Origin of the sequence: Mycobacterium sp. NPDC048908 (assembly GCF_043197955.1) — a bacterium.
GTDB lineage: Bacteria > Actinomycetota > Actinomycetes > Mycobacteriales > Mycobacteriaceae > Mycobacterium.
The window spans coordinates 113283-169054 of the sequence record NZ_JBICUE010000008.1; the positions used below are offsets into that span (position 1 = coordinate 113283).

Sequence of the window (55772 nt, forward strand, 5' to 3'; positions counted from 1 at the left end):
ACTCGATGAGCATCGGCGTCACCGACGCGACCGCAATCAAGATGAAAATCGGCTCCAACAGCTTCTGGATGACGTCGAACTGGCCCAGCCCGTACCCGAGCAGCGTCAGGCCGATGCCCCAGACGACGGCGCCGATGACGTTGAACAGCGTGAAGGTGGCGTAGCCCATCTTGGCGGCGCCCGCGGTGATGGGTGCCAGCGTCCGCACGATCGGCACGAACCGGGCGATCACGATCGCGAACGGGCCCCGCTGTTCGAAGAACGAATGCGCCTCGTCCAGATAACGCTGCTTGAGGATGCGCGCATTCGGCTTGAACATGTGGGTGCCCACATATCGGCCGATGAAGTAGCCGATCTGTCCACCGAGGATGGCGGCGATCGGGATGAAGACCAGTAGCTGCCACAGCTGGAAATCGGCTTGTCCCGCCGCGGCTGTACCGGCGGCGAGCATGCCCGCAACGAACAGCAGGGTGTCGCCTGGCAACACCGGGAACAGCACGCCGGACTCGATGAAGATGACGACCAGCAGGCCGATCAGCGCCCAGGTGCCGAAGTAGCCGATGAGCTTGATCGGATCGAGGAAGTCCGGCATCAACGCCAGCTGGTTTGCAGCCGCCGAGAAGGTGGCTGTGGTGTCCGGGTGAAGATTCATAGGCCCCCCAAGATACCGGCGACGTCCTGTCCGGACGCTGTGCCGGGGCTAGGGTCGGCTATGCCCACTCATAAAGCTGTTCATGTTGCGTCTGCTAACTCGCCGCTGACCATGGTCGACGTCGAAACCGCCGCGCCGGGTCCAGGGCGTGTCCGCATCACGGTCGCCGCCTGCGGAGTTTGCGGAACCGACCACGGTTTCGTCGCGGGCGGCTTTCCGAATATGACGTGGCCGCTGACCCTTGGCCACGAAATTGCGGGCACCATCGCGGAACTGGGCGAGGGTGTCGAGGGATTCGCCGTTGGCGACCGGGTGGCGGTGGGCTGGTTCGGCGGCAACTGCAACCGCTGCGTCCCCTGCCGGCAGGGCAAGTTCATGCAGTGCGTGAACGGGGAGGTGCCGAGTTGGCACTATCCGGGCGGCTACGCCGAGTCGGTGGTCGCGCCCGCCACGGCGCTCGCGCGCATCCCCGACGAATTGTCCTTCGTCGAGGCGGCGCCGATGGGCTGCGCCGGGGTGACCACCTACAACGCGCTGCGGCGGACCAAGGCGGTGGCCGGCGACCGGGTGGCGGTGTTGGGCGTCGGCGGGCTGGGCCACCTCGGTGTGCAGTGGGCCAACGCGATGGGGTTCGAGACGATCGCGATCGCCCGCGGCGCCGACAAGGAGGCCAACGCCCGCGAACTCGGCGCACACCACTACATCGACTCGCGCGCCGTCGATGTCGCGGAGGCGTTGCAGGCCCTCGGCGGCGCATCGGTGGTACTCGCGACGGCGGCCAACTCGCAAGCGATGGCCGACACGGTCGGTGGACTGGCGCCGGAGGGTGAACTCGTGATCGTCGGCGTCACCGCGGACCCGCTGCCGATTTCCCCGATGCAGCTGATCACCCCCGGCACCTCGGTGCAGGGCCATCCGTCGGGCACGTCGCGCGACGTCGAGGAGACCATGCACTTCGCGGTGTTGACCGGTGTTCGCGCGTGGATCGAGGAGCGCCCGCTCGCCGAGGCCGCCGACGCCTACGCGGCGATGGACGAGGGCCGCGCGCGCTACCGGATGGTGCTGACGATGTGAGCCGGTCACATCCTTGAGATACTTCAACTGACCTGTAGCAGCCGGGAGGAACTGACATGCCGATCGCAACGCCCGAGGTATATGCGGAGATGCTTGGTCGAGCCAAGGAGCATTCGTTTGCGTTCCCGGCCATCAACTGCACGTCTTCGGAGACCATCAACGCCGCGCTCAAGGGCTTCGCCGATGCCGGCAGCGACGGCATCATCCAATTCTCCACTGGCGGAGCCGAATTCGGCTCGGGATTGGGCGTGAAGGACATGGTGACCGGTGCGGTCGCGCTCGCCGAGTTCGCCCACATCGTCGCCGACAGGTACCCGATCACCGTCGCGCTGCACACCGACCACTGTCCGAAGGACAAGCTGGACAGCTACGTCAAGCCGCTGCTGGCCATCTCGCAGAAGCGCGTCTCCGAAGGCCGCAACCCGCTGTTCCAGTCGCACATGTGGGATGGGTCGGCCGTCCCGATCGACGAGAATCTGGACATCGCCGGCGAACTGCTCAAGGAGGCGGCCGCGGCCAGGATCATCCTCGAAATCGAAATCGGGGTGGTCGGCGGCGAGGAGGACGGCGTCGCCCACGAGATCAACGACAAGCTGTACACCTCGCCTGAGGACTTCGAGAAGACCATCGATGCGTTGGGCGTTGGGGAGCACGGCAGGTATCTGTTGGCCGCCACGTTCGGCAACGTGCACGGCGTCTACAAGCCGGGGAACGTCAAACTGCGTCCCGACATCCTCGAGCAGGGCCAGAAGGTGGCCGCGGCCAAGCTCGGATTGGCCGAAGACGCTAAGCCTTTCGACTTCGTATTCCACGGCGGATCGGGCTCGTTGAAGTCGGAGATCGAGGACTCGCTCAAATACGGCGTGGTGAAGATGAACGTCGACACCGACACCCAGTACGCGTTCACCCGCCCGCTCGCTGGCCACATGTTCAGCAACTACGACGGTGTGCTGAAAGTCGACGGCGAGGTCGGCAACAAGAAGGTCTACGACCCGCGCAGCTACCTGAAGAAGGCCGAGGCGTCGATGAGCGAGCGTGTGGTGGAGGCGTGCAAGGACCTGCACAGTGCCGGCCGATCGGTTTCGGCGGGTTAGGCTGTTGAGCGTGAAGCGTCGAATTCTGATCGCCTGCTGCACCGCTGCGACGGCCATGGGAACCATCGCGGTCGCGGCGCCCGCCTCGGCCAACACCTGCCCGTGGGGCACGGTGCCTCGATTCGACGGGGTATGCACGCAGGGACAGTCCGGCGGTGGTCCGCCGGTCGGCGTCACCGTTCCTCAGCAAGGCGCCGACATCGTCAGCCAGCCGGGTCAGTTCGCGCAGGTGAACGGGATCCCCTGCACGCAGGAGCACTTCGCCACCTGCTACGCGATGTCGCAGCAGCCCTAATTGGCAGCCTGGCAGATCTTCCACTGATCGTCGCGGAACTGTAGATCGAAGCTGCGCGTCGAGCGGGTCTGCGGCGCGTACGCCATGAACGTGGTGACGTTGGCCTCGGCGTGATCGTCGTTGACCACCACCTGATCGATGCTTGCGACCACTGGATACTGTTTGGCCGCGGCGACCCTGGAATGGGTTTCCTGCCACGCCTGGTCGTTGTAGTTGACGTAGCTGTCGCGGGTGCTGCCGCAGGTGATGCTGCGCAGGGTCGCGAGGTCACCGCTTTGCACCGCGGCATCGAAGTTCTGGATGGTCGTGCGGACCTTGTCCTCTTCGGAGGCCTTCGGTGTCTTGTTCCGGGTCAACAGCACCGTGCCGAGGATCGCGACGGCCACCAACGCCGCGATGACCAGCAGCAGCGCCACCACCCAGCCCCAACTCCGACGGGCTCGTGGCGGCTGAGGATTCTCGCCGCGCGGCGGAATATGTTGCGGCGCAACGGGCTTGGGCTGACCGACAGCGCCCGCGGGGACCGGCGGCATCACCTCGGTGGCGGGCTCGGCGGGCGTGTCGATCCGCTGTGTCGAGCCGTCGAAGCCGGACGGCGCGGTGTACCGTCGCTCGGCGGGCTTGTCCGTCTCGTCGGCGGGCAGTTGGGCTTGCGCCTCCGGCGACAACAAGATTTCAGTTGCGGGCTCATGCTGCGGATCGGTGACAGCTTCAGACGGCTGGGTTTCGGCCGGCTGAAAGGCGTCCGGTGCGGCGGCGTCATCCGGCTGTTGCGGCCCTGATGGGTTCGACATCCGTGCTGCGGTCCCTCCCTCTGCGAACTACCGGTGCAGCCTATCGGCACAATGAGGCCATGACGCGCATGGGAGATCTCCTTGGACCCGATCCGGTACTGCTACCTGGCGATCCCGCGGCGGAGGCCGAACTGGCCGCCGCCGAGAATCCGGCGATCGTGGCGGCCGCGCATCCGTCCGCGTCGGTGGCGTGGGCCGCGCTCGCTGAAGACGCGCTCGCCGACGACAAGGCCGTCACCGCCTACGCGTATGCCCGCACCGGGTATCACCGCGGCCTGGATCAGTTGCGCCGCAACGGATGGAAGGGTTTCGGCCCGGTGCCCTATCGCCACGAGCCCAACCGCGGGTTCCTGAGGTGTGTGGCCGCGCTGGCGCGGGCGGCCGAGTCGATCGGCGAGACCGACGAATATCAGCGCTGCCTCGATCTGCTCGACGACTGCGATCCCGAGGCGCGGACCGCACTCGGGCTGTGACTACCGCTCGGCTTCGCATTCGCAGTCGGCCGCCGATTCGGGCGGTTCGACCTGGACGGTCGCGTGGTCCAGCCCGCGCGCGCTGAGCACCGCGCGGGCCGCGTCGAGCACCAGCGCCGAATCCCGGCTGCTGGTCAGGTGGGCGGTGACCATGTCCTTGCCCGGCACCAACGTCCACACGTGCAGGTCGTGCACCTCGGTCACGCCCTCGACCGCGCACAGCGCGCTACGCAGTTCGTCGACGTCGATGTGGACAGGCGATGACTCGGACAGGATCCGCAGCGCGGCCCGCGCCAGTGAGATCGCGCGGGGCAGCACCCACAACGCGACGAGCACGGCCACGACCACGTCGGCGTACGGCCAGCCTGTCGTGACCGTGACGATGCCCGCGATCAGCACGCCGACGCTGCCGACGGTGTCGGCCACCACCTCCATGTAGGCGCCCTTGACGGCGAGGCTGTCCCTGGAGTGCGACCGCAGCAGCAGCACGACGGCCCCGTTGGCCACCAGCCCGGCCAGCGCGACGACGATCATCGGCACGCCGGGGATGTCGGGCGCGTCGCCAAGCCGGTCGACAGCCTCGAACAGGATGAATCCGGCAACGCCGAGCAACAGCACCGCGTTGGCGACGGCGGTGAACACCTCGGCGCGGTGCCAGCCGTACGTGCGGGCAGGCGACGCGCTGCCGTGGCGGGCCAGAAGCACCGCGGTCAGCCCCATGAACATCGCGACAAGGTCGGTCAGCATGTGGCCGGCGTCGGAGAGCAGGGCCAGTGAATTGATCACCAGCGCGGTCGTCAGTTCGAGGGCGAAAAAGGCGGTCAGAATCCCGGCGGCGATGACCATCCTGCTGACACGGGCATCCGTGTGGCTGTGGTCATGTCCGGCGCCCATGCCAGCAATCTATGCGCAAACACGCATATGTCGCAAGAAGTGTCTCCGCGAGCAGACGTAAAACTGCCCTAAAACGCCCAAAAATGGGCCCGCGAGAAGAGGTGCCGTCAGAACCAGGCCGACCAGAACCGGGTCAGGTCCATGCCCCAGCCGATCAGCCCCTGCGGCACCCCGGAGGCGTCGAAGAACCACAGCACGATCCCGAAGAACCAACGGTTGACCTGAGGGGTGAACAGCAACAGCAGCAGCACGAAGAACGCCCAGCCCTTCGCCGGTTCCAGCATGCGCTGGGTCTGCGGGCTCAGATGCGGCTCCAACGCGCTGTAGCCGTCAAGCCCGGGGACCGGAAGGATGTTCAACACGAACGCGGTCACCTGCAGGAAACCCTGGAAGGCCATGCCCGCCCAGAACACCAGATGGTCGGGATCCCACATCAACCGCGTCACCACGAGGACCACGATCGCGAACACCAGGTTGGTCGCCGGACCGGCCAGGCTGACCAGGGTCTTCTGCCGCGTGGTCATCCATGACGTGCGCACGTACACCGCGCCGCCGGGCAGGCCGATGCCGCCGAGCGCGATGAACACCGCGGGCAGTCCGAGCGACAACAGCGGATGCGAGTACTTCAGCGGGTTCAGCGTCAGGTAGCCGCGCGCCTCGACATCGCGATCGCCGAAGCGCCACGCGGTGTAGGCATGGGCGAACTCGTGCACGCACAGCGTCACCAAAAAGCCCGCGATCACGAAGATGAACACGCCGACGTACGCCAGCGGACGCCGGACGTCGGCGGCCAGCCAGGCCAGCACCGCGCCCCCGATCGCGAGCGCCACGATGGCCAGGAAGATCGGGCTTGGCCGCACCGATTGGTGCAGCGGGCGAATGGTCACGTCACGAAGCTACCGTCGAAATTTGCGCTGAGGGTCGTGGAAAGGCGGGAATCACAGCCGTAGGCGCAATAACGCGAGCGCGCTAGACGGACTTGAGCAGTCGTCGCACCTCCGCAACTCCTGACACCGCGGTTTCATGATCGTCGGCGCACGCGATCACGTTGAACACCGAGCAACCTGCCTCGACGTACGCGGCAAGGAATTCGGCGACGTCCGCCGGGGTGCCGTACGGCGAATAGCGTTCGAATGGCTCGAACGGCATCTGATAGAAGGTCTGCATTCCGATCGCGAGTGGGTCTCGCGCGTCCCGCTTGTTCGCGCCGAAACCGCACCACACGTTGAGCGCGTGCTCGAAGCCGTTCGGATCCCTGCCCGCGTGCACCGCATGCGCGGCGACCTGGTCGACCACCGAGCGGTACCGCTGCGGGGAGACCCAGATCCCCAGCCAGCCGTCGCCGTACCGCCCCGCGCGGCGCACCGCGGCCTCCGACCGGCCCCCGATCGTGATCGGGATCTGCGATGGGGGCGCGGGGGCGATCTGCGCGTCGCGCACACGAAAGAACTCACCGTCGAAGCTGACCGGCTTGCCGTCGGACAGCGCGCGCAACAATTCCAGCGACTCGTCCATCCTGCGACCGCGAGCGCTCGGGTCGACCCCGCAGACCTCGTACTCGTGCGGGTCCTCGCCGCCGATCCCGACGCCGAATGTCAGCCTGCCGGGCGCGTGCTCGGCCAGGCTGGCCAGTTGGCGTGCGACCAGCACCGGATGGCGCAGCGGGAGCAGATACAGCGCGATGTAGCAGGGCAGGCCGGGGTAGCGGGTCAGCACCGCGGCGGCGTCGATCAGTGCGTCCGCGCCCGCGCCGACGAGGAAGCTGACGTGGTCGTTGACGCACACGTGGTCGACGCCGGCCGAGGCGATCCTGGCCAGCATGAACTCGCGCTGCTCGGCAGGCGCCGCGAACTGCCCGACCGGGGCGAAAACGCCGACTCGAAGATCTGTCATGCGCCAACACTGCTGCCGCGGCCTTCGGCAGGTGTTGGAAGGATGTGAAATGCCCAGGTCAACAGACCCGCAGCCAGCTCTGGGTGTGCCGGTAGAACGTCGACCGCCGGACGGGCCGCGGGGCGGGCACGCCGTCGCGCACCACCAGCGCACCTTCGGTGCCGAGTTGGGCGGCGCGACCGCTGACCCATCGACGCCTGCCCGTGCCGATGACGGCCGCCCGCAGGCCGGGCTGCGCCCGCGTCGGCTCGATCCGCACACCGATGACGTCGCCGTCGAACAGCACGGTGTCGTCGACGACGGCTTCTCCGTGTAGGGGTTTCCCGGCTGGATCACCGCGCCACTCGGCGGCGCCGACGATCACAGTGCCGGACTCGTCGCGGATCAGCGGAAACCGGTGCACAGGGCCGGTTCGCGCTCGGCGGGCATGCCACCGCCGGCGGGCCTGTCCCACCTCGACGTCGAGCCGGTCGGCCTTCAGTAGCCGGGTCAGCACCGCCGCGACGTCGGCGTCCGATCCCACGACGATCACCCTGCGGCAGTCGGCAACGTCGTCGATGCCGACCACGGGAAGATCGCGTAGCCCGCGGGGCACGCGCGCCCCCTCGGACATCAGCAGCACGACATCGCGGGTGGTCAACGCCGCTCCTTGCCTTCCGCTGGGATAAGGTGTGTCACCGGCTGCCACAGTTTTGAGGCAGATAGAGCGGGAGACTATGCCATGCCGGCAATCGTGCTCATCGGCGCCCAGTGGGGGGACGAGGGCAAAGGAAAGGCGACCGATCTGCTCGGTGGCCGCGTTCAATGGGTGGTTCGTTACCAGGGTGGCAACAACGCGGGCCACACCGTGGTGCTGCCGACGGGCGAGAACTTCGCCCTTCATCTGATTCCGTCGGGGATCCTCACGCCGGGCGTCACGAACGTCATCGGCAACGGGGTGGTCGTCGATCCGGGTGTGCTGCTCAACGAATTGAAGGGCCTCGAGGACCGCGGCGTCGACACCGAGCGGTTGTTGATCTCGGCCGACGCGCACCTTCTGATGCCGTACCACGTGGCGATCGACAAGGTCGTCGAGCGGTACGCGGGCAGCAAGAAGATCGGCACCACCGGTCGCGGCATCGGCCCGTGCTACCAAGACAAGATCGCGCGCATCGGCATTCGCGTCGCCGACGTGCTCGACGAGGCGCAGCTTGCCGAAAAGATCGAAGCCGCACTGGAATTCAAGAATCAAGTGCTGGTCAAGATCTACAACCGCAAGGCGCTCGAGGCCACCGAGGTGGTCGACAACCTGCTGGCGCAGGCCGAGGGGTTCAAGCACCGCATCGCCGACGCCCGCTACCTGCTCAACACCGCGCTCGAAAGGGACGAGACGGTGCTGCTGGAAGGATCGCAGGGCACGCTGCTCGACGTCGACCACGGCACGTATCCCTTTGTCACATCGTCGAATCCGACGGCGGGCGGGGCCGCGGTGGGTTCGGGCATCGGTCCGACGCGCATCACGACGGTGCTGGGCATCCTGAAGGCGTACACCACCCGGGTGGGTTCCGGTCCGTTCCCGACGGAGTTGTTCGACGAAAAGGGCGAGTACCTGTCGAAGACAGGCGGCGAGTTCGGCGTCACGACGGGGCGCCGTCGCCGCTGCGGATGGTTCGACGCCGTGATCGCGCGCTACGCCACCCGGGTCAACGGCATCACCGACTACTTCCTCACCAAGCTTGACGTGCTGTCCAGCCTGGAGAAGGTGCCGATCTGCGTCGGCTACACCGTGGACGGCAAGCGCACCGACGAGATGCCGATGACACAGAGCGACATCGGCCGCGCCGAGCCGGTATACGAAGAACTGCCGGGCTGGTGGGAAGACATCTCCACCGCCCGGGAATTCGACGACCTGCCCGCCAAGGCCCGCGACTACGTGTTGCGGCTGGAAGAGCTTGCCGGGGCGCATGTTTCGTGCATTGGTGTCGGGCCGGGACGCGATCAGACCATCGTGCGGCGTGACATCCTGGCGGCGCGGTGATGAGCGCTTGCGCGAAGAGCAGACAACTGTGAGCGACGATCCGCATCTCGTCGATCCCGATTACGACAAGCATGGCGGGTTCCCGAATTTCGAGGCGGCCGACCCCGGTCCTGGTTTCGGGCGGTTTCTCGCCGCGATGCGCAGGACGCAGGACTTGGCGGTGTCGGCGGACCCCGACAGCGACACGTGGGAGTTGGCCGCCGACCGCGCCGAGGAACTCGTGAAGCTGCTCGGTCCGTTCGAGGCGCCCGAGGGTGTCGGGCCGGCCAACCGGGTGCCGTCGCTGCCCGGCGCGGGCAGCCTGCTGATGCCTCCGTACCGGGTGACGAAGTTCGAACCCGACGGCGTCGAGTTGAGCGTGCAGTTCAGCAGGTTCTCGGTCGGCGGTAACTACGCTGTGCACGGCGGTGTGCTGCCGCTGCTGTTCGATTCGGTGTTCGGCATGGTGATCCACGCGGCGGGGCGGCCGATCAGCCGCACCGCCTTCCTGCACGTCGACTACCGCAAGGTGACACCGATCGACATACCGCTGACTGCACGCGGGTGGGTGCGCGAAACCGAGGGCCGCAAGGCGTTCGTCAACGCGGCGCTGTACGACCCCAGCGACCCTGAAGAAAATCTGCTCGCCGAGGCGAACGGGCTGATGATCCGACTGCTCCCGGGCCAGCCATGACTTCGCCCGGCGTGCGCAGGCTTTCCACTCCGCGGGCGGCGGCAGTCGCCGGTGTGTTGTTCGCGGTGCTGTTCGGCACCTCGCTGGTGCTCATCCGGTTGGCGCTGCCCGAGGGCGAACAGCCTGGCGCACAGTGGCTGCACACAGGCAGCACGAAGCTCGAGATCGCCGCGACAATCATGCCGTTCGCGGCCATCGCGTTCTTGTGGTTCATGGGTGTGGTGCGCGATGGGCTTGGCCGGTACGAGGACAAGTTCTTCTCGACGGTACTCATCGGCAGTGGGTTGTTGTTCATTGCGATGATGTTCGTCGCGGCAGGAGTGGGCGCGGGCCTGGAGCGCAGCCACGCGGCGCAGCACCCGGATGTCGCGACCTTCGGGCAGATGATGTTGTTGACGGTGACGAAGACCTACGCGCTGCGGATGGCGGCGGTGTTCATGATCTCGCTGGCCACCATCTGGCTCAAGACCGGGCTGATGCCGCGCTGGCTGGTTGTCGTGAGTTACCTTGCCGCCGTTGGGCTTTTGGTCGCCAGCGACGTCACCATGTGGCTGGTGCTGGCGTTCCCGGTGTGGGTGCTGGTGGTCAGCCTGCTGCTCTTGGTGCGCGCCGGCGTCATCGGCCTGGACGGCGACAACTAGTCGGCCACGCCTTGAGGGCCGGCACTTCTTGACGACCGGCCGCGAAATGCACGTTTTGTACGTCCGCACTCGCACTTTGGGTACAAAACGTGCATTTCGCGAATACGGCCGCGTGGCGGTTACTCGGCGATGCGTAAAGCCTGTGAGGGGCAAAGCCTTACCGCCTCGCGCACGTGGCCGTCTTCAGCGTCGGGCACCTCGTCGACCATGACCATCACGATGCCGTCGTCGTCCTGATCGAACACGGCGCTCGCGGCCATCACACAGTTTCCGGCGCTGATGCACACTGCCCTGTCCGCGAGCACCCTCACCACTGCACCTCCAAAGACTTCAGACCGTAGATGAAGTGAAACGAGCGGAACGGCACGTCGGAGAAGTCCTCGGCCAGGGTCAGTGTCGGGAAGCGCCTGAGCAACGCGGGAAATGCGATCCGCATCTCCATGCGCGCCAGCGGTGCCCCCAGGCAGTGGTGCACGCCGTGGCCGAACGCCAGATGCCCTGGCGCGCCGCGGGCGATGTCGAGCACCTCCGGTGCATCGATGAAGTCCGGATCGCGGTTGCCCGACGGCAGCGACACGAACACCAACTCCCCCTCGGGGATGGGCACACCCGCTATCTCGACGTCGGTGGTGGTGATCCTCGGGATCGCGCTGTGCAGGATCGACAACCAGCGCAGCAGTTCCTCGACCGCGGGTCCAACGGCATCGGGGTCGTCGCGGACGGCGGCCAATTGCTTGGGGTGCCGCAGCAGCGCCAGCGTGCCGAGGCCCAGCATGTTCGAGGTGGTCTCGTGCCCGGCGATCAGCAACAGGCTTGCGATGCCGGTCAGTTCGGCATCGGTCAACGCGTCGCCGTGTTCACGCACCAGCATGCCGAGGATGTCGTCACCGGGCGCGCGTCGCGCCCTTGCGACCAACGACCCCATGTACTCGCGACCCCGTCGCACCAGATCGAGGCGCTCGGCGACGGGAATCGAGAGATCCAACTGGCGCGCGGTGCGGTGCTGGAAGTCCTCGCGGTCTTCGTAGGGCACGCCGAGCAGCTCACAGATCACCAGAGAGGGGATGGGCAACGCGAAGTTGGCCACCAAATCCGTTGGGGGTCCGGCTTTCTCCATCGAGTCGAGCTGCGCTTCGACGATCTCGATGATGCGCGGTTCCAGCCGCTTCATTCGCCGGATGGTGAACTCGGAGGTGAGCATGCGTCGCAGCCGCTGATGTTCGGGCGGGTCGAGGCCTAGCAGGTTGCCCGCCCGTGAGGTGGCCTGCTCCTCGTCCGAGACCGGTGGCGCGCTGGGGATCACGAAACCCGGCGGTCGACCGTTGGAGAATCGCTCGTGATCCGACAGCACCGCCTTGATGTCCTCGTGTCGGGTGACGAGATAGACCGTCATGCCGAACGAGTTGGTGGCCGCGCGAACGCCGGTGCTCTCGCGGATCTCCCGCAGTGCGGGTGTCGGATCGAAGCCGATCCGCCGCATGTGCAGGGGCGGCAGTTCGGGAGCCTCGCCGTCGCGGAGCGCGGAATCGGAGGAAGCCATGTAACGACGCTACCCGCCGGCGACAAACTCCTCGATCAGCTTGTTGACGGCGGCCGGGTCCTCCATCGCGGCCAGGTGTGCCACCCCGTCCAGCACCTCGGCCGTCGCGCCTGGGATCGCCTCGGCCATCGCCGTTGTCTCGTGCACGGGAAACGTCGCATCCTCGGCGCCCGCGACCACGAGCACGGGCGTCTTCACCTTTCCCAGCAGTGCGCGCTGATCCGGTCGCAACGGCACCACGCTGCGAACCGCCCAGCTACCCGACCGGAGGTCGACTCGCTGCACCGTTTCGCGCACGGACGCCACGACATCGGGACGGGTGCGAAACGTCGTCGGGCCGAGGAATGCCTTGAGTACCGAACCGGTCAGAGGCGGGCGGATGCCGCCGAGCAGGCCCCCCATCCCGAGCAGGAAGTTGTATTCGATCTTCTGCATGATGCCCGCGGGTGATGCCGTGCAATTCATCAGCACCGCGGTGCCGATGCGATCGGGATAGTTGGCTGCGAACGTGCCCCCGATCATGCCGCCCCAGGAATTTCCGACGAAATGTGTGCGCTTGATTCCCAGGTCGTCGAGGATGTCGGCGATACAGCGCGCACATTCATCGAAAGTGAATGTCGCCGTGAGCTTCTCGCTCTCGCCGAAGCCCGGCGGGTCGACGAGGATCACCTGATGGTCGGCTTCGAAGTGCTCGGCTTGGGCCACCCACATGCCGCCCGTCATCAGCAGACTGGGCCAGAACATCATCGGCTCACCGCTGCCGCTAGTGCGGACGTGCACCTTCCCCAGCACGGTGTCGACCTCGAGTGTCTCCATTCGTCGCACCGTAGTCCCTGCGCAGCGCAGGCCACCAGATGCGGGGCCCGATCAAAGTGAACAGCGCGGGAATGATCACCGTGCGAACGACGAACGTGTCCAGCAGGATGCCCAGTCCCACAATGATGCCGATCTGTGTCAGCACGATCAGCGGTAGCACACCGAGCACGCAGAACACCGCGGCGAGCACGATGCCTGCGCTGGTGATGACGGCGCCGGTCGCCGACACCGCGCGCACGATGCCACCGCGCGTGCCGTGTTCAGGCGTCTCCTCGCGCGCCCTGGTGATCAAGAAGATCGTGTAGTCCACGCCGAGCGCCACCAGGAACAGGAACGCGAACAGCGGCGCGGCGTTTGTCCAACGCCGGGAAGCCGAACACGTGCACGCTGGCCCAGCCGCCGAGACCCAGTGCCGCCAGCGCGCTCAACACGGTCACCGCGACCAGAACCAAGGGTGCCAACGCTGAGCGCAGCAGCACGTAGAGCACGATCAGGACCACCGCCAGGATCAGCGGGATGATCACCATCCTGTCCCGCGCCGCTGCGGCGCCGGCATCTCTGGCCTGGGCGTCGGACCCGCCGACCAGCACACCTGCGTCCACCGCGTGCGTCGACTCACGCAACGCGTCAATGGTTTTGAACGCCTCAGCGGATGCGGGCTCGGCGTCGACGACCGCCGACCACTGAGTCAGCCCGCCGGGCGCCTCGCCGGTCGACGTCGCGGACACGACTCCCGGTGTGTCGGTGATCGCTCGTTGGATGTCGGCCGCGCGCGCGGTCGGCCCGATGACACGGGTGGGGTCGGTCAGCCCGCTCGGGAAGTGCGCCGCCAGGGTCTGGTAGCCGCTGACCGATTCGGCCTTCACCCGGAACTGTTCGGTCTGCGACAGGCCCGTCGGCGTGGAAAGCAGACCGGTACACAACAGGGCGAGCGCCGCGATCGCCACCGTCGCGACGATGGCCGGTCTGCGGGCCACCCCATCGGCGATCCGGTGCCAGATGCCGTTTTCGGTAAGGGGATTGGCGCCGACATGCGGGACGAACGGCCAGAACAACCGCTTGCCGAACAACCCGAGCAGCGGGGGAAGCACCACCAATACGTAGACGGCTGCGACCACCAATCCTGCCGCCGCCTGCACACCCAGGCTGCGGGTGCTCGGCGATTCGGCGAACACCAAGGTGAGAAGGGCGAGTACCACGGTCGCATTGCTCGCGATGATCGCGGGGCCGGCCCGCCGTACCGCCACGGCAAGCGCCGCTCGGTGATCCCCGTTGCGCCCCAACTCTTCTCGATACCGTGAAATGAGCAGCAGCGCGTAGTTCGTTCCCGCTCCGAACACCAGCACGCTGGTGATGCCCGACGTCGAACCGTCTGGTTCCATGCCCACCGCGTCGGCGATCCCGCTGCCCACCACCGCCGCGACGCGGTCGGCGAAGCCGATCACCGCAAGCGGCACCAGCCACAGCACCGGTGAGCGGTAGGTGACGATCAGCAGCAGTGCCACCACGGCCCCCGTCACCGCCAGCAGCGTGACGTTGGCGCCGGAGAACGAATTCGCGATGTCGGCGCCGAACGCGGGACCACCGGTGACCTCGACCCGCAGATCGGCGGGCAGATCGCGAGACACATTGGCGCGCAACGACTCCACCGCGTCGTTGAGTGCGAACCCGGACAGCGCGGCGTCCATCGGAATGGCGGTCAGCGCCGCGCGGCCGTCCTGGGACACCTGCAGCGGACCTTGCCGCACCGCTGCCAGGTCGGCCTCGCGCAGCGGTTCACCGTCGCGACGGGTGACGACGACGATCGCAGGCGCCTTGTCACCGCCGGGGAACTGAGCGCGCAACGCGTCGGCACGTGTCGATTCAGCGTTGGCGGGTACCGGGACCGGTGATTGTTGATTCGAATCGCCCCCGCCGAACAGGCCTATCAAGATCCCGGACGCCAGCACGACGAGAACCGCCCATATCCAGGACGAGCGGTTCGACACGGACATGAGCCCAATATTTCAGGAACTTAATAATTAAGCAAATTAAATGCATCGGGCTATGCTGGGGCAATGTCGAAGGCCGCGCGCAGTGCCATGGAACTGGTGATCGCCGCCGACGTGCGGGCGATGACAGCCGAGTCGGATCAGATCGGCAGGCACTTCGCGGGTCGACATCAGGTGGCCGCCAACGACTTCCGGGCGCTGCTGCACATCATGGTGGCCGAAAACTCCGGTATGCCGTTGACCGCGGGCGAGCTTCGGCAGCAGATGGGGGTCTCGGGTGCGGCTATCACGTACCTGGTGGAGCGGATGATCGCGTCAGGTCATGTCCGCCGCGAGTCCGATCCGAATGACAGGCGCAAGGTGATCCTGCGGGTGGCCGACCACGGCACGGAGGTCGCCCTCGGCTTCTTCACGCCGCTCGCCGAGCACACCCGGCGAGCACTGGCCGACATCCCCGACGCTGATCTCGAGGCGGCGCATCGCACGTTCACCGCGGTGATCACCGCGATGCGGGCGTTCCGCGGCGAACTCGACGCTAGCCCCGGTTGAGCGTTGCCTCCTCGAGGTCCAGTCCGCGCAGCGCTTCACGCAGCACTTCGTCGTCGATGTGCCCGCTGTCGCGTTCGGCGATGAACGTCGCGCGTTCGGCCGCCAGCATCTCCAACCGCAGTCGCCGGAACGCCGCCGCCGGGCTCTCCCCGATCTGACCGGCGTCGCGGCCCAGCCGCTCCCATGCCGAGTTGCGTCTGCGAGTGTTCCAGCTGCGCAACACTTCTGCGGCCCGCTGGTGGACATCGCCGACCTGCTCCTCGGCCAACAACTGGTCGAGCCGCTCCTCGGCCGCGCGTGCCGCCTTGTCCTGCGCCCCCGCGGTGGCGATCGCGTCGGCGCGGGCGTCGTCACCCTGTACGCCGAGACGGCGGATCAGCCACGGCAGCGTGAGGCCGTGCAACAGCAGGGTGCCGATCACGACGACGAACGTCAGGAACACCAGTTGCGGCCTGCCGGGGAACGGCGCACCCGACAGCGTCGTCAGCGGTACACCGAACGCGGCGGCCAGCGACACCACCCCGCGCATGCCCGCCCACGCGACAATGAACACCTCCGCGGGCGTCGGCGCTGCCTCGTGCGCGCGCATGCGGGGCGACAACGCACGAGGCAGATACGCGAAGACGAACACCCACACGATCCTGACCACGATCACCGTCGCCAGCACCGCGGCCGACGAGATCGCGATGACCGACGCCCTGGTGCCTTCGAGTTCGCCGACCACGGTGGGCAACTGCAGGCCGATCAACAGGAACGCGAACGATTCGAGGATCAGCGTCAGCGCCTTCCATACCGCATTGTCCTGAAGCCGGGTGGCATAGCCGGCCAGTGTGGACTTCTGGCCCAGCATCAATGCTGCGACCACGACCGCGAGCACACCCGAACCGTGAATCTCCTCGGCGGTCAAATAGATGACGAACGGCGCCACCAGCCCGATGGCGCTTTCCACCAAGGGGTCGTCGAGCCGCCACCGCACGAACGAGGTGATCGCCCCCAACGCCAGCCCGACCACGACGCCGCCCGCTGCCGCCACCGCGAACGTCGTGAGTCCGCCGGTCCACGTCGCCGCCGTGCCGATTGCCGCCGCCAACGACACCCTGTACGCGGTCAGCGCGGTCGCGTCGTTGAGCAGGCTCTCGCCGCCGAGCAGCGTCATCACCCGGCGCGGCAGACCGAGTCTGCGGCCGACCGCGGTGGCAGACACCGCGTCGGGCGGAGCCACGATGGCGCCAAGGGTCAACGCGGCAGCCACCGTCAACTCGGGCACGACGTGGTAGGCCACGAAGCCCACCGCGATGGTCGTCGCGAGCGGCAACCCGACGGCGAGTAGCCCGATCGACCGGATGTTGCGGCGCAGCGCGACGTAGCTGCTCTCCAGCCCGGCCGACCACAGTAGCGGCGGCAGCAGCACGTAGAGCACCAGTTCGGGATCCAGCTCGATCTGCTTGAACCCGGGAATCAGGCCGGCCAGCAGACCGGCCATGACCAGCGCCAGCGGCGCGGACAGGTCGTAACGCCTGGCCACCGCCGCCAGCAGGACCGATACCACGAGGACCGCCAGCAGTGAGGCACCCATTGCGAGGAACCTCCCCTTCCGCTCGATGTTGCCGCCGGTGCGGCTTTGTACTCTTGGTCAGCATGCTGAGGAGATCACGCCGGAGCGACGTCGGCTCGACGACGGTCCCCGATACATGCGAGCACCTCGCCCAGACCGGGCAATCACCCATCGAACCGCTCAGTCCCGGCAAATGCCAGGACTGCGAACAGCTCGGTGAGAGTACGTGGGCGCACCTGCGCATGTGCCTGACATGCGGCCACGTCGGCTGCTGTGACTCGAGCCCACACCAGCATGCGAGCGAACATTTTCGCACCACCAGCCATCCGGTGATGCGCTCGGCCGAGCCGGGCGAGGACTGGCGGTGGTGCTACATCGACGTCCGACTCGGCTGAGCATCTGGCAGGCTGGACGCGCGATGAGTGAAACCACGGAAGAGTCGACCGCCCGCACAGGGTCCACCGTGATGCTGCTGGGCTCCGGCGAGTTGAGCCGCGAGTTGGCGCTGGCCTTCCAGCGGCTGGGCGCCGACGTCATCGCCGTCGACCGGTACGCCGATGCCCCCGCGCACGGCGTCGCCGACCGTTCCGCGGTGGTCAAGATGACCGACGCCGAGGAGCTGACCGCTCTGATCGGCAAGGAAAAGCCGCGCTATATCGTCGCGGAGTCGGGTCTGATCGCCGCCGACGCGCTGATCGCCGTCGCCGAGGGGGACGGCATCGAGGTTTTCCCCACTCCGCGCAGCACGCGGCTGTCGATGGACCGCGAGGGTCTGCGCAGGCTGGCCGCCGACGAGCTGGGGCTGCCCACCGCGCCGTTCTGGTTCGCCGGTTCGGTGGAGGAGCTGACCGCGGTGGCCGAGCACGCTGGTTTTCCGCTGGTCGTCAAGCCGATCGCGGCGCCGCCCGGCGAGGGCCAGTCGGTGCTGGTGCGTAGCGAAGACGTCGCGGCCGCATGGCACCGGGCGATTGCCGCAGGACACATTCCGCACAATCGCGTGCTGGCCGAGACGGTGGTCGAGGTCGATTTCGAGATCACGCTGTTGACCGTCCGCACCTATGGGCCCGCGGGTCCAGCGGTGCACTTCTGTGAGCCCATCGGCCACCATCAGGCCGAGGGCGACGTGCTGGAGTCCTGGCAGCCGCAGAGGATGTCGCCGGCCGCACTCGACGCGGCGAAGTCGGTCGCGGCCCGCATCGTCAACTCGCTGGGCGGCCGTGGCGTATTCGGGGTGGAACTACTCGTCCGCGGCGACGAGGTGTATTTCGCCGACGTCCGGCCGCGGCCCTACGACAGCGGGCTGGTAACGCTTCGCTCCCAACGCCTTTCGCAGTTCGAGCTGCACGCCCGCGCGATCCTCGGGCTCGCGGTGGACACGATCATGATTTCGCCCGCCGCGGCAGAGGTCAGCTACGCGGGAGCAGAGTCCACGGTCCCCGCCGACGTGGACATGCAGGTGGTCGCCGAGGCGCTGGCCGTCGCGGAAAGCGATGTGCGGCTGTTCGACCGGCCCGACGAGACCGACGGACGGCGGCGGCTTGGGGTGGCGCTGGCCACCGCGCCCGATCCGATCGTCGCGCGTGACCGGGCCCGCCGGGTGTCGGCGGCCCTACGCAAACTGTGGTGACCGAGCCCGCCGACCGCCCGACATTGGCGCCGTTCCTTGGTGCGCTGGCCGTCATAATGCTCGTGGTGAGCGCAATCTGGCTGTTCAACCTCTTCGGCTCCGACGATCCGCCCGCCGAACAGCAGGTCGGCCGCGCCGCAGTCGGCCAGAACGATGCGCTTCAGCGACAGAGCTACGCCGACTTCCGCACCTACACTTGCCGTGAACACCAGGGCGCCGACGCGGATATCCTTGCCCAGCAACGCGATTCGGTGTCCAAGCGGGGGGAACGGTTCGTCGACGACGTCACCGAGATCAAGGTCGACGGTGATCGCGCCACCGCCACGGTGACCTATCATTTCGACAAGGCGCCGGATGCCAAAACCGGTGTCGAGATGACTTTTGTGCGCGAGGACGGAGCATGGAAGGTCTGTTCAACCGGTCCCAGCTAGCTGTGGAAGACTTCGGCTTGTGACCTACGCAGGAGACATCACACCTGAGGAGGCTTGGAAGCTGCTGGCCGACAACTCCGAGGCCGTGCTGGTCGATTGCCGCACGGACGCCGAATGGCGCTTTGTCGGGGTGGCAGACCTGTCCTCACTGGAACGCGACGTCGTGTACGTGGAGTGGAACCACACCGACGGCAAGCACAACGACAACTTCGTCGAGGATCTCAAGGCGGCGGGGGTGACCCCGGGTGACCGGCCGGTGGTGTTCCTGTGCCGCTCGGGCAATCGGTCGATCGGCGCCGCCGAGGCGGCGACGGAGGCAGGCATCGCGCCGTCCTACAACGTGCTCGACGGGTTCGAGGGCAACCTTGACGAGAACAGACACCGCGGCCACACCGGGTGGAAAGCCGTCGGACTGCCATGGAGACAGTCGTGAGCAGCCACGATCCGTCAGTGCCTTCCGTGCGTACGCCTGCTGAATTGCCCGACGGCGTCAGCCAGGCCACCATAGGCGTGCGCGGTGGGCTGCTCAGGTCCGGCTTCGAGGAGACCGCAGAGGGCCTGTTTCTGACGTCCGGGTATGTCTACGCCTCGGCTGCCGAGGCCGAGAAGGCGTTCACCGGCGACATCGACCGCTATGTGTACTCCCGCTACGGCAACCCGACGATCTCGATGTTCGAGGAGCGGTTGCGGCTGATCGAAGGCGCGCCTGCGTGTTTCGCGACGGCGACGGGCATGGCGGCGGTGTTCACGTCGCTGGGCGCGCTGGTGGGCGCAGGTGACCGGCTGGTCGCGGCCCGGTCGTTGTTCGGCTCCTGCTTCGTGGTGTGCAGCGAGATCCTTCCGCGCTGGGGGGTCGAGACGGTCTTCGTCGACGGTGACGACCTCTCGCAGTGGGAAGACGCATTATCGGTGCCGACACAGGCGGTGTTCTTCGAGACGCCGTCTAACCCGATGCAGTCGTTGGTGGACATCGCCGCGGTCAGTCAGATGGCACATGCGGCAGGGGCAAAAGTGGTGCTGGACAATGTTTTCGCCACGCCCATCCTGCAGCAGGGCTTCCCGCTGGGGGTCGACGTCGTGGTGTACTCGGGCACCAAGCACATCGACGGCCAGGGCCGCGTGCTTGGCGGTGCGATCCTCGGGTCGAAGGAGTACATCGACGAACCGGTGCAGAAGTTGATGAGGCACACCGGCCCTGCGCTGAGTCCGTTCAACGCGTGGACACTGTTGAAGGGGCTGGAGACCCTGGCGGTTCGCGTCGAGCACCAGAACGCCTCGGCGCAGCGCATCGCGGAGTTTCTTCAGAACCATCCGTCGGTGAGTTGGGTGAAGTATCCGTTCCTGGAGTCGCATCCGCAATACGATCTTGCCAAGCGCCAAATGACCGGCGGCGGAACGGTTGTCACGTTCGAACTCGCGGGTGGCAGCAAAGAGCGCGCATTCGAGGTGCTCGACAAGCTGCGGATCGTCGACATCTCGAACAACCTCGGCGATTCCAAATCGCTGATCACTCACCCCGCCACCACCACGCACCGGGCGATGGGCCCGGAGGGCCGCGCCGCGATCGGACTCGGCGACGGCGTGGTGCGGATCTCGGTGGGGCTGGAGGGAACCGAGGATCTGATCGCCGACCTCGACCAGGCGCTGGACTAGGTGTCGCGGAAATCCGAGGCGAAAAAGGCTCGCCGCAACAAGCGGCGGGCGGCCAAGGACGCGACCTGGGTTCCTGACACCGTGATGGAAGATCTGGTGGCCACCCAGGCCGCGATCGCCACCGACCTGGAAGCGTTCGACGCGCGAATCGCCCAGCGCGGCTGGGAATTCGACGAGGACGAGTCCGACGAGGACTTCGTGTTCTGGAGCTACCCGCCGTCGGCCACCGACGTCGACGGCGACGAACTCGCGCCGGTGACGACGGTCTGGATGACGGCCGCCGAGGACGCCCAGATCGTGCACCTGATGTTGGCAGGCAACTCGGAATCACCGGAGTTCGCCCCGGACCTGTTCTTCGAACATCTCGAAGCCATCGAGGCGTATCGCGCCGGGGATCCACCGCCGGCCTTCGACTGATTCTCGGGCCCCAACGCTCTCTGAACGCAATGCGCAGAACCCTGTAAATCGCGTGTTGTGCGGTTTGTGCGCACAAGCGAGCCAGCGCGGCTTCGCGACGCATAGCTTGTGTTCGCCCCAGATGGCTACGCGAACAGGAGAATTCAGATGACCGACAACACCACTCCGACGACTCACGACTGCGCGGATCACGGCTGTCTGGCCGCCATGCTCGGACTTGAGATAGATGACACGTCGGCCGGAAGGCCCGATATTCCGTAGTGCCCGGCTCCGGCACACTTCGCCGGAATGCACGTTTTGTAGAGGAATTGCGGGAAGGTTTCTACAAAACGTGCATTTCGCGGACGGAGGCGACGCCGCTAACCCTTTTCGGACCCCTCGATGACGCCCTGTGCGGCCCGCGCGCGCTGCTCGTAGCTCTGCCGCGCCGCACGATCGAATTCGAGAAAGACCGAGTCCAGCCCCAATTGCTTGTTCATCCAACGGCGCCCACGTGGCCCCAGCATTTGCGCGGCCTGCGCGGTGAACCGCAGCACGGCAGGCACCGAAACGTGGGTCTTGGGCTTCTGGAGCGTCTTGATCACCGCCGCCGCGATCTCCGACGGCTCCACCGGCTTGATCGCCCCACCGCTCTTGGTGCCGGAGATCAGTTCGGTGTTGGTGAACGGCGGCATCACCACCGACACGTTGACGCCGTGCGGCGCCATCTCGTCGGCCAGTGCGGCGGACAGGCCGACCACACCGAACTTTGCGCCGACGTAGACCACCTGCCCGGGAACAGGGATCAGCCCCGACAGCGAGGCGATGTTGACGATGTGGCCGCGTCGACGCGCCACCATGTCCGGCAGCGCCAGCTGGCAGCCGGTCAGCACGCCGTACAGGTTCACCTCGATGGACGACCGAATGGCCTGCTCGGACTCCTCGAGGAACGGACCGATCGGCATCACGCCCGCGTTGTTGATCAGCACATCGATGTGGCCGCCCCCGTCGGTGCGGGCCTTGTCGAGGAACGTGGCGAACGAATCGCGATCGGTGACGTCGAGCGGATACCCCGATACCGACCCCAGCTTGGTGAGATCTGCGACGGCCGACTCCTGCAGCGCGACGTCGCGGTCACCGATCACGACGCGGGCGCCATGGGCGAGCAGCGCCTTGGCGGTGGCGTAGCCGATGCCGCGGGCGGCCCCAGTGATCGCGATGGTTCTGCCTGCGATGTTGTCCATGCGGCCAAACTTTACACGTGTCAAGTTTGACTGGGAAGTGGGGTTATTTGCGATCAGGCTGAGCGAATCCGCGACTCTGGAATGCACCCGAGGTGTTCGCGTTAGACATTTAAGTGATGCACGTGCCCGCAATCGACAGACTCCGCTTTGTGGCGGTCAGCCAAGACGACCCGCTGGCCGAGCCGCTGTTGGCCGAGCTCACCGTCGAATACTCGACCCGGTACGGCGCCACCGAGGACGCCGTCGCGACATGGCTGCGCGGCTACCCCGCCCACGAGTTCGCCCAGCCGCACGGCGGGCTGCTCATCGGGCTTCTCGACGGCCAACCCGTGACCGGCGGCGCGTTCTGTCGCTTCGACGAGTCCACCGCCGAGCTGAAGCGCATCTGGACCGATAGCCGCCACCGTCGGCACGGCCATGCCAAGGCGCTGCTGGCAGCGCTCGAGAGCGAGATCGTGGGCCGCGGCTATCGCACCGCCTACCTGACGACGGGCGACCGCCAGCCCGAGGCGGAGGCGCTCTACCTCTCGACCGGCTACGTCCGGCTGGCCGAGCCGTTGCCCGCCGAGGGGGACGTCTTCCCTGTCGCATTCCGGAAGACGCTGTCATGACCGAGCACCTGCACCTCGCGGTCGGCCTCGACGGCTACGGCTGGCATCCCGAAGCCTGGCGGCACACGCCCGATCTGCAGCCCGTCACCAGCGGACGGTATTGGGCGGGGCTGGCCGCGACCGCGGAACGCGGCCTGCTCGACTTCGTCACCTTCGACGACGCGCTCACCCCGCAGCGACGACGCCGACCCGACATCGAACCGAGGTGGCTCGCGGGCAGGCCCGACGCCGTGCTGGTCGCATCGAGGGTGGCGCCGGCCACCAAGCACATCGGCTTGATCCCCGTCGCGACCGTGACTCACACCGAACCGTTTCACGTGTCGAAAGCCATTGCCACGCTTGACTTCGTCTCACACGGCCGGGCCGGATGGCAGGTCCGTGTCAGCAGTTCAGCGCACGAGGCCGACTTGTTCGGCCGACGCGACCTCAGCAACGTCGACCTGTTCGACGAAGCCTCCGACGCCGTGGAGGTCGCGCGCAGGCTATGGGACAGCTGGGAAGACGACGCAATCATCCGCGACGTCGCCACCGGCCGCTTCGTCGACCGCGACAAACTGCACTACATCGACTTCGTAGGCAAATACTTTTCGGTCAAGGGTCCTTCGATCACACCGCGCCCGCCGCAGGGTCAGCCCGTCGTCGCTGCCCTCGCGCATGCCACACCGATCTACGAATTTGCCAGGCGCAGCGCCGATCTGGTGTTCATCACGCCCAACGACGACGAGGCTCTGCACGCCATCCGGGCCGAGGTTGCAGGCGTCGAGGTGTACGCCGACGTCTACGTGACCTTCGACGGGACCACCGATCCGCGCTCCGACGCGTTGGTGTTCGACGGCAGCCCAACCGAACTCGTCGATCTCCTGCTGCACTGGCACTACAGCGGCGTCGCCGGCGTCCGGCTGCGGCCCGCCGTCAACGCCACCGATCTGCCGGTGATCGTCGACGAAGTGGTGCCGCTGCTGCAGCGGGCGAACCGCTTCCGCACCTCCTACACCGACGGTGAGACACTGCGTCAGCGACTCGGGTTACCGATCGCCGAAAACCGCTATTCACAGGCGAACTCATGACTGTTCCGCTGTCCATCCTCGATCTCGCCCCGATAAGTCAAGGCAGCGACACGGCCACCGCGCTGCGTAACACCATCGACCTCGCCCGCCATGCCGAGCAGTGGGGGTTCAAGCGTTACTGGGTCGCCGAGCACCACTTCGTCGCGGTGGCCAGTTCATCACCCGCGGTGCTGATCGGCCAGATCGCTGCTGCGACTGACACAATCCGCGTCGGCGCGGCCGCCGTGCAACTCGGGCAGACGACGGCCATCGCGGTCGTTGAGAGTTTCGGCATGCTCGACGCCTTCTACCCGGGCCGCATCGACCTCGGCGTCGGCCGGTCCGGGCAGCGCGGCCGCGAGGCGGTCAAAGCGGGCGGGCGGAAACCTAAGAAGTCGCCGCGCACCGAATGGCTCGACGTCGGCGGTGTGGTCGTGCCGCCGCCGTTCGACATGAGCGTGCTGATGCGCAATCCGCGTGTGCGGGCGACGATGTCGGTGCTGCAACAACCCGGCGCTGTCGCGCCCGATTTCGACGAGCAGGTGGCAGACATCCTCGCCATGCTCGGCGGTCGCTATGTGATCGACGGCATCGACGCACATGCCGTTCCCGGCGAGGGCAGCGGGATGGTTCCTTGGGTGTTCGGCAGCAGCAAGGGCCAAAGCGCGCGGGTGGCCGGTGCCCGCGGACTGCCGTTCGTCGCCAGCTATCACATCACTCCTGCGACCGCGCTCGACGCGATCGACGTCTACCGCGACGTGTTCCGGCCGTCGGCGGCGCTGACCGAACCGTACGTGGTGGTGTCGGCCGACGTGGTGGTCGCCGACGACTCCGCGACCGCCCGCCATCTCGCGTCGAGTTACGGGCACTGGGTGTACTCCGTGCGCGCGGGTGGTGGCGCCGCCCCGTACCCGGATCCCGACACCGTCGAACCACTGACCGCCGAGCAAGCCGAGCTGGTGAAGGACCGCACCGCAACCCAATTCGTTGGTGATCCCGACGAGGTCGCGGACAAGCTACAAACCCTGCAGCGGGTGACCGCGGCCGACGAGTTGGTCATCACCTCCGTCACCCACTGCCACGCCGACCGGCTGCGCTCACACGAACTGATTGCGAAGAGGTGGGGCCTGTGACAGTGCGAGAAGGCAAAGACCGCAAGCCGATTCACCTCGCGGCTCACTTTCCCGGCGTCAACAACACCACGGTGTGGTCGGATCCGGAGTCGGGCAGCCAGATCGAGTTCGAGTCGTTCGTCCACCTCGCGCAGACCGCCGAACGAGGTCTGTTCGACTTCTTCTTTCTCGCCGAGGGCCTGCGGTTGCGTGAGCACCGCGGCCGCATCCACGACCTCGACGTCGTCGGACGGCCCGACACATTCACTGTGCTGGCGGCTTTGGCCGCCGTCACCGAGCGGCTCGGCCTGACCGGCACCATCAACACCACGTTCAACGAACCTTTCGAAGTGGCTCGGCAATTCGCCACGCTCGATCATCTCTCCGACGGGCGGGCCGGCTGGAACATGGTCACCTCGTCAGATGCGTTCACCGGCGAGAACTTCCGTCGCGGCGGGTTCCTGGACCACTCCGACCGCTACAAGCGGGCCGAGGAGTTCGTCACCGTGGCACGCGAGTTCTGGGACAGCTGGGCGGCCGACGCAGTGCTCGCCGATCGGGACAACGGCGTCTACGTCGACCCGTCCCGCATCCGCATCGTCGAACACCGCGGTCCGCAGTTCGACGTTCGCGGAATCAGTACGCTGCCGCGCCCGCCGCACGGCCATCCGGTTCTGCTGCAGGCAGGCGATTCCGCCGATGGTCGGGCATTCCTTGCCAAGTATGCCGACGCGGCCTTCACCATGCATTCGACTCTGGAAGCCGGCCAGGCCTACTACGCGGACGTCAAAGGCAGGGCCGCGTCGTATGGCCGGGACCCGAACCGGCTCAAGGTTTTTCCCGCAGCGACGTTCGTGCTCGGCGACACCGAGCAGGAGGCCGTCGACAAGGCCCACCACATCCGCCGCCAGCAGGTGGGCCCCCAGACCGCGATCGCGATGCTCGAGCAGGTCTGGCAGCGCGACCTGTCGGGCTACGACCCCGACGGTCCGCTGCCCGACATCGAACCAGCCGACGATCCCACCATCACCCAGGGTCGGGTGCGCCATGGCGACCCGAAGGCGCTAGCCGCGGCTTGGCGGGAGCGCGCGCAGGCCGAGAAGCTCAGCATCCGCGAACTGATCATCGCCGTCACCAGCCGTCAGCAGTTCGTCGGCACACCCGCACAGGTGGCCGACGAGATCGATCTGCACGTACAGGCCGACGCCTGCGACGGGTTCATCCTCGTCCCGCACCTGACCCCGGGCGGACTCGACGACTTTGTCGACCGCGTGGTGCCGCTGCTGCAGGAGCGCGGCAGCTTCCGCACCGAATACGCCGGGCACACGCTGCGCGATCACCTCGAACTATAGGCTGGCCACTGGTGTCCCCCTGATGTCGTGGACACCGGGGTGGGGTGTGTCGATGTCGCAGACGGCAGTGGGCTGGCTGATACTCGGAGCGGCTGTGCTGACGTTCGTAGCGGGCTTTGCGTCGCGCGCCTTCATCGGCCGCAGGCGCGATACCAAGGGGGTGCGACGGCTTGTGCACGCCTTCCGCCGAACCGGTGTGGCGCGTGTGCTGTTCGGGCGGTTCGAGGAGGACGTGCTCGACGACGAGGAACTCGACAGCATGATCCTGATGCCCACCGTCGTCGTCGGTTGCGGTCTGTGCCTGACCGCAATTTTCCTGCTCGGCTACGAAGCGCTGAACTAGCGGGCGGCCGCCGCGGCCGCGTCACGGATGGCGCCCCGCCACACCGGGCCATGACCGGGCAGCAGCACGTCGGTGTCGAGCAGTCCGAGCGCGCCGAGACTGCGCACACAGCCGTCCTGGTCGTGGTTGAACAGGCGGGGCAGAAGCTGCGGCCCGGTCTTCGTCACCAGCGGATGCCCGGTGACCAGTGCGTCGCCCGCGACCAGCACACCGTCGACCACGTACGAGCAATGCCCACCGGTGTGGCCGGGAGTGGGAATCGCCATGGGCGCACCGGGCAGTCCCGCGGCGATGTCCTCGGTGAGCGCCTGCGTGGTGGGAATCGCGTCGCGCACCATGCCGCCCTTTCGGGAGATCGCCAGCGTCCACTTCAAGAATCGCGGTTGCCACAGGTGCGGGATGATGTCGGCGGGCCCAGCCTGCTCGAGATACTCCCGCTTGGCGTGCCCGACCTCGGCGGCGTGCGAATAAACCGGTGTGCCATGGGTTTTCGCGAACCAAATGGCCGTGCCGAAGTGGTCGATGTGGGCGTGCGTCAACAGGATCGCCGTCAGGTCGTCCACGCCGAACCCGAGCTGCCGCAGCGAGTTGAGTACGTCGTCGCGGTGGCCGGGGAAACCGGCGTCGATCAGCATCACGCCGTTGTCGTCGATGACCAGCGTCCAGTTGACCAGGTCGGTCTCGGCGAAATGCACGCGATCGGTGACGGCTGTCAGGGCTGCTGCCATGCCGCGAGTCTAGGCTTGGCTGCGTGGCTGAACTCAAACTCGGATACAAGGCGTCGGCGGAGCAGTTCGCGCCGCGGGAACTCGTCGAGCTGGCCGTCGCCGCCGAAGAACACGGCATGGACAGCGCGACGGTCAGCGACCACTTCCAGCCGTGGCGCCACGAAGGCGGTCACGCGCCGTGGTCGCTGGCCTGGATCGCCGCTGTCGGCGAACGCACCGAGCGGCTGATCCTCGGCACCTCGGTGCTGACCCCGACCTTCCGCTACAACCCCGCCGTGATCGCTCAGGCGTTCGCCACCATGGGCTGCCTGTACCCCGACCGGATCTTCCTCGGGGTCGGCACCGGCGAGGCGCTCAACGAGATCGCCACCGGCTACGAGGGCGAGTGGCCCGAGTTCAAGGAGCGCTACGCCCGGCTGCGCGAGTCGGTGCGACTGATGCGGGAGCTGTGGCTCGGCGACCGGGTCGATTTCGACGGCGAGTACTACCGGACCAAGGGCGCCTCCATCTACGACGTCCCCGACGGCGGCATCCCGATCTACGTCGCCGCGGGCGGACCGCAGGTGGCCAAGTACGCGGGCCGCGCCGGTGACGGCTTCATCTGCACCAGCGGCAAAGGTGAAGAGCTGTACAAGGACAAGCTCATCCCCGCGATGCGCGAGGGCGCCGAGGCCGCTGGTAAGAACCCCGACGACGTCGATGCGATGATCGAGATCAAGATCTCCTACGACACCGATCCCGAACTGGCGTTGGAGAACACCCGGTTCTGGGCGCCGCTTTCGCTGACCGCTGAGCAGAAGCACTCCATCGACGATCCGATCGAGATGGAGAAGGCCGCCGACGCGCTGCCCATCGAGCAGGTGGCCAAGCGCTGGATCGTCGCGTCGGATCCCGACGAGGCCGTTGCCAAGGTCAAGGACTACGTCGACTGGGGCCTCAACCATCTGGTGTTCCACGCGCCAGGCCACGATCAGCGGCGCTTCCTCGAGCTGTTCCAGAGGGACCTCGAGCCTCGTCTTCGCCGCCTCGGTTGATCGAACTTCGCAAACTGCACCAGCACAAGAGGATTCGGGTGCTGGCCACGGTGGTCGGTGCGCTCGCGCTGGTACTGGCCGCGGCGGGGTTGGTGGCGCGGTACCTGCCGATCACCAACGAGGTCGTGCTCTTGCTCGCCGCCGTCTCGCCGTACCTGACCGTCGCGGGTCTGGTCGCGATGATCTCGTTCGCGGTCGTCAGACGGTGGGTGCCGACGATCGTGTCCGCGCTGCTCTGCGCGGTGATGCTGCTTGTGCTGCTGCCGCGCTACCTGGGCCCCGAGAAACCTCCGGTGCCCTCGGTCCCCGTTCGGGTGCTCACCGCGAATCTCGGTCTGGGCGCTGCTGATCCGAAGGGCGTCGTCGCGTTGGCGCGCGACTCGGCCGACGTGTTGGTCGTGCAGGAGTTGACACCTGGGCTCGCTGTGGCGCTGTCGACGGCGGGACTGGATGCCGTCATGGCGTACCGGTCCATCGATCCTCGCAAGAACGCGGAAGGAATCGGAATCTGGAGCCGCTACCCGATCATCGACGCCCAAGCGGTCAGCGGTTATGAGCTTGCGATGCGGATCGCCAGGATCCAACTACCTTCGGTGAGGTTGGCACCCGCGGTGCTGGCCGTGCACTTGGCCGCGCCGTGGGTGCAGCCACTGCAATACTTCCGCGACGACATCGCGCGGTTCCCGACCACGCTGCAGGCGGCGGCGCGCGAGGCGGGGCCCGGCGCGGTGATCGTGGCGGGCGACCTCAACTCGACCTACGACATGCGGCCGTTCCGCCAGCTGCTTGACGAGGGTTACCGCGACGCCGCCGAACAGGCGGGCGCGGGCCTCACCCGCAGCTTCCCGGCCAGGCCCGTGTTCGGCATCGACCATGTGCTGGTGCGCAACGCCACGGCGACATCCGCGCGCACGGTGCCGGTGCCCGGCTCCGACCACCGCGGCCTGTCCACCGTCATCGAGATTCCGGTGGACCCGAACGCCGGCTGATGTTGCCCTAGGCTGGCACGCGTGCCGACCAGAGCGATCTACATCGCCTCACCCGAAGGCGACACGGGCAAGTCGACAATCGCGCTGGGCATCCTGCACCGCCTTGCGGCCACGGTCGCGAAGGTCGGCGTCTTCCGCCCGATCACCCGGCTCGGTGAGGATTGCGACTACATCCTGGAACTGCTGCTCGCGGGCAGCACCGCCGGCCTGACCTACGACGAGTGCATCGGCGTCGGTTATCAACAATTGCACGAGGACCCTGACACCGCGATAGCCGAGATCGTCGACCGATATCACCATGTGGCCGACCAGTGCGATGCGGTGCTGATCGTCGGCAGCGACTACACCGACGTCGCCACCCCGAGCGAGTTGTCGACGAACGCGCGCATCGCGGTGAATCTCGGAGCGCCGATCGTGCTCGCAGTCAAGGCCAAAGGCCGGACGCCCGAGCAGGTCGCGCAGGTCGTCGATCTTTGCCTGGTCGAGATCGACGCCCAGCACGCACACACGGCCGCGGTGGTCGCAAACCGATGTGAGCCGGCGCAGATGACGGCGGTCGCCGAGGCGCTGAAGCCGTTCGGCCCCAAAGCCTATGTCCTGCCCGAGGAGCCGCTGCTGGTCGCGCCGTCCGTTGCCGAACTCGGCGAAGCGGTGCAGGGCAGCCTGCTCCGCGGCGACCCCGCGCTGTTCAACCGCGAGGTGATGGACGTACTGGTAGCCGGCATGACGGCCGAGCATGTGGTGGAGCGGCTGACGGAGGCGGTCGCGGTCATCACCCCTGGCGACCGCTCGGACGTCGTGCTGGCCGTGGTGGCCGCCCATGAGGCCGAAGGGTTTCCATCGCTGTCGTGTGTCATTCTCAACGGCGGCCTCGAGCTTCATCCGTCGATCGCGTCGCTGGTGTCGGGCCTCGGGCTGCGGCTGCCGATCATCACCACCAGGTTCGGCACATTCGAAACCGCAAGCCGGGTGGCCGCTGTGCGCGGCCGCGTCACTGTGAAGTCGCAACGCAAGATCGACACCGCGATCGCATTGATGGACGCCTACGTCGACACGGCGGATCTGCTGGCGCAGTTGGCCATTCCGATCCCCTCGGTCGTCACGCCGCAGATGTTCACCTATCAGCTACTGGACCAGGCCCGATCGGACCGCAAACACATCGTGCTGCCAGAAGGTGAGGACGACCGCATCCTCACCGCGGCGGGCAGGCTGCTGTCACGCGGCGTCGCGGACTTGACCCTCCTTGGCGATGAGCCGCAGATCCGCGCCCGCGCAGCCGAACTCGGCGTCGACCTGTCGGACGCGGCGGTGCTCAACCCGCGCACCAGCGAGCTGTGCGACAAGTTCGCCGAGCAATACGCCGAACTGCGCAAGCACAAGGGCATCACCGTCGAGCAGGCTCGCGAGATCATCCACGACGTCTCGTATTTCGGCACCATGCTGGTGCACAACGACATGGTCGACGGCATGGTGTCGGGTGCCGCGCACACCACCGCGCACACGGTTCGGCCCGCGTTCGAGATCATCAAGACACGGCCCGACGTTTCGACGGTGTCGAGCATCTTCCTGATGTGCCTTGCCGACCGGGTGCTCGCCTACGGCGACTGCGCGATCGTGCCGGACCCGACGTCGGAGCAACTCGCGGACATCGCTATCTCGTCTGCGCGCACCGCCTCGCAGTTCGGCATCGACCCCCGGGTCGCCATGCTCTCCTACTCGACCGGCACAAGCGGCACCGGCGCCGACGTCGACAAGGTCAGGGCCGCAACCGAATTGGTTCGCACCCGAGCGCCCGATCTGCTCGTCGAGGGCCCCATTCAGTACGACGCCGCCGTCGACGAGACAGTCGCGAAGGCGAAGATGCCCGACTCCGAGGTGGCCGGGCGCGCGACGGTGCTGATCTTCCCCGACCTGAACACCGGCAACAACACCTACAAGGCGGTGCAGCGCAGTGCGGGCGCGATAGCGATCGGGCCTGTGTTGCAGGGGCTGAACAAGCCGGTCAACGACCTGTCCCGGGGCGCGCTCGTCGAGGACATCGTCAATACCGTGGCCATCACCGCAATCCAGGCGCAGGGCACCTGATGTCACAAAGTGTCCTGGTGTTGAACTCCGGGTCGTCATCGCTGAAATATGCGGTGCTCGACCCGGATTCGGGTGGCCAGTCGGTGGAGGGGATCGTCGAACGCATCGGTGACGGTGACGTTCCGGACCACTCGGCGGCCATGCGGGTGGTATTCGGTGAGTTGGCCGACCATCTCGACGGCCTGGTGGCCGTCGGGCATCGCGTTGTGCACGGCGGCCCCGACCTGTACCGGCCGACGGTCATCGATGATGCGTTGGTGGCCAAGCTCGAGGACCTGGCCGCCCTTGCGCCACTTCACAACCCGCCCGCGGTGTTGGGCATCCAGGTAGCGCGTAAGGCGATACCGGATCTGCCCCACGTGGCGGTGTTCGACACCGCGTTCTTTCACGACCTGCCGCCCGCGGCCGCGACCTACGCCATCGATCGCGACGTCGCCGAACGATGGCACATCCGCCGCTACGGATTTCACGGCACCTCGCATCAGTACGTCAGCGAGCAGGTGGCGGCGCTTCTTGACGTGCCGCTGGCCGACCTGAGCCAGATCGTGCTGCACCTCGGCAACGGCGCCTCCGCGTCGGCGATCCTGGGTGGCAGGCCGGTGGACACCTCGATGGGGTTGACGCCGATGGAAGGCTTGGTGATGGGTACCCGTTCGGGTGACATCGATCCGGGCGTGCTGATGTATCTGTGGCGCACCGCGAAGATGAGCGTCGAGGACATCGAGTCGATGTTGAACCGAAGTTCGGGTGTCCGCGGCCTCGGTGGCGAGATCGACTTCCGGCTATTACACCAGCGCATCGAATCCGGCGACGCCACAGCACAATTGGCCTATGACGTCTACGTGCACCGGCTACGCAAGTACATCGGCGCATATCTGGCGCTGCTCGGCACGGTGGACGTCATCACGTTCACTGCTGGAGTCGGGGAGAACGACGCTGCGGTGCGCCGCGACGCGTTGTCCGGCATGGCGGCGCTTGGCATCGAGGTCGACGAGCATCTCAACGCAAGCCCCGCCAGGGGTGCGCGCCGGATTTCGGCGGACAACTCACCGACGACCGTGCTCGTGGTTCCGACGAACGAGGAGCTTGCGATCGCGCGCGCCTGCGTGCGCGTGATCTGAGTAGCGGCGCTAGACGCCGACTCCGTTGTCTCCCCGTGTGCCTGGTGCGCCAGGGGCGCCTGCGCCACCGGTGCTTCCCGGGTTGCCGTCATTGCCAGCGTTGCCGGGTTGGATGCCGCCGCCTGCGCCGCCGGATCCGCCCGCGCCACCGTTTCCGCCGTTGCCGCTGCGCGCGTCGTTGCCGCCATCGCCGCCGTCGCCGCCCGCGCCGCCCTTGTGGCTGCCGGTGTCGCTGGTGTTGGTGCCGTTGCCACCCTTGCCACCGTTGCCACCGGGCGCACCCTCCCCGCCTTTTCCTCCGTTGCCGCCGTCACCGCCTACCAGCGCTGCCCGCGCAAAGGTATTCGGACTGAACAGGTTTGGGCCGACCCTCAACAGCGAGCCCGCGTCGCCAACGACGCAACCTTGATCGGCTGGGCACCGCGAACCGGGCCCCCGGCGTCGCCATCGGGGTGACTGTCGGCGCCGACGACGCTCGCGAGTGATCCACCGAGCACGATGCGCTGCCCGCCGCTGCGGCCTCTACTGCGGTTCTTCTGGCGGCCTTCGCCGAACAGAACTAATAGCCCGGGACGCTATGTCGGTTCCGACGGCAAGGAAATCAGATATTCACCTGACAGATCCGGCTAACTGTAATCCGCTCGGAGGGCTGGGCGTCGGCTCAATGCGCCGCGTCGGAAGCCTCGACCGGTAGGAGATGGTCGGGGTCGCAGATCTGCAGGAACCGGGTCAACTGCGGTCCGACGACGAGCACCCACTGGATGCCGTATCTGGCACAGGTCACGTTCACGTTGTGCAGGGCAGCAAACCCTGAGGTGCCGAAGAACCCGATTGTCGACAGATCAAGGACAAGCCGTCCCGACCCGACGACCTGGCGCTCGGCATAGTCGGCGAGGGCGCGACTGTTGGTCGCGTCGACCTCGCCCCTGACCGTGACGAGTACCGTCGTGTCCGAAAGGTGGCACGCAGAAAAGATCGCCCGATGGTGCTGTTCACGTCTGTCGAGTGACGTCGGATCCGGACGAAGCACGCGACAGGTTCCCATTGCAGACATGGTGGCCTCCCTCAGTCGAAAAGCGATATTCGTACTGGGGTGCCGTCAGGGATGGGGCCCTACGTCTCAAAGCCTCGCACTCGGGAGTCAACCGTATGCGTCGATGACGTCACCAGTCGGCTGTTAACTCAACCTGAGCGCAGAGTACTACGGAATTCGCAAGTTGACCATGGGCTTTCCCCGGCGAGAGGCGGGCAGCCAGCGAAAACGACGCGCGAGATCCGTTGCGGTTCAAGATCAAAACGTGCTCATCGGCCGAACGCTGTTGGCCAGGTCTACCAGGGCATAGCGGTGCGCCTGCGTGGGCGCCACCCTGGCCAGGCTGCGTAGCGACGCCTCGACACCGAGCTGCAGCCCGTGCTCGGTGAACGGGAAGCCGAGGATGTGGTTGGTGCTCGCGGTGTTGTCGGCGAGCCAGTCCATTGCAGTGCCGAGCACCAGCGCGCGGATCTGCAGCACCCGCGGCTCGGTGTCAGGCAGCGCCTCGACCCTGCGGGCCGCGTCGCGGATGTGCTGCTCGGTCACCTCGCTCATCGACCTGCCCGACAGCAGCGTCACGGCACTGGTCAACCGTGCGGTCGTGAAATGCCTTGAGGTTGGCGGCACTTCGTCAAGGGTGCGCACCGCGGCGTCCCTGTCTCCTTCCGCGGACTGCGCGCGAGCAAGACCGAAGCCGGCCGAGATCACACCGTTGTCGGTGCTCCAGACCGTGTTGTAGAACTTGCGCTCGTCGGCGTTTCCCGCGAGCTCGGCCGTCGCGGCCAGCGCGAGCTTCGGCGCCAGCTCGCCGGGCAGCGTGTCCAGCACCTCGTTGAAATGCTTTGTGGCCGAGTCGTAATCGGCCGACAGCAGTTCGGCGACCGCGCGGAACCAAACCAGCCGCCACCGCCACCCGACCCGGCCTGCGAGATCGTCGAGTTTGCGGGTGGCTTTGGCCACGTCGCCCAGATCCAGCAGCGCACGCACCTCCATCAACGGCAGCTCGACAGACTCCGACAGGTCGATGCCTTCGGAGTCCAGCGCGCCGTGCCGCGCCGCCCGCAGTTGGTCCAGCGTCTGCACCGGCTGGCTCAGCACGCTGGCCGACAATACCGGCGCGCCGACGTCCGCCGGGTCCATCAACGGCACCGGGAGCGCCTTGATGATCTCTTGTGCTGTGAGCTTTTCCGAGTGCACCTGCCCGTCGAGGTACACGTCGGTGTGCGCAACCAGCAGATCGATCCCGAATGTCGACCGCGTCGGGGAGAACACCGTCGACAGGCCAGGCCGCGGCACCCCGGTGTCCTGCGCCACCACCTCGCGCAGCACACCGAGCAACTGGCCCGACATCTCCTCCGCACTGCCGAACCGGCGCCGCGGGTCCGGGTCGATGGCGCGACGCAGCAGCCTCCCGAACGAGTCGTACTCGCGCAGCACCGGATCGTCCTCGGGCAGGCCTTCGACGTAGCGGCCTTTGCGCGTACGCAGATTCAGCGTCAGCGCCGCGAGCGTGCGGCCCACGGTGTAGATATCGGTCTGCACGGTCGGGCCGGTGCGGACGATCTCAGGCGCCTGGTAACCCGGTGTGCCGTACAGGTATCCGAACGAGTTGATCGTGGAGACCGCACCGAGGTCGATCAGCTTGAGCTGGTCCTCGGTGACCATGATGTTTTCCGGCTTGAGGTCGTTGTACACCAAGCCGATCGAGTGCAGATACCCAAGCGCGGGAAGGATTTCCAGCATGAAGCCGATGGCCTCCGCCACCGGTAGCCGGTCGCCCTTCGCCTGTTTGAGCGACGTCCCGCCGACGTACTCCATCACGATGTAGCCGACCGGGTTGCCGTGCTTGTCTTCGTGCTCGACGAAGTTGTAGATCTTCACGATCCCGGGATGCGTCACCTCGGCCAGGAATTGGCGTTCGGCCATCGCGATGCTCTGCGCCTCGGCGTCGCCGGAATGCACCAGTCCTTTCAGCACCACGGGTCGGTCGTTGACGTTCTTGTCGTAGGCCAGGTAGACCCAGCCGAGCCCGCCGTGCGCGATGCAACCCTTGATCTCGTACTGGTCGGCCACCTCGTCGCCGGGCGACAGTTGCGGCAGGAACGAATACGAACTGCCGCAGTGCGGGCACCAACCCTCCGACAGTGCCGTACCGTCGGGCGTCGACCGACCGACCGGACGGCCGCAGTTCCAGCAGAACCGCTTCGATTCGGCGACAACGGGATTGGTCATCAGCGCTTCGAGCGGGTCCTTGGCCCGCACCCGCGGTATCTCCACCAAGCCGCCGCCCAACCGCCGGGTCGGGGACAGCGCCCTTGTCACCGTGGTCAGGTGCTCGTACGGGTCGGTGTCTTCGGTGCCGACCGACGCGCTGTCCACGTCGTCGTCGAGGTGTGGACGGAAAATCGCCTGAGTCGCCATCGGGCGAATCGTCGACATCGAGTCCATGCCGAGGTCGTCGAAGGTGGCGGGTTGGGTGCCCGGGCCTTCCTCGAAATCCTCGGACATCAGTCGGTGTACCTCGCGACCGGAGGTGCCGGCGCGGGGCCGAGCACCGTCAACCATTTGCGATACAGCGTGTACCAGGTGCCGTCGCGGCGGATTCGTTCCAGGGTGCCGTTGACGAATCGCACCAGGCCGGTGTTCTGCAGGTTCACGCCGATGCCGTAGGGCTCTTCGTTCAGGCTCGGACCGACGATGTGCAGATAGGGGTCCTGGCTGACCAAACCGGCAAGTATCGAGTCGTCGGTGCTGACCGCGTCAACCTGGCGCTGCTGCAACGCCACCAGACAGTCGGCCCACGTCACCACGCCGACGATGATGGGCGGCGGAGTGATCTGCTGGATCCGGTCCAGCGAGGTCGTGCCCTTCGCCACGCACACCCGCTTGCCAGAAAGGTCGGACGGTCGCGAGATGGACGAGTCCCGCGCGGCGAGAATCCGTTGGTTGGCGTTCAAGTACACCGTCGAGAAGCCCACCCGCTTCTTGCGTTCACACGTGATGGTCATGGTTTTGACCACGACATCGACCTGATTGTTCTGCAGCGCGGTGATGCGGTCGGCCGATGAGAGGATGCGGTACTCGACCTGAGACGGGCTGCCGAAGATGTCACGCGCGATCTCTCCCGCGATGTCGACGTCGAATCCGGTGATCTCGCCGGTGATCGGATCGCGGAAGGAGAACAGGTTGCTGCCGATGTCCAACCCGACGATCAGCCTGCCGCGGTTGCGGATGGTCGAAACGGCGGCGTCGGCTTCGGCCTTGGTGTTGAACGGACGAAGGCTCGCGGTGCGGTTGCAGTCCGCCTCATCGGCAGGCGCCCGGGCCGGTACCGGTGGCAACTCCTGCATTCCGGCCGGTGTCGGCGGCGCCAGCGTGACCCCAGGCATCGGTATCACCGCGCCGCCTTGCGCGCAACCCGTCAACGCCACCGCGGTGATCAGTAAAGCCAGCACCCGTCGAGCGCTCATCACCGGTACTCACTCAGCCTCGGCCACAGCCCCAGCGCCACCGCCAGCGCGGCGACGACCGACAGCACCGCCGCACCAACGGTCGCACCAGAGAGCACCCTGCGGGCGTTGAGAATGTCGTTGCGCAACTGGCTGCGGCTTTCCTCGATGCCTTTGGTCAGCGCGGAGTCGAGCTTGTTGAACGCGGGCGTCGAGTCGTCCTCGCCGGTGCCCAACGCCACCTGGGTCGCGGCCTGATAGTTACCGACGGCGATGTATGCATTGATCCGATCGTCGGCGGCCCGCCACCGCTTCAGCAGCGCTTCGGCGTCGGCCAGGTCGGTCTTGTCGAGCGCGTCGTCACGCGACAGGTAGTCGTTCAATTGCTGCTGCATGGCGTCGATGCGCTGATAGTAGGACTGCTTGCGAACATCCTCGTCGCCGCGGCGGATCAACGACAACGTCTCGTCGGCACGCGCCTGTTGCGCAGTGATGGCGAGGTTGGTGACCGTCTTGAGCGACTCTGCCGCAGTGTCTTTCGCGCTGCGGCTGTCCGACGTCGAGATGACGAGGGCGGTACCCACCCATATCAACATAATCAGCACGGCAAGACCGCCCGCGACGAAGCCGATGTTCACTCTGCGCCTGGTCCTGCGGGCAAGCCAGCGGTTGGAGAACGCGCCGAACAACAAGGTGGCGAGCACGACGAGGATCACCGGCCCGGGAATCCGTGTCGACGCCGTCGTCTCCGCGTCCACCCGCGCCGAGGTCTGTTCATAGAGCCGCTGCGCATCGGGCAGCATCTGCGTCTGCATCAGTGACGACGCCTCGGACAGATAGGACGAACCGACCGGATTGCCCGCGCGGTTGTTGGTGCGGGCGGTTTCGACCAGCCCGGTGTATACCGACAGCTGGGCATTGACCCGGCCGAGCAGTTGCACCATCGGCTCGTCGGTCAGCCCGCTCGACGCGCGCGTCACCGCCACCGACGCGTCGGTGATGGCCTGCTCGTAACGCTGCCGAACGTCGCGCGGTTCGGAGCCGGCGATGAATGCGGTCGCCGCTGCGGCGTCGGCCACCGACAACGTGGTGTAGAGCTGGCCCGCCGCGAACGACAGCGGCTCGGTGTGGTTGAGCACCGTCGTGAGCGCCTGTTGCCTGTCATTGATCGTGGTCGAGGTGGCAAACGCGCTGCCGATCACGAGCGCCGAAAGGACCACGCCGATCGTCAGGATCCGACCAGGGGTGGTCCAGAGGAACCACCAGCGCGGGTGCGCGGGAGTTGTCGGCGACCGCGACGCCAGGGGCTCGGTCGAAGGGTGCGCCAACTCCACAGTCACGTGCGCGCGGACCTCATCTTTTTCGCTGCTCTCCGGCTATCGTCCCCACCGACTCACCACACTATAAAAGAATTCTAAGAGTTGATGCGGGCGGCGTGCGGGCATTTGCGGGGCACGTCTTTGCGCTGTGTTCCCTAAGCTGAAACGGTGCGTGGCGACGGAGACGGCTGGGTGTTGTCGGACAGCGGCGCCGCCTATTGGGGCAAGCACGGCGCGGCCGGTCTGCTGCTGCGGGCCCCGGGTCCGGACGGCGCCCCCGCGGTGCTTTTGCAACACCGGGCGCCGTGGAGCCATCAGGGCGGCACCTGGGGTCTGCCGGGCGGTGCGCGCGACAGCCACGAGACGCCCGAGCAGGCCGCGTTCCGCGAAGCTCACGAGGAAGCAGGCCTGCCCGCCGATCTGCTGACGGTGCGCACCACCGTGGTGACAGCCGCCGCGACCGGAAGCCATTGGACCTACACGACCGTGATCGCCGACGCCGCCGAACAGCTGGACACGGTGCCCAACCGCGAGAGCGCCGAGTTGCGGTGGGTCGCCGTTGACGAGGTGGCCGAGCTGCCGCTGCATCCGGGGTTCGCCGCGAGTTGGGATCGGCTCCGCGAAGTGGCCGCGACTATCCCGCTTCTGCAAGCCGAGCTTTGAGACGTTGCGCCGCGGCCGTCGGGTCGTCGGCGTCGGTGATCGCGCGCACCACGACGATTCGCCGCGCACCGGCCGCGAGCACCTCGGGCAGCCGCTGCTCGTCGATGCCGCCGATCGCGAACCACGGTTTGTCCCAACCGGGTGTCCCCGACTCCGCGGCTCCGGACGCCAATTCGGCCGTCGCGCGGACCAGGTCCAGGCCTGGCGACGGGCGGCCCGGTTTGGTCGGGGTCGGCCAGCAGGGACCGACGCAGAAGTAGCCGACTTCCTCTTTGGCCGCCGCGGTGGCCTGCGCGATGTCGTGCGTGGACCGCCCGATCACCGGACGGGGGCCGATGATGCCGCGCGCGACCGGCAACGGCAGGTCGTCCTGGCCGAGGTGCAGCACGTCGGCGCCCGATGCGAACGCGATGTCGGCGCGGTCGTTGACCGCCAGCAGCGCGCCGTGGCGCCGTGCCGCGTCGGCGAGCACCTCCAGAGCCGCCAACTCCTGCAGCGCCTCGAGCGGACCGAACTGCTGCTCGCCTGCCGAGCCCTTGTCCCGCAACTGAATGATGTCGACCCCGCCGGCCAGCGCGGCGTCGGCGAATTCGGCGAGGTCACCGCGTTCCCGCCGAGCGTCGGTGCAGAGGTACAGCTGCGCTGCAGTAAGTCGCTGGCCGGGGTTGTGCACACCGCGACCCTAGTCGGCTCGGCTGCCACCTGACGTCGGGCGGGTTCGAGTACGCTGACACCGACACGGGAGTCCCTGGACCGAGGACTGAGAGTGGGCACGCCGCCCTTACCGTCACACCTGATCCGGGTCATGCCGGCGAAGGGAGGAGGAAACTGTGCGATCACTTGCGGTTGTCGGTGGCGGCGTCATCGGGCTGTCCGTCGCGCGACGTGCTGCTCTGGACGGCTGGGCAGTGCATGTCCACCGCACCGGCGAACCCGGTGCTTCGTGGGTGGCGGGCGGCATGCTGGCTCCCCACAGCGAGGGTTGGCCCGGCGAGGATCGCCTGCTGCACGTGGGCCTGGCGTCGCTGGCGCTGTGGAACCAAGAAGGGCATGGCTCGTTCCTCGACGGGCTGCCCGCCGGCGTCGTCACCGCGCGCGAATCCCTGGTGGTCGCCGTCGACCGCGCCGACGCTGCCGACCTGAAGACGGTCGGCGAGTGGCTGGCCGCTCAAGGCCACCCGGTCACCCCTACTTCGTCGGCGCGCGATATCGAACCGCTTCTGGCACAAGGTATCCGGCATGGCTTCGTCGCCGAAACAGAGCTTGCCGTCGACAACAGGGCGGTCGTGCAGGCGCTGGCCGCACATTGCGAACGGCTCGACGTGCGATGGGCGCCACCCGTGACTGCACTGTCCGACGTGCAAGCCGACGCAGTCGTCATCGCCAACGGCATCGATGCGCCTACGCTCTGGCCGGGGCTGCCGATCCGGCCGGTGAAAGGGGAGGTGCTGCGGTTGCGCTGGCGGCGCGGCTGTATGCCGGTGCCGCAGCGGGTCGTTCGTGCCCGTGTGCACGGTCGCCAGGTGTACCTCGTCCCGCGCGCCGACGGTGTGGTGGTCGGCGCGACCCAGTACGAGCACGGCAGGGACACCGCGCCGGCCGTGACCGGGGTGCGCGAGCTTCTGGACGACGCCTGCGCGGTGATGCCTGCGCTCGGCGAGTATGAACTCGCGGAATGTGCCGCAGGACTTCGGCCGATGACACCCGACGGGCTGCCCATCGTCGAGCGACTCGACAACCGCACACTCGTGGCGGCCGGCCACGGCCGCAACGGTTTCCTGCTCGCGCCGTGGACCGCCGAGCGGATCGCGGCCGAACTGAACGCGACTGTAGGAGCAAGCCGATGAAAGTGACCGTCAATGACGAGGCCGTCGAGGTCGACGACCAGACGACCGTCGCGGTACTTCTGGAGAGCCTCGGCTTTCCTGAGAAGGGCATCGCGGTGGCGGTGGACTGGTCGGTGCTGCCGCGTTCGGAATGGGAGACCGCGCTGACCGACGGCGCGCGGGTGGAAGTGGTTACGGCGGTGCAAGGTGGCTGATTCAATCTCGGCGGGCAGCGTAGCGACCGGGGATTCTAAGCTGACGATCGCCGGGCGCGAGTTCGGCTCGCGGCTGATCATGGGCACCGGCGGTGCTTCGAACCTTGCGGTGCTCGAAGAGGCGCTGATCGCGTCGGGCACGGAACTGACCACCGTGGCGATGCGTCGCGTCGACGCCGAGAGCGGCACCGGCGTACTCGACCTGCTGACCCGCCTCGGCATCACCCCGTTGCCCAACACTGCGGGTTGCCGCGGCGCCGCCGAGGCGGTGCTGACCGCGCAATTGGCACGTGAGGCGCTTGGCACCCAATGGGTGAAGCTGGAGGTCATCGCCGACGAACGGACCCTGCTGCCCGATGCTGTCGAATTAGTAAGGGCAGCAGAGCAATTGGTCGATGACGGCTTCACCGTGCTGCCCTACACCAACGACGACCCGGTGCTTGCCCGCAGGCTGGAGGACACCGGTTGTGCGGCGGTGATGCCGCTTGGCTCGCCGATCGGCACCGGACTGGGCATCGCGAACCCGCACAACATCGAGATGATCGTCGAGCGCGCCAGTGTGCCGGTGATTCTCGACGCGGGCATCGGCACCGCAAGCGATGCCGCCCTGGCGATGGAATTGGGTTGTGATGCAGTGCTGTTGGCCACCGCCGTGACGCGCGCCGCAGACCCCCCGACGATGGCCGCTGCGATGGCGGCCGCCGTCACCGCCGGTCACCTGGCGCGCCAGGCAGGCCGCATCCCGAAGCGATTCTGGGCGCAGGCCTCAAGCCCCTCGTTATGAATCGCTACGTCGCGCTCGGCAGTTCGATGGCCGCCGGCCCCGGCATCAGGCCGTCAGCACGAGGTGCGCCGTTTCGGGCGGGTCGCTCGGCACGCAACTACCCGCATCTGGTGGCGGCGCGGTTGGGCCTCGACCTCGTCGACGTGACCTACTCCGGGGCCACCACCGCGAACGTGCTGACCGAACCGCAGCACGGCACGCCGCCGCAGGTCGACGCGCTGGACGGCTCCGAGGATCTGGTGACGGTGACGATCGGCGGCAACGACGTCGGCTATGTGCCGCTGCTGGTGGCGGCGGGACTGCCACGGGTGCTGCGCGGGTTGCCCGTGCTCGGCGGCGCCGTCCGCGACATGCTCGACCCGACCGCACGAGATCGGGCCCTCGTCGAGGTGGCCGAATCGCTGAAGGAGGTCGGCCGGACACTGCGGCAGCGGTCACCGCGGGCGACGGTGTTGTTCGTCGACTACCTGACGCTGTTGCCGCCGAAGGGCGCGGCGCCGCCGCTGTCGGGCCTCGACGTGGCCCTCGGCCGCCGGGTGGCCGACACGCTGGAGCGGCTCACCGGTGAGGCGGCCGCCGACACCGGCTGCGAATGGGTCCGTGTCGCGGAAGCCAGCCGAGAGCACCACGCCTGGTCAGCCGAGCCGTGGACCACCAAACCTGGTTTGCCGCTGCCGATCAGGCCCGCGCCGCTGCACCCCAACGCGGCGGGCATGCGCGCCGTCGCCGACCTCGTCGTCGGGATGGTGGGCCGCGCAGGCGATCCGTAGTCTCGGACTAGATGATCGAGTTGACGGGCCTCACCAAAGTATTCGGCACGACTCGGGCCGTCGACGACCTCACTTGCCGCGTCGAGCCGGGCGTCGTGACGGGCTTCCTCGGGCCCAACGGCGCCGGCAAGACGACGACGATGCGGCTGATCCTCGGGCTGGACCACCCGACCGCGGGCACCGCGACGATCGACGGGAAGCGCTACCGCGATCTCAGCGACCCGTTGCGCACGGTCGGTGCACTGCTGGACGCGCGGCAGGCACACCCGAACCGCTCCGCGCGCAACCATCTGCGTTGGATCGCCGCCACCAACCGGATTTCGTTCACCCGGGTGGACGAGGTCCTCGACATGGTCGGGCTGACGTCGGTGGCCGGTCGAAACGCAGGCACGCTGTCGCTGGGCATGAGCCAACGGCTTGGCATCGCGGGCGCGCTGCTCGGCGATCCGCCGGTGCTGCTGTTCGACGAGCCGGTCAACGGCCTCGACCCCGAGGGCATCCGGTGGGTGCGCACGCTGATGCGGACGCTGGCGAGTCAGGGCCGCACCGTGTTCGTATCCAGCCACCTGCTGGCCGAGATGGCCAACACCGCAGACCGACTCGTCGTGATCGGCAAGGGCAAGCTGATCGCGTCAACCACGGTCGCGGAGTTCGTCGGCCATTCCGGCGCAGACACCGTGCGGGTGCGCAGCCCGCAACTGGAAACCCTGCGCAGGGTGCTCACCGACGCCGGGCTCACCGCGGAAGCCGATCACGGTGCCGCGCTGCTGGTGCGCGGCGCGGCCATCGAGGTGATCGGCGATCTGGCCGCTCGCAACGCGATCACGCTGCACGAGCTCAGCACGAAGCGGGCCTCGCTGGAGGAGGCATACATGGAACTCACCGGCGACGTCACCGAGTACCGGACGGCCGGCCGGTGACCGCGGTACTCGACGCCGAGCGGATCAAGCTCTCGACCACCAGATCGCTGCTGTGGACAGCGGCGGTGGTGGCGGTGCTGTCCATCGGTCTGGCCGCGTTACAGGGCGTGACCGCGTACGGTGCGGCGGCGTTGCCGCCCGAGAGGGCCGTCACTGGCGTTGCCGTGTTCGGCGTTCCGGTGCTCATGGTCCTCGCCGCGATGACGGTGACCGCGGAATATCGCAGCGGCATGATCCGCACGACGTTCATGGCCACGCCCGACCGCACATTGATTCTGGTGGCGAAAGCGATTGTCGCACTCACCTTTTCCGCGGTGTACGCCGCGCTGATGACGATCGTCGCGGTGGTGGTGGCCCATCTGATGGCCCCGCCGCTGGTCGGTTCACAGCTGTCGTTCATCGACCCTGCGACGTGGCGGTTGATCGGCGCGATCAGTCTGTACGCCGCGTTGACCGCGGTGCTCGGCGTTGGAGTCGGCGCACTGCTGCGGCATTCGGCGGGCGCGGTCGCGGTGCTGCTGCTCTGGCCGCTGCTGATCGAGCCGGTGTTGGGCAACCTGCCGAACCTCGGTTCCGAAGTCGGGCCGTACCTGCCGTTTGCCAACATCTTCCTGTTCGTCAGGGTGCAATGGCTCTACCCGGCCTACTCGGAGCCGTGGGGAGAAGTCGGTTCCCTGGTGTACTTCGTCGCGGTCGTAACGGCGGTCTACCTCGCCGCGATCGCCGTGGTGAATCGCCGTGATGCCTGAGGGCGCTAACGTGGTGGCGATGGTGCGTAGATCCCTTGCGGTGTTGGCGGTGGTTCTCGTCGTCGTCACCGTGGGCGGCTGCAGCCGTTCGATGCGAACACAGCAGGCGCAGCCGAGCACCACGGCGAGCACGCCGGCGACACCGGCCACGGACTTCGCCGACGCGCTGCGAAAACGAGTGACCGTCGACGCCATGATGGGGCACCTGAACAAATTGCAGGAAATCGCCGACGCCAACAAGGGCAATCGCGCGCTCGGCACACCCGGCTACGACGCCAGCGTCGATTATGTGGCCAAGACTCTGCGCGACAAGGGTTTCGACGTGCAGACCCCGGAGTTCGGAGTGCGAATCCCGTTCGCCGACGAGCCGACGCTGACCGTCGGTGGTGACAAGATCACCGCGAAGCCGCTCGAGTACACCAAGGGCACGCCGACGGAGGGTGTTTCGGGACCGCTGGTGCCGGCCCGCGTCGAGGACACTCCCGGCTGCACCGCGTCCGACTACGATGGGTTGCCGGTTTCTGGCGCGGTGGTGCTGGTGGACCGCGGCAAGTGCCAGTTCGGGGTCAAGCAGGCGGTCGCCGCCGAACGGGGCGCGGTGGCGCTGATTGTCGCCAACAACGAGGACGGCGATCAGATGGGCGGCACGCTTGGCGCGACCTCCGACGTGAAGATCCCGGTCATCAGCGTGACAAAGGCCGCCGGTCAGCGGTTGCGGGACACCCCTGGCCCCACCACCATCAAGCTGAACGCCGGCGTGCGAGAAGAGCGAACCCGCAACGTCATCGCCCAGACCAAAACCGGTTCCACGGCCAACGTGGTGATGCTCGGCGCTCACCTCGACAGCGTTCCGGAGGGGCCCGGCATCAACGACAACGGGTCGGGCGTGGCGGCGGTCCTGGAAACCGCGCTGCAGCTGGGTGATACACCGCAGGTAGCCAACGCGGTGCGGTTTGGCTTCTTCGGCGCCGAGGAAGAGGGCCTGCTCGGCTCCAAGAACTACGTGCAGTCGCTGAACGAGGAAGCGCTTAAGGACATTGCGGTCTACCTCAACTTCGACATGCTCGGTTCACCCAATCCAGGCTTTTTCACCTACGACGGCGACCAGTCGGCCAAGCCGACCGAAGGTGCTCCACGGGTGCCAGAGGGTTCGGCCGGTATCGAACGCACGCTGGTTGCGTTCTTGAAGGGTGCCGGAAAGCCGCCAGAGGACACATCATTCGACGGCCGCTCGGACTACGACGCCTTCACACTTTCGGGAGTGCCTGCGGGCGGCGTTTTCTCCGGCGCCGAGGAGAACAAGACGGTACCGCAGGCCGAACGTTGGGGCGGCAAGGCGAATGAGCCGTTCGACCCCAACTATCACAAGGCTACTGACACGGTGGAGCACATCGACCCCACGGCAATGGACATCAACGGAGGCGCAGTGGCGTACGCGGCAGGGTTGTATGCGCAGGATCAGGGCGGCCGCAACGGCGTGCCGATACGCGAGGACCGTACGCGTCACGTCCTCGACTCATGAGGGCCGTCGCTACGCTGATCAGCGTCGCGGTGACGGCGCTGGCGGCGTGCTCGTCGTCGCCGGCGCCCGCCAACGACCCGACCCGTGACATCGCGGGCAAAGTGACCGCCGACGGCATGTACACCCACCTGCGTAAGCTGCAGGAGATCGCCGACGCCAATCGGGGTAATCGGGCGCAGGGCACGGCGGGTTACGACGCCACTGTGGACTACGTCGTCAAGGTGTTGAAGGACAACGGGTTCGACGTCTCGACCCCAGAGTTCGAACGACTCGACCGCACTGAAGGTGGCAATCCGACGCTGACCGTTTCCGGCCGCGGCTTTCACGTCGATCAGGCCTCTTTGCTGACCGGCACCCCAGCGGGCGGGCTCAGCGCGATCACGCTGCGGCCCCAGAAGGCGACGGGTTGCAGTCCCGCCGACTACGACACGGTGTCGGTCAAGGGCGCGATTGCCATCGTCGACGACGTTGGCTGTTCGGTTGTCACCAAACAGAATACGGCCGTGGCCAAGGGTGCCGTCGGGCTGCTGGTCGTCAGCGCGCCGGGATCGACGGGCCAGGCGGGGTTGTTCACACCCGGTTATTACCAGGATTTGAAGATACCGGTCGGCGTCATCGGTAAGGACGCCGACGCGGCGCTGCGGCGGACCACCGCGCCGGTGCGGTTGGTCTTGGACAGCAAGCCGGTCATGGTGAAGGCGCGAAATGTGTTGGCGCAGACCAAGTCAGGCGACACGAAGAACGTGGTGCTCGCGGGCGCGCGACTGGACAGCAGTCCGCGCAGTCCCGGCATCAATGACGCCGGTTCGGGGGTCGCCGCGCTCCTCGAAACCGCGTCTGCGCTCGGCGCCGGTCCCAAGATCGCCAATGCGGTGCGCTTCCTGTTCTGGGGCGCAGACGAGGAGGGCCCGACGAAATACGTCGGCGGGCTAGACCCTGACCAACTCGACGACGTCGCGCTGTATCTGGGAGTCGGCGCCATCGGCTCGCCGAACGCCGGATACTTCACCTATGACGGCGATCAGTCGGGTCAGCTCAATCCCGACATCTCTTCGCAAACCGTGCCAGCCGGATCGGCGGGCATGGAGCGGATGTTGGCGGGCTACCTCAATCTCGGCGGGGTGCGGCCCGCCGACATGCCGCTGAGCAGAACCGCCGACTACGCGCCCTTCCTGGCCGCCGGTATCCCGATCGGCGGTGTAAGCACAGGCTGGTCGCAACGAAAAACCGAAGTGCAGGCGCGGCTTTGGGGTGGCCAGGCCGGCGTCGCGTTCGATCCGAATTGGCGGACGGTTCGCGACAATCTCGACAACGTCGACCGGGATGCGCTTTCGGTGATGGGGCGGGCGCTGGCGTCCGCGATTGCCAGCTACGCGCAGAACGTCGGCGGCGTCAACGGCGTTCCGCCGCGCGATCAGCGGCACCGGAGTACGCCCTAGCCACCCTGGTGACGAACTGGTAGACGCCGTCTTCGTCGGGTGCCAGCGGGCCGGGCCGGGCATGCGGTGACGAGAGGCCGCGCTGCACGGACTCGCAGGCCGCCCAATCCTGCCGGTTGGTCAGATCCCAGAAGTCCACGGCGTATGACGGGTCGAAATCCGGTTTGGCGGCAATGTCTTTCGGGAAAGCCCACGCGCATTCCACTTGAGTGCGGTCGACGGTCAGCGGTGTCATCAGATGCGTCATCACGTAATCGGGGTGCAGGCTCACCAGCAGGTTGGGGTAGCCGACCAGATACATGACGGTGCGTAGCTCGCGCTCGGACAGGCCCTGGATCGCCACGCCGCCGCTCTTGCCCGTCAACGACATGGTTTCGGCACCTTCGATGATCGACATCCAGCCGCCCATCCATGACCCCGGCAGCTCAAGGTTTTCCCCACTGCTGGGCGGGCTGATCCTGGACAACTCCGGATGAATGGTGGAGCAGTGGTAGCACTCCTGGTAGTTCTCGGCGATCACCTTCCAGTTCGTCGCGAGCTCGTAGGAATGCCTGGCGACGATGGTCAGTTCCTCGGGGCGATAGGGGGTGACGATGTCGTCCAGACCTGCGACGTGCGTGTCGAATTCCGCGTCGGCGCCGCTGGGGTCGACGAACAACCAGCCGTGCCAGTCGACCAGCCGCAATTCGACGAGGCCGAATTCGTCCGGCCGGAAGCCGTCGACTTCGCGGAATCCTGGGGCGGTACGCACCCTGCCATCGAGTCGGTAGGACCACGAGTGGTACGGGCACACGATGGCGCGGCCCTTGGTGGTCGCGTTGCAGGCGAGAAGTTCATGGCCGCGGTGCCGGCAGGTGTTGGCGAATGCGCGGATGACGCCGTCGTCGCCGCGTACCAACAGGATCGCGCTCGGCCCGGAGCCGACGGCTTTCTGTGTGCCAACGGCCGCGAGATCACAGGCGTGACCGACGCAGGTCCACCCGGAGAAGATGTTGTGCTGCTCCCACTCGAACACCGCGGGGTCGACGTACGCCTCGCGGGGAAGCATGTGGGACTCGCCGAATGGCGCCAGGGCCGCGGCCAGCGCGTCGGCGGGTAGCGGCGCCGGTTCGCCCTGTTTGAACATACAGTCAGCCTAGCGTGACCCCGGCAGCAGGTCCACCATCCAGCGCGAGCAGACGCAAAACTGCCCTAAAACCGCGGAAAAAGGGCAGTTTTACGTCTGCTCGCGAAGAGAACTAGAGCAGTTTGTCCAGCGTGATCGGCAGATCCGTGGCCCGCCTGCCCGTCGCATTGAACACCGCATTGGCGATCGCTGCGGGTACGCCGACGATGACCAACTCGCCGAGGCCCTTCACCCCGATCGGGTCTGCATGCATGTCCTCGGCGGGCAGGTAGTCGGCGTCCAGCACCGGTACATCCGCGTTGACCGGAACCAGATAGTCCGACATGTTCGCGTTGACGATGCGTCCGTCGCGGTAGTCGAGCTGCGTGCCCTCCAGCAGCGCCATTCCGATGCCGCCCACCATGCCGCCGATGGCCTGGCTGTGAGCCAGCTTCGGATTGATGATCCTGCCTGCGTCGTAGCACGCATAGATGCGCCGGATCCGTACCGTGCCAAGCGCCTCGTCGACAGCGACTTCGGCAAACACGGCACCGTAGGCAGACATCGAGAAGCGTTGGTCCGCGTCGTCCGGCGTCCACGTCTGTTGCGCATCAAGGGTTTTCCATCCCCGCCGACGCAACAGATCCTGATAGCTCTCACCGCGCGACTGTTCACCGCTGCGGTACATCCGCCCGTCGGCCACCGAGACGTCCTCGGGCCGCAGCCCGTTCAGCGGCGAGCCAGGGTCGACGACCGCGGTGCGCACGAACCGGTCGCGCAGCATGTTGGCGGTGGTGAACACCGCCGATCCGACGCTGGCCATGGTACGCGACCCCGAATGTGACGGCGCAGGCGGAAATCTGCTGTCGCCGAGCGCGAATCGCACCCGGCTCAGCGGCAGCCCGAGCGCATCCGCTGCGACCTGGGTCATCGACGTGTACGTGCCAGGACCCATATCGCTCGTACCGCATTCGACGTCGGCAGTGCCGTCGGCGTTGATCCGGGCCACCGCGGCGCACTCGCTCCGTGCGGTGTGATAAACCGCCGCCGCCACTCCGAGGCCGATCAACTGGCTACCGTCGCGGACGGATCGCGGGGTCGGGTTGCGGCGTGACCAGCCGAACGTCTCGGCCCCGCGCCGCAGACAGTCGGTCACCCGACGCGTGGAAAAGGGGAGGTTCTCCGCGAGATCCCGCTCCGGTTCGTTACGCAGCCGCAGTTCGATCGGATCCATCCCGAGCCGGTGCGCCAAGTCGTCCATCGCCGACTCCAGCGCGAAGGCACCAGTCGTCGCTCCTGGCCCGCGCATGAACGTCGGCGGGTTGATGTCCAGCGGAACCACCCGATACGTCGACCGCATATTCGGGGCCCCGTACATGAACCGGGCGCCGGTCATGGCGTTGTCCTCGTATGCGTTGTACCGCGAGGTTTCCGTGTGCGCCTCGTGCACGATCGCGCCGATCCGGCCGGAGGTGTCTGCGCCGATCGCCATCCGCTGACGGCTTGTCGGCCGGTAACCGATGCCGCTGTAGTACTGCTTGCGGGTGAGCACCAACTTGACCGGCCGCCGGATCTGCTTGGCCGCGAACGCCGCAAGCAGTTGATGGGGCCACGTGGTACCGGCGCTACCGAATGCACCGCCGACGAATGGTGAGATCACCCGCACCCGATCGGTAGGCACACCGAACGCGTCTGCGTAAACCTGCTGTGCACCGCTGATGCTCTGCACCTTGTCCCACACTGTGAGCCGATCGCCGTCCCAGCTGGCAACGGTCGCCGGGATCTCCATCGGGTTGTGGTTGTTGCGCATGATCGAGTAGCGCAGATCGCTGACCATCGCCGCGCCGCGCAATGCATTGTCGGCATCGCCGCGCGCGTAGTCCCTCGTCCTGGTGCCAGGCTTCTGTTCGGCCTGGGGCGCATCGATATTCGTCAGCTGTGGGGCCGGTCGATACCCCACCTGCACCACCGAAGCGCCGTGCATGGCCGCCTCGAGCGTCTTGGCCACCACGATCGCGACGGGCTGGCCGAAGCAGGACACCTGGCGAATGTCGTACGGCAGCTTGACGCCGCCGAAGTCGGTGAGGACGCGCAGCACATCACCGTCGCGCACCGCGGCGGCGGGATCGATGCGGTCGACGCTGCCGCGCGCGACCGTGCTGCAGACCAACGCCGCGTAGACCAGGTCCGGGGCGGGGTTGTCGGCGGCGTACGGCGCCTTGCCGGTCACCTTGAGCCTGCCGTCCACCCTGGTCACCGGCTGACCCGAGATGACGGCAGCGGGCAGTGGCCGTGTCACGCCAACCCCGCCACCGTCGCCAGCTGCCGCTCGACCGTGCGTTTCACCAGCTCCACCTTGAATCCATTCTCCGACAACGGTTTAGCGCCGTCCGCGGCGTGTGCCGCAGCGTCCCGCCACAGGTCAGGACCGACAGGGCGGCCGACGAGCGCGTGTTCGACCGCGGGTAACCGCCACGGCACCGTCCCGACCCCTCCGACGGCGATGCGTGCCGCACGAACCCTGCCTGCGTCGATGTCCAGCACCACCGCGGCGGAGGCGAGCGCGAATTCGAATGACTCGCGATCGCGTACCTTCAGATAGCCGGACCGCCTGGCCTCGGGAACGACGGGCACCTCGACGCCGGTGATCAGCGCACCCGCGCCGAGGTTGTGTTCCTGGTCAGGCGTGCGGTCCGGCTTCCGGAAAAATTCGGAAATTGGTATCCGCTTCTCACCTTTGGCATCCCGGGTGATCACCGCCGCGTCGAGTGCGGTGAGCGCCACCGCCAGGTCAGACGGGTGTGTGGCGACGCACGCATCGCTGGTGCCGAGAATGGCGTGTGTTCGGTTGCGCCCGCCGATCGCCGCACATCCCGCCCCTGGGGTTCGCCGGTTGCACGCGGCAGACACGTCGCGGAAGTACAGGCAGCGCGGGCGCTGCATCAGGTTGCCACCGATTGAGGCCATGTTGCGGATCTGGGCCGACGCAGACAACTCGAGCGCCTGCGCGATGACCGGGAACTGCTGGCGCACACCGGGATGCGCGGCCAGCTCGGACATCCGGACCAGCGAGCCGACGCGCAAGGTCGCGGGTTGCAAGGCGATGTCCCGGTAGGGCAGTGCGTTGATGTCGACGACAGCGTTCGGGCGCTCGACGGTTTCGCGCATGAGGTCGACGAGTGTGGTGCCGCCCGCGATGTAGCGGGCACCGCGCGTGGCCGCCGCAAATGCCGACGCCTCGTCGGAGGCCTTGCTGAAGCTGAACGGGAACACGACCGGCTACGCGTTCCTGGCCGCATTTGCGACCGCGGCGACGATGTTGGTGTATGCGCCGCATCGGCAGATGTTGCCGCTCATCCATTCGCGGATCTCGGCCGCGGATCCGGTGTGCCCCTCCTTGATGCAGCCGACACCGGACATGATCTGCCCCGAGGTGCAGTACCCGCATTGGAATGCGTCTTCGTCGATGAACGCCTGCTGCAAGGGGTGCAGCTGTCCGTTGCGTTCGAGCCCCTCGATCGTGGTGACCTCGGCGCCGTCGTGCATCACCGCGAGTGTCAGACATGACACGACCCGCTGCCCGTTCACCAGAATCGTGCATGCCCCGCACGCGCCCTGATCGCATCCTTTCTTGGTGCCGGGCAGGTTCGCCCGCTCCCGCAACATGTCAAGGAGCGAGGAGCGATTGTCCACCTCGATCTCACGGTCTTCGCCGTTGATGCGTAACCGCACTTTCGACGTCGTTGCGGTGTTTGCGTGGTCGTCTTCGCCACAACCCGCGAGCAACGGCGCCGTCGCCACCACGCCGCCGACCGCTATCGACGCACCAACAAATGTTCTCCGGTTGACCTCAACCACTGTGACAACGCTAGGCAGGCATGCTGTGAGTCCGCCAAAACGCATATCAAACGCATATGTGCGCTGGTCTCAGGCTTCACCTGCGAATGCCCCGATGCCCCTGTCCTTCGTCGTGCTGTCGCCGCGGGTCAAATACCGGTACACCAAAAAGCCGATCACCACCGCCGTCAACGCGGCGAGCACAAGCAGAGACGCCAGCGCGCGGTGTTGTTGATCTTCACCGACACCGGAAAGACGAAACACACGAGCAGCCAGAGGCTCCCGGGCGCAGCGAGGTCGGTTGTGATGGCGCCGTGATCACCGGAACCGCCACTGTATCGATCCCTACGACCCGCCGGCCTTGAAGGTCTGCCACACGTTGTGCCACGCCGCGTCATTGGCGGGGTCGAGCTCCAACAGCCGGTAACCGGTCTGAAAGTATTCCGGTTTGACGATCGCGCTGCGCAGATTCTGCGGGATGAACGCCTCGTTGACAAGCGAATCCGGAGTGATCGAATTCTGCGGCGGTTGGTAACCGATCGCGGAGAAGTTCTCCTTCGCCACCTCGGGGTCGAGCACGTGATTGATGAAAAGGTGGGCGAGCACAGGGTTCTTGCCGCCCTTGAGCGTGACGAACATATCGTTGTCGACCATGCCCTTGCCGTCAGCGGGGAACCAGTACCGCAGGATCTCCGGGCCGGTGCCTTCAGGTAGGTACGACTGCGCGTTGATGATGTCACCCGACCACATCTGGGCGAGTCCCAGTTGTCCCGCGGGCAGTTCGCTGTATCCCGTGATGGTCACCTTCGGCGAGGTGGCCTTCACCAGCGCCTGAAGCTGTTCGCCGACCATCCTGAGGTCGGCCTCCGACGACGTGTTGACATCCGTGATCCTCTGCCGCAGAAGGACCATCGCCATGGTGGTGTGCCAGTCGTCGAGTACCGCCGTCTTGCCCTTGTACTGCGGATCCCAGAACGCGTCGTAAGGATTCTTCAGCGCGCCGATGTCGGCGGGCACCTGATCGGTGCGCCAGCCAATGCCGGTGGTGTAGATGGTGTACGGGACCGTGTACTGCCAATCCTGGTCATAGAACGGGTTGGTGAAGCTCGGCCAGACGTTGTTGATGTTGGGAATGTAGGAGTGGTTCAACGGTCGGAGCAGTCCGCCGTTGACCAGGCGGCTGATCTCGGTGTAGTTGGCGTTGTAGATGTCGAAGTCGACGCCGCTGCGGAGTTTGGTGATCGCCTCGTCACCGTCGTTGAAGGTGGAGACCTCGATCTTGGTCTGGTACTGATCTTCGAAGGTCTTGATGGCCTGGGGGCTGAGGTAGTCCGCGTAGTTGTAGATCTTGAGCGTCGCACCCTTTTCCGCGGCGAGCCCGTCGGCAATGGGCTTGTTGTCGTCGGGAATGGGCCATTTCACCGGATTGTCGGGCGCGGCCAGCGTCATACTCGGCGGCGAGGACGACGGCGAATTCTTCGAACACGCTTGTAGGAACGCGCCGAGGGCGGGGGTGCTTGCGGCGAGAATTGCGGCGCGCGCCAGGAATTGTCGTCGGCTGGTGGGCTCGGGCATCTGCGGCCTCTCCGTTGCTTCACGCCATTTCGCTCATAGGACTCTTGCATAGAGACTGAATGCTCAGTCAACCATGGGAGCGGAGGTGTGACCATGCTTCGTCGGCGGCGGGAAGCCGCAACACCGACATCATGAACGATCCGCTGCAGCGCGAGGTTGGAATCACGTTCGTATGTCACCCACGATCAAGAGTGAGCCCTGACGATGAGCGACCGGATCGCCGTGCTCGCCGAGGGTCACGTCGAACAGGTGGGTTCTCCGCAGGTGATCTACTCCGCTCCCGCCACCGCGTCCGTCACCGGATTGATGGGCGCGGCAGCAATTCTCATCCGGCCTGACTCCATCACATTCCAGAACCCGGGGGAGCCGATCGGACCGTTACGCAACGTGATTGGCGGCGTGGTCACCGAAGTCGCTTATCGGGGCCACTGCACACAGGTACACGTCGATGTCGGTGCGGGTCGGTGCGGGTGATGCCTCGCGGCGCGACAGCATCTCCGCCCGGACAAGTAGGCGTGCTCAGCCCTTCCTAGCCTTTTCGGGCCGCCTTCGCCCTGCCGTTCACCCGTTTCTTGGTCGGCGGCAGGTTCAGTTCCCGCTCGGCGAAGCGCATCGCGATGTCGTAGGCCAGATCGGAGTCAACCTCCTGGTCCTCGAGCGCAACTTGGATAGACAGCCCGTCGAGCAGTGCGGAGAACTCCAGCGCGAATATCCGCTTTTCCTTTGCGCTCAAACCCGAGGAATCAAGCGCGTTGATGATCATCGCGCGCCAGCGGGCGTCGAGTTCCGCCCGGCCTGCCTTGATCTCGTCATGCCGAAACGCCTGCGCCCACAGGTCGAACCACAATCCCCAAGCGCCGGGAACCGCGCCGGCGCCTTCGGGCACGCATGTCCACTGGATCAGCAGTGACAGCCGTTCGCGCAACGACGGAACCTCGGCCAGCATCCGTTCGGCCACCTCGTAGAACGACTCCTCTGAATACCGCAGCGCGTCGACCAGCAGACGGTCGCGGGTCCCGAAGTAATAGATGACGAGCGCGGAGCTGACACCCGCGCGCTTGGCGACGTCGGCGATACGGGTGTCACCGAAACCCCGCTCACAGATCAGCTCCGCTGCGGCACGGAGCATTTCGATGCGGCGAGCCTCGTTCTGCTCGGTTGCAGGCGCTGGATCGGCCATGGCGTCGTCGGTTCCCTCCCTGTACAGCACTGGTCTTGTCGGCAGCTTATCACTTCGTTAGATTGAACAGTCAGTCAGGAGAAAGCGGAGGCTGATTGGAAGGGTTCCGGAGCGGTCTGACCGCCCTGGCCCACTCGGCGCGAAGGCCGCTCCTGATCAACCGGCCAGACGAACAACCGCCGAGGGCACGACCGTTGCCTCGACTCCCGCACCGCCGACTCGGTGGCCCCTGAAAACCATTGGTGCAGCTAACAGCGACAATCGGTGGCATGGCTCTTGACCTCGCCGATGATGGCCAGCACCCTTGGGTCGACCGTGGCGGTACAGCCGATGGTCGCCGACGGTGTCGAGGTCTCGGTCGGGTTCGTCGGCGACGACATTTTCGGCCCGCTGCTTGTCGTTGCGGCAGTGGTGGTATGCCCGCTGGCAGGCGTGATCGTCGCGTTCTCTCGGATGGCGGTCGAACTGGGCGATGTGGCCGACGCCGTTGAAGCGAACCCGCTCATCGTGTCTGAGCAGCGTGTTGTCGCAGTCGATGCCCTGGTCCAGATGCGTCGGGCAGAATCCTAGAGATGGCGTGGGATTTCTCGACCGAACCGGAATTTCAGAAGAAGCTCGACTGGGTCGAGGAATTCTGCTCAGAAGAGGTCGAGCCGCTCGAGT

At 66.7% G+C, this 55772-nt stretch carries 60 protein-coding genes, 1 pseudogene and 1 riboswitch (2 of these 62 cut by a window edge); of the genes and pseudogenes, 35 read left to right on the forward strand and 26 right to left on the reverse strand.

What is annotated here, in order from left to right; genetic code table 11:
• Positions 1-652, reverse strand: partial view of a VTT domain-containing protein gene (locus ACGFK1_RS21030; protein ID WP_393433533.1) — the 5' portion only. Its footprint begins 59 nt before the window's first position; only the first 652 of its 711 coding nucleotides appear in the window; the start codon lies at positions 650-652; its stop codon lies off the left edge, out of view.
• 60 nt (positions 653-712) lie between these two features.
• Between ACGFK1_RS21030 and ACGFK1_RS21035 the strand changes: the two genes are divergently transcribed.
• From ACGFK1_RS21035 to ACGFK1_RS21045, 3 genes are read left to right on the forward strand one after another with little or no spacing between them, the layout of a single operon-like run.
• Positions 713-1726, forward strand: a complete 1014-nt coding sequence (locus ACGFK1_RS21035) for an alcohol dehydrogenase catalytic domain-containing protein (RefSeq protein ID WP_393433536.1) — start codon at positions 713-715, stop codon at positions 1724-1726.
• A 56-nt stretch (positions 1727-1782) separates the two neighbouring features.
• Entirely contained in the window at positions 1783-2820 is a 1038-nt protein-coding gene (gene fbaA / locus ACGFK1_RS21040; RefSeq protein WP_393433539.1) for a class II fructose-bisphosphate aldolase, read from the forward strand.
• 10 nt (positions 2821-2830) lie between these two features.
• A complete protein-coding gene (locus tag ACGFK1_RS21045) occupies positions 2831-3115 on the forward strand; it encodes a hypothetical protein (RefSeq protein ID WP_393433542.1) in 285 nt (94 codons plus the stop codon).
• Here the strand turns inward: ACGFK1_RS21045 and ACGFK1_RS21050 are convergent.
• On the reverse strand, positions 3112-3909 hold the full coding sequence (locus ACGFK1_RS21050) for a DUF4878 domain-containing protein (protein ID WP_393433545.1): 798 nt from the start codon (positions 3907-3909) through the stop codon (positions 3112-3114). The genes ACGFK1_RS21045 and ACGFK1_RS21050 overlap by 4 nt on opposite strands.
• A gap of 59 nt (positions 3910-3968) precedes the next feature.
• Between ACGFK1_RS21050 and ACGFK1_RS21055 the strand changes: the two genes are divergently transcribed.
• Positions 3969-4382, forward strand: coding sequence for a DUF3151 domain-containing protein (locus ACGFK1_RS21055; RefSeq protein ID WP_393433548.1), 414 nt, complete (start codon positions 3969-3971; stop codon positions 4380-4382).
• Here the strand turns inward: ACGFK1_RS21055 and ACGFK1_RS21060 are convergent, their stop codons facing one another.
• The 4 genes from ACGFK1_RS21060 to ACGFK1_RS21075 all read right to left on the reverse strand — a co-directional run bounded on the left by ACGFK1_RS21060 (position 4383) and on the right by ACGFK1_RS21075 (position 7782).
• Positions 4383-5276: a cation diffusion facilitator family transporter gene (locus ACGFK1_RS21060; RefSeq protein ID WP_393433551.1), complete on the reverse strand. Its 894-nt coding sequence runs from the start codon at positions 5274-5276 to the stop codon at positions 4383-4385.
• Between the two features lie 107 nt (positions 5277-5383).
• Complete coding sequence (locus ACGFK1_RS21065; RefSeq protein WP_393433554.1) at positions 5384-6163, reverse strand: site-2 protease family protein; 780 nt, start codon at positions 6161-6163, stop codon at positions 5384-5386.
• Positions 6164-6245: 82 nt separating this feature from the next.
• Entirely contained in the window at positions 6246-7169 is a 924-nt protein-coding gene (locus ACGFK1_RS21070) for an LLM class flavin-dependent oxidoreductase (protein ID WP_393433557.1), read from the reverse strand.
• Between the two features lie 58 nt (positions 7170-7227).
• Complete coding sequence (locus ACGFK1_RS21075) at positions 7228-7782, reverse strand: peptidase M50 (protein ID WP_393434089.1); 555 nt, start codon at positions 7780-7782, stop codon at positions 7228-7230.
• Between the two features lie 108 nt (positions 7783-7890).
• Here ACGFK1_RS21075 and ACGFK1_RS21080 point away from each other — a divergent pair, with 108 nt between their 5' ends.
• Genes ACGFK1_RS21080 through ACGFK1_RS21090 form a run of 3 tightly spaced genes read left to right on the forward strand, consistent with a single transcriptional unit; the run spans position 7891 to position 10500 of the window.
• Positions 7891-9186, forward strand: coding sequence for an adenylosuccinate synthase (locus ACGFK1_RS21080; protein WP_393433560.1), 1296 nt, complete (start codon positions 7891-7893; stop codon positions 9184-9186).
• Positions 9187-9214: 28 nt separating this feature from the next.
• Positions 9215-9859 carry a PaaI family thioesterase gene (locus tag ACGFK1_RS21085; RefSeq protein WP_393433563.1) on the forward strand — a complete coding sequence of 215 codons (645 nt, stop codon included), beginning with the start codon at positions 9215-9217 and terminating at the stop codon, positions 9857-9859.
• Positions 9856-10500: a hypothetical protein gene (locus ACGFK1_RS21090; protein WP_393433566.1), complete on the forward strand. Its 645-nt coding sequence runs from the start codon at positions 9856-9858 to the stop codon at positions 10498-10500. Before ACGFK1_RS21085 ends, ACGFK1_RS21090 begins: the two co-directional genes overlap by 4 nt.
• A 119-nt stretch (positions 10501-10619) precedes the next feature.
• On the opposite strand, the gene ACGFK1_RS21095 is transcribed toward ACGFK1_RS21090, so the two are convergent.
• The 4 genes and pseudogenes from ACGFK1_RS21095 to ACGFK1_RS21110 form a co-directional block, all read right to left on the reverse strand.
• Positions 10620-10811, reverse strand: coding sequence for a ferredoxin (locus ACGFK1_RS21095; RefSeq protein ID WP_393433569.1), 192 nt, complete (start codon positions 10809-10811; stop codon positions 10620-10622).
• Positions 10808-12040 carry a cytochrome P450 gene (locus ACGFK1_RS21100; RefSeq protein WP_393433572.1) on the reverse strand — a complete coding sequence of 411 codons (1233 nt, stop codon included), beginning with the start codon at positions 12038-12040 and terminating at the stop codon, positions 10808-10810. The genes ACGFK1_RS21095 and ACGFK1_RS21100 overlap by 4 nt, the downstream gene beginning before the upstream one ends.
• Before the next feature lie 9 nt (positions 12041-12049).
• Positions 12050-12856 (reverse strand): alpha/beta fold hydrolase, encoded by an 807-nt coding sequence (locus ACGFK1_RS21105; protein WP_393433575.1) that lies wholly within the window; start codon positions 12854-12856, stop codon positions 12050-12052.
• Positions 12804-14844, reverse strand: a pseudogene (locus tag ACGFK1_RS21110) (MMPL family transporter). Before ACGFK1_RS21110 ends, ACGFK1_RS21105 begins: the two are co-directional and overlap by 53 nt.
• Before the next feature lie 69 nt (positions 14845-14913).
• Here ACGFK1_RS21110 and ACGFK1_RS21115 point away from each other — a divergent pair.
• A complete protein-coding gene (locus ACGFK1_RS21115; RefSeq protein WP_393433577.1) occupies positions 14914-15396 on the forward strand; it encodes a MarR family winged helix-turn-helix transcriptional regulator in 483 nt (160 codons plus the stop codon).
• On the opposite strand, the gene ACGFK1_RS21120 is transcribed toward ACGFK1_RS21115, so the two are convergent.
• Positions 15383-16972, reverse strand: coding sequence for a Na+/H+ antiporter (locus tag ACGFK1_RS21120; RefSeq protein ID WP_393433580.1), 1590 nt, complete (start codon positions 16970-16972; stop codon positions 15383-15385). The genes ACGFK1_RS21115 and ACGFK1_RS21120 overlap by 14 nt on opposite strands.
• A 62-nt stretch (positions 16973-17034) precedes the next feature.
• Between ACGFK1_RS21120 and ACGFK1_RS21125 the strand changes: the two genes are divergently transcribed.
• From ACGFK1_RS21125 to ACGFK1_RS21150, 6 genes are read left to right on the forward strand one after another with little or no spacing between them, the layout of a single operon-like run.
• On the forward strand, positions 17035-17346 hold the full coding sequence (locus tag ACGFK1_RS21125; RefSeq protein WP_393433582.1) for a UBP-type zinc finger domain-containing protein: 312 nt from the start codon (positions 17035-17037) through the stop codon (positions 17344-17346).
• A gap of 23 nt (positions 17347-17369) precedes the next feature.
• Positions 17370-18578 (forward strand): formate-dependent phosphoribosylglycinamide formyltransferase, encoded by a 1209-nt coding sequence (gene purT / locus ACGFK1_RS21130; RefSeq protein WP_393433585.1) that lies wholly within the window; start codon positions 17370-17372, stop codon positions 18576-18578.
• A 56-nt stretch (positions 18579-18634) separates the two neighbouring features.
• Positions 18635-19009 carry a lumazine-binding protein gene (locus ACGFK1_RS21135; RefSeq protein WP_393434091.1) on the forward strand — a complete coding sequence of 125 codons (375 nt, stop codon included), beginning with the start codon at positions 18635-18637 and terminating at the stop codon, positions 19007-19009.
• 19 nt (positions 19010-19028) lie between these two features.
• Positions 19029-19442: a rhodanese-like domain-containing protein gene (locus ACGFK1_RS21140; protein ID WP_393433588.1), complete on the forward strand. Its 414-nt coding sequence runs from the start codon at positions 19029-19031 to the stop codon at positions 19440-19442.
• The gene (locus ACGFK1_RS21145; RefSeq protein WP_393433591.1) at positions 19427-20662 is read left to right on the forward strand and encodes an O-succinylhomoserine sulfhydrylase; all 1236 of its coding nucleotides are present in this window, start codon (positions 19427-19429) and stop codon (positions 20660-20662) included. Before ACGFK1_RS21140 ends, ACGFK1_RS21145 begins: the two co-directional genes overlap by 16 nt.
• Positions 20663-21079 carry a hypothetical protein gene (locus ACGFK1_RS21150; RefSeq protein ID WP_393433594.1) on the forward strand — a complete coding sequence of 139 codons (417 nt, stop codon included), beginning with the start codon at positions 20663-20665 and terminating at the stop codon, positions 21077-21079.
• Between the two features lie 359 nt (positions 21080-21438).
• Here ACGFK1_RS21150 and ACGFK1_RS21155 read toward each other — a convergent pair whose 3' ends face one another.
• Positions 21439-22302 (reverse strand): SDR family oxidoreductase, encoded by an 864-nt coding sequence (locus ACGFK1_RS21155; protein WP_393433597.1) that lies wholly within the window; start codon positions 22300-22302, stop codon positions 21439-21441.
• Positions 22303-22418: 116 nt separating this feature from the next.
• Here ACGFK1_RS21155 and ACGFK1_RS21160 point away from each other — a divergent pair, with 116 nt between their 5' ends.
• Genes ACGFK1_RS21160 through ACGFK1_RS21180 form a run of 5 tightly spaced genes read left to right on the forward strand, consistent with a single transcriptional unit; the run spans position 22419 to position 26766 of the window.
• A complete protein-coding gene (locus tag ACGFK1_RS21160; RefSeq protein WP_393433600.1) occupies positions 22419-22913 on the forward strand; it encodes a GNAT family N-acetyltransferase in 495 nt (164 codons plus the stop codon).
• A complete protein-coding gene (locus tag ACGFK1_RS21165) occupies positions 22910-23980 on the forward strand; it encodes an LLM class flavin-dependent oxidoreductase (RefSeq protein ID WP_393433603.1) in 1071 nt (356 codons plus the stop codon). The genes ACGFK1_RS21160 and ACGFK1_RS21165 overlap by 4 nt, the downstream gene beginning before the upstream one ends.
• Complete coding sequence (locus tag ACGFK1_RS21170; RefSeq protein WP_393433606.1) at positions 23977-25092, forward strand: LLM class flavin-dependent oxidoreductase; 1116 nt, start codon at positions 23977-23979, stop codon at positions 25090-25092. The genes ACGFK1_RS21165 and ACGFK1_RS21170 overlap by 4 nt, the downstream gene beginning before the upstream one ends.
• Positions 25089-26423, forward strand: coding sequence for an NtaA/DmoA family FMN-dependent monooxygenase (locus ACGFK1_RS21175; protein WP_393433609.1), 1335 nt, complete (start codon positions 25089-25091; stop codon positions 26421-26423). Before ACGFK1_RS21170 ends, ACGFK1_RS21175 begins: the two co-directional genes overlap by 4 nt.
• Before the next feature lie 52 nt (positions 26424-26475).
• A complete protein-coding gene (locus ACGFK1_RS21180) occupies positions 26476-26766 on the forward strand; it encodes a hypothetical protein (protein WP_393433612.1) in 291 nt (96 codons plus the stop codon).
• On the opposite strand, the gene ACGFK1_RS21185 is transcribed toward ACGFK1_RS21180, so the two are convergent.
• Positions 26763-27494, reverse strand: a complete 732-nt coding sequence (locus ACGFK1_RS21185; RefSeq protein ID WP_393433615.1) for an MBL fold metallo-hydrolase — start codon at positions 27492-27494, stop codon at positions 26763-26765. The genes ACGFK1_RS21180 and ACGFK1_RS21185 overlap by 4 nt on opposite strands.
• 23 nt (positions 27495-27517) lie before the next feature.
• Here ACGFK1_RS21185 and fgd point away from each other — a divergent pair, with 23 nt between their 5' ends.
• From fgd to ACGFK1_RS21205, 4 genes are read left to right on the forward strand one after another with little or no spacing between them, the layout of a single operon-like run.
• On the forward strand, positions 27518-28528 hold the full coding sequence (gene fgd / locus ACGFK1_RS21190) for a glucose-6-phosphate dehydrogenase (coenzyme-F420) (protein ID WP_393433618.1): 1011 nt from the start codon (positions 27518-27520) through the stop codon (positions 28526-28528).
• Positions 28529-28566: 38 nt separating this feature from the next.
• Positions 28567-29517 carry an endonuclease/exonuclease/phosphatase family protein gene (locus ACGFK1_RS21195; protein ID WP_393433621.1) on the forward strand — a complete coding sequence of 317 codons (951 nt, stop codon included), beginning with the start codon at positions 28567-28569 and terminating at the stop codon, positions 29515-29517.
• A gap of 21 nt (positions 29518-29538) precedes the next feature.
• The gene (gene pta / locus ACGFK1_RS21200) at positions 29539-31602 is read left to right on the forward strand and encodes a phosphate acetyltransferase (RefSeq protein ID WP_393433624.1); all 2064 of its coding nucleotides are present in this window, start codon (positions 29539-29541) and stop codon (positions 31600-31602) included.
• Positions 31602-32723, forward strand: coding sequence for an acetate kinase (locus ACGFK1_RS21205; RefSeq protein ID WP_393433627.1), 1122 nt, complete (start codon positions 31602-31604; stop codon positions 32721-32723). The genes pta and ACGFK1_RS21205 overlap by 1 nt, the downstream gene beginning before the upstream one ends.
• A 9-nt stretch (positions 32724-32732) precedes the next feature.
• Here the strand turns inward: ACGFK1_RS21205 and ACGFK1_RS21210 are convergent, their stop codons facing one another.
• The 5 genes from ACGFK1_RS21210 to glnX all read right to left on the reverse strand — a co-directional run bounded on the left by ACGFK1_RS21210 (position 32733) and on the right by glnX (position 38545).
• Positions 32733-33098 (reverse strand): hypothetical protein, encoded by a 366-nt coding sequence (locus ACGFK1_RS21210; protein ID WP_393433630.1) that lies wholly within the window; start codon positions 33096-33098, stop codon positions 32733-32735.
• Positions 33099-33384: 286 nt separating this feature from the next.
• The gene (locus ACGFK1_RS21215) at positions 33385-33777 is read right to left on the reverse strand and encodes an STAS domain-containing protein (RefSeq protein WP_393433633.1); all 393 of its coding nucleotides are present in this window, start codon (positions 33775-33777) and stop codon (positions 33385-33387) included.
• A gap of 237 nt (positions 33778-34014) precedes the next feature.
• Positions 34015-36264 carry a serine/threonine-protein kinase PknG gene (locus tag ACGFK1_RS21220; protein WP_393433636.1) on the reverse strand — a complete coding sequence of 750 codons (2250 nt, stop codon included), beginning with the start codon at positions 36262-36264 and terminating at the stop codon, positions 34015-34017.
• Positions 36264-37226: a glutamate ABC transporter substrate-binding protein gene (locus tag ACGFK1_RS21225; protein ID WP_393433639.1), complete on the reverse strand. Its 963-nt coding sequence runs from the start codon at positions 37224-37226 to the stop codon at positions 36264-36266. The genes ACGFK1_RS21220 and ACGFK1_RS21225 overlap by 1 nt, the downstream gene beginning before the upstream one ends.
• The gene (gene glnX, locus ACGFK1_RS21230) at positions 37226-38545 is read right to left on the reverse strand and encodes a protein kinase G-activating protein GlnX (RefSeq protein ID WP_393433642.1); all 1320 of its coding nucleotides are present in this window, start codon (positions 38543-38545) and stop codon (positions 37226-37228) included. The genes ACGFK1_RS21225 and glnX overlap by 1 nt, the downstream gene beginning before the upstream one ends.
• Before the next feature lie 147 nt (positions 38546-38692).
• Here glnX and ACGFK1_RS21235 point away from each other — a divergent pair, with 147 nt between their 5' ends.
• A complete protein-coding gene (locus ACGFK1_RS21235; protein WP_393433645.1) occupies positions 38693-39187 on the forward strand; it encodes an NUDIX domain-containing protein in 495 nt (164 codons plus the stop codon).
• Here ACGFK1_RS21235 and thiE read toward each other — a convergent pair.
• Positions 39159-39860: a thiamine phosphate synthase gene (thiE, locus tag ACGFK1_RS21240; protein ID WP_393433648.1), complete on the reverse strand. Its 702-nt coding sequence runs from the start codon at positions 39858-39860 to the stop codon at positions 39159-39161. The genes ACGFK1_RS21235 and thiE overlap by 29 nt on opposite strands.
• A 55-nt stretch (positions 39861-39915) precedes the next feature.
• A riboswitch (TPP riboswitch) is annotated at positions 39916-40024 on the forward strand.
• Here thiE and thiO point away from each other — a divergent pair.
• The 8 genes from thiO to ACGFK1_RS21280 all read left to right on the forward strand — a co-directional run bounded on the left by thiO (position 40018) and on the right by ACGFK1_RS21280 (position 47412).
• Positions 40018-41034 carry a glycine oxidase ThiO gene (thiO, locus tag ACGFK1_RS21245; protein ID WP_393433651.1) on the forward strand — a complete coding sequence of 339 codons (1017 nt, stop codon included), beginning with the start codon at positions 40018-40020 and terminating at the stop codon, positions 41032-41034. Its footprint overlaps the riboswitch before it by 7 nt.
• The gene (gene thiS, locus ACGFK1_RS21250; RefSeq protein WP_393433654.1) at positions 41031-41228 is read left to right on the forward strand and encodes a sulfur carrier protein ThiS; all 198 of its coding nucleotides are present in this window, start codon (positions 41031-41033) and stop codon (positions 41226-41228) included. The genes thiO and thiS overlap by 4 nt, the downstream gene beginning before the upstream one ends.
• A gap of 4 nt (positions 41229-41232) precedes the next feature.
• Positions 41233-42012: a thiazole synthase gene (locus tag ACGFK1_RS21255; RefSeq protein ID WP_393434094.1), complete on the forward strand. Its 780-nt coding sequence runs from the start codon at positions 41233-41235 to the stop codon at positions 42010-42012.
• Entirely contained in the window at positions 42009-42782 is a 774-nt protein-coding gene (locus tag ACGFK1_RS21260; RefSeq protein WP_393433657.1) for an SGNH/GDSL hydrolase family protein, read from the forward strand. Before ACGFK1_RS21255 ends, ACGFK1_RS21260 begins: the two co-directional genes overlap by 4 nt.
• An 11-nt stretch (positions 42783-42793) precedes the next feature.
• Positions 42794-43702 (forward strand): ATP-binding cassette domain-containing protein, encoded by a 909-nt coding sequence (locus ACGFK1_RS21265; protein WP_393433660.1) that lies wholly within the window; start codon positions 42794-42796, stop codon positions 43700-43702.
• Positions 43699-44451: an ABC transporter permease gene (locus ACGFK1_RS21270; protein WP_393433663.1), complete on the forward strand. Its 753-nt coding sequence runs from the start codon at positions 43699-43701 to the stop codon at positions 44449-44451. The genes ACGFK1_RS21265 and ACGFK1_RS21270 overlap by 4 nt, the downstream gene beginning before the upstream one ends.
• Positions 44452-44470: 19 nt before the next feature.
• Positions 44471-45973, forward strand: coding sequence for a M28 family metallopeptidase (locus tag ACGFK1_RS21275; RefSeq protein WP_393434097.1), 1503 nt, complete (start codon positions 44471-44473; stop codon positions 45971-45973).
• A complete protein-coding gene (locus tag ACGFK1_RS21280) occupies positions 45970-47412 on the forward strand; it encodes a M28 family peptidase (protein ID WP_393433666.1) in 1443 nt (480 codons plus the stop codon). Before ACGFK1_RS21275 ends, ACGFK1_RS21280 begins: the two co-directional genes overlap by 4 nt.
• On the opposite strand, the gene ACGFK1_RS21285 is transcribed toward ACGFK1_RS21280, so the two are convergent.
• The 6 genes from ACGFK1_RS21285 to ACGFK1_RS21310 form a co-directional block, all read right to left on the reverse strand.
• A complete protein-coding gene (locus ACGFK1_RS21285; protein WP_393433669.1) occupies positions 47366-48538 on the reverse strand; it encodes an SRPBCC family protein in 1173 nt (390 codons plus the stop codon). The genes ACGFK1_RS21280 and ACGFK1_RS21285 overlap by 47 nt on opposite strands.
• Positions 48539-48650: 112 nt before the next feature.
• Positions 48651-50816 carry a xanthine dehydrogenase family protein molybdopterin-binding subunit gene (locus ACGFK1_RS21290; protein ID WP_393433672.1) on the reverse strand — a complete coding sequence of 722 codons (2166 nt, stop codon included), beginning with the start codon at positions 50814-50816 and terminating at the stop codon, positions 48651-48653.
• Entirely contained in the window at positions 50813-51790 is a 978-nt protein-coding gene (locus tag ACGFK1_RS21295) for an FAD binding domain-containing protein (RefSeq protein ID WP_393433675.1), read from the reverse strand. The genes ACGFK1_RS21290 and ACGFK1_RS21295 overlap by 4 nt, the downstream gene beginning before the upstream one ends.
• A 6-nt stretch (positions 51791-51796) precedes the next feature.
• Positions 51797-52375 (reverse strand): (2Fe-2S)-binding protein, encoded by a 579-nt coding sequence (locus ACGFK1_RS21300; RefSeq protein WP_393433678.1) that lies wholly within the window; start codon positions 52373-52375, stop codon positions 51797-51799.
• 69 nt (positions 52376-52444) lie between these two features.
• Positions 52445-52618 carry a hypothetical protein gene (locus ACGFK1_RS21305; protein WP_393433681.1) on the reverse strand — a complete coding sequence of 58 codons (174 nt, stop codon included), beginning with the start codon at positions 52616-52618 and terminating at the stop codon, positions 52445-52447.
• An 81-nt stretch (positions 52619-52699) separates the two neighbouring features.
• Positions 52700-53929, reverse strand: a complete 1230-nt coding sequence (locus ACGFK1_RS21310; RefSeq protein WP_393433684.1) for a spermidine/putrescine ABC transporter substrate-binding protein — start codon at positions 53927-53929, stop codon at positions 52700-52702.
• A 204-nt stretch (positions 53930-54133) separates the two neighbouring features.
• Here ACGFK1_RS21310 and ACGFK1_RS21315 point away from each other — a divergent pair, with 204 nt between their 5' ends.
• Positions 54134-54403 (forward strand): TOBE domain-containing protein, encoded by a 270-nt coding sequence (locus ACGFK1_RS21315; protein WP_393433687.1) that lies wholly within the window; start codon positions 54134-54136, stop codon positions 54401-54403.
• Between the two features lie 55 nt (positions 54404-54458).
• On the opposite strand, the gene ACGFK1_RS21320 is transcribed toward ACGFK1_RS21315, so the two are convergent.
• The gene (locus ACGFK1_RS21320) at positions 54459-55109 is read right to left on the reverse strand and encodes a TetR/AcrR family transcriptional regulator (protein WP_393433690.1); all 651 of its coding nucleotides are present in this window, start codon (positions 55107-55109) and stop codon (positions 54459-54461) included.
• 264 nt (positions 55110-55373) lie between these two features.
• Here ACGFK1_RS21320 and ACGFK1_RS21325 point away from each other — a divergent pair, with 264 nt between their 5' ends.
• Complete coding sequence (locus ACGFK1_RS21325) at positions 55374-55679, forward strand: hypothetical protein (RefSeq protein WP_393433693.1); 306 nt, start codon at positions 55374-55376, stop codon at positions 55677-55679.
• Between the two features lie 2 nt (positions 55680-55681).
• Positions 55682-55772, forward strand: the start of a protein-coding gene (locus ACGFK1_RS21330) for an acyl-CoA dehydrogenase family protein (protein ID WP_393433696.1). The gene runs 1193 nt beyond the window's last position; only the first 91 of its 1284 coding nucleotides appear in the window; it begins with the start codon at positions 55682-55684; the stop codon falls past the right edge of the window.

Coding starts and splice junctions, on each gene's coding strand:
- ACGFK1_RS21035 (WP_393433536.1), top strand. CDS start 713: ATGCCCACTCATAAAGCTGTTCATGTTGCGTCTGCTAACTCGCCGCTG.
- fbaA (WP_393433539.1), top strand. CDS start 1,783: ATGCCGATCGCAACGCCCGAGGTATATGCGGAGATGCTTGGTCGAGCC.
- ACGFK1_RS21050 (WP_393433545.1), bottom strand. CDS start 3,909: ATGTCGAACCCATCAGGGCCGCAACAGCCGGATGACGCCGCCGCACCG.
- ACGFK1_RS21055 (WP_393433548.1), top strand. CDS start 3,969: ATGACGCGCATGGGAGATCTCCTTGGACCCGATCCGGTACTGCTACCT.
- ACGFK1_RS21060 (WP_393433551.1), bottom strand. CDS start 5,276: ATGGGCGCCGGACATGACCACAGCCACACGGATGCCCGTGTCAGCAGG.
- ACGFK1_RS21070 (WP_393433557.1), bottom strand. CDS start 7,169: ATGACAGATCTTCGAGTCGGCGTTTTCGCCCCGGTCGGGCAGTTCGCG.
- ACGFK1_RS21075 (WP_393434089.1), bottom strand. CDS start 7,782: ATGTCCGAGGGGGCGCGCGTGCCCCGCGGGCTACGCGATCTTCCCGTG.
- ACGFK1_RS21080 (WP_393433560.1), top strand. CDS start 7,891: ATGCCGGCAATCGTGCTCATCGGCGCCCAGTGGGGGGACGAGGGCAAA.
- ACGFK1_RS21090 (WP_393433566.1), top strand. CDS start 9,856: ATGACTTCGCCCGGCGTGCGCAGGCTTTCCACTCCGCGGGCGGCGGCA.
- ACGFK1_RS21100 (WP_393433572.1), bottom strand. CDS start 12,040: ATGGCTTCCTCCGATTCCGCGCTCCGCGACGGCGAGGCTCCCGAACTG.
- ACGFK1_RS21105 (WP_393433575.1), bottom strand. CDS start 12,856: ATGGAGACACTCGAGGTCGACACCGTGCTGGGGAAGGTGCACGTCCGC.
- ACGFK1_RS21115 (WP_393433577.1), top strand. CDS start 14,914: ATGTCGAAGGCCGCGCGCAGTGCCATGGAACTGGTGATCGCCGCCGAC.
- ACGFK1_RS21120 (WP_393433580.1), bottom strand. CDS start 16,972: ATGGGTGCCTCACTGCTGGCGGTCCTCGTGGTATCGGTCCTGCTGGCG.
- ACGFK1_RS21125 (WP_393433582.1), top strand. CDS start 17,035: ATGCTGAGGAGATCACGCCGGAGCGACGTCGGCTCGACGACGGTCCCC.
- purT (WP_393433585.1), top strand. CDS start 17,370: ATGAGTGAAACCACGGAAGAGTCGACCGCCCGCACAGGGTCCACCGTG.
- ACGFK1_RS21135 (WP_393434091.1), top strand. CDS start 18,635: ATGCTCGTGGTGAGCGCAATCTGGCTGTTCAACCTCTTCGGCTCCGAC.
- ACGFK1_RS21145 (WP_393433591.1), top strand. CDS start 19,427: ATGGAGACAGTCGTGAGCAGCCACGATCCGTCAGTGCCTTCCGTGCGT.
- ACGFK1_RS21155 (WP_393433597.1), bottom strand. CDS start 22,302: ATGGACAACATCGCAGGCAGAACCATCGCGATCACTGGGGCCGCCCGC.
- ACGFK1_RS21160 (WP_393433600.1), top strand. CDS start 22,419: ATGCACGTGCCCGCAATCGACAGACTCCGCTTTGTGGCGGTCAGCCAA.
- ACGFK1_RS21165 (WP_393433603.1), top strand. CDS start 22,910: ATGACCGAGCACCTGCACCTCGCGGTCGGCCTCGACGGCTACGGCTGG.
- ACGFK1_RS21170 (WP_393433606.1), top strand. CDS start 23,977: ATGACTGTTCCGCTGTCCATCCTCGATCTCGCCCCGATAAGTCAAGGC.
- ACGFK1_RS21180 (WP_393433612.1), top strand. CDS start 26,476: ATGTCGCAGACGGCAGTGGGCTGGCTGATACTCGGAGCGGCTGTGCTG.
- ACGFK1_RS21185 (WP_393433615.1), bottom strand. CDS start 27,494: ATGGCAGCAGCCCTGACAGCCGTCACCGATCGCGTGCATTTCGCCGAG.
- ACGFK1_RS21205 (WP_393433627.1), top strand. CDS start 31,602: ATGTCACAAAGTGTCCTGGTGTTGAACTCCGGGTCGTCATCGCTGAAA.
- ACGFK1_RS21215 (WP_393433633.1), bottom strand. CDS start 33,777: ATGTCTGCAATGGGAACCTGTCGCGTGCTTCGTCCGGATCCGACGTCA.
- ACGFK1_RS21220 (WP_393433636.1), bottom strand. CDS start 36,264: ATGTCCGAGGATTTCGAGGAAGGCCCGGGCACCCAACCCGCCACCTTC.
- ACGFK1_RS21225 (WP_393433639.1), bottom strand. CDS start 37,226: ATGAGCGCTCGACGGGTGCTGGCTTTACTGATCACCGCGGTGGCGTTG.
- thiS (WP_393433654.1), top strand. CDS start 41,031: ATGAAAGTGACCGTCAATGACGAGGCCGTCGAGGTCGACGACCAGACG.
- ACGFK1_RS21260 (WP_393433657.1), top strand. CDS start 42,009: ATGAATCGCTACGTCGCGCTCGGCAGTTCGATGGCCGCCGGCCCCGGC.
- ACGFK1_RS21265 (WP_393433660.1), top strand. CDS start 42,794: ATGATCGAGTTGACGGGCCTCACCAAAGTATTCGGCACGACTCGGGCC.
- ACGFK1_RS21275 (WP_393434097.1), top strand. CDS start 44,471: ATGGTGCGTAGATCCCTTGCGGTGTTGGCGGTGGTTCTCGTCGTCGTC.
- ACGFK1_RS21280 (WP_393433666.1), top strand. CDS start 45,970: ATGAGGGCCGTCGCTACGCTGATCAGCGTCGCGGTGACGGCGCTGGCG.
- ACGFK1_RS21285 (WP_393433669.1), bottom strand. CDS start 48,538: ATGTTCAAACAGGGCGAACCGGCGCCGCTACCCGCCGACGCGCTGGCC.
- ACGFK1_RS21310 (WP_393433684.1), bottom strand. CDS start 53,929: ATGCCCGAGCCCACCAGCCGACGACAATTCCTGGCGCGCGCCGCAATT.
- ACGFK1_RS21315 (WP_393433687.1), top strand. CDS start 54,134: ATGAGCGACCGGATCGCCGTGCTCGCCGAGGGTCACGTCGAACAGGTG.
- ACGFK1_RS21320 (WP_393433690.1), bottom strand. CDS start 55,109: ATGGCCGATCCAGCGCCTGCAACCGAGCAGAACGAGGCTCGCCGCATC.